We start from the raw sequence: 42,625 nt of genomic DNA on the forward strand, positions 1-42,625 counted from the left end.
ACAAATAAGTCCCTTAACATAAAATAATCTCCCTACTTTTCCATCTATCCCCTTCCTCACCTTATTGTATACGAAATACCTTTAATTCCCAAATATTTTGTTTATTTTTGCTGTTCCACGTGAAACAGCAAAAAAATAAAAAGGGCGAAAACTCGCCCTTTTTCATTAACAACAGCGTGATATTTTTCCACCCTTTGCATTAAATCTTGCTTCTTGTGCCTCAGCAAAAAATTGCTTTTGACATACAACCTCTTCTTCAGGATGATGCTTTTTCATATGCTCCACATATACTTCATAACTTGGTACCCCAACGAGCAAACTAATAAAGCGTTTTCTTTCACCCCATACTTGCCACAACTTTTTAAGCATAGTTCCTCGACTCACTTTCATCTCTAGGAATATATGGTGCCTCTTTTAACGGCATTGGCTTATTTCTTAATACTTGGATCCAAATTCGAAGTGCTGAAATTAACACAGCGATTACAACTATCATAAAAATTCCGCAAAGCGCTGCATCGATATAATCATTGAAAATAATTTGCTTCATTTGAGCAACATTTTTTGCTGGCGCTAACACTTTTCCCTCATCTAATGCTCCCTGAAATACCTTTGCATGCGATAGAAATCCAATTTTAGGATTTTCATGAAATAGCTTTTGATATCCCGCCGTCATCGTTACAATCAGCAACCCGACAGTTGGAATAAGTGTTACCCAAACGTACGCCTTTTTTCCCATTTTGAACAAAATTGTCGTTCCAAGTAACAATGCAATACCTGCTAGCATTTGATTTGCAATACCGAAAAGTGGCCATAATGTATTAATTCCACCGAGCGGATCTATTACCCCTTGGTATAAGAAATATCCCCACCCTAATACACATAATGTTGTAGCGATTACATTCGCTAATGTAGAATCCGTTTTCCCAAATGGCTTATATACATGCCCTAAAATATCTTGAATCATAAATCGGCCGACACGCGTTCCGGCATCAATTGTTGTTAAAATGAATAGAGCTTCAAAGAGAATCGCAAAATGATACCAAAATGCCATCATGGCCGTTCCACCTATTACTTGTGAGAAAATATATGCCATACCTATCGCTAATGTTGGCGCACCACCTGTACGTGATAAAATTGTTTGCTCTCCAACATTTACAGCGAGATCTTTTAGTTCATTTGGTGTAATAGCAAATCCCCATGAGGAAATAACTTGAGCTGCCTGCGAAACATCTGTACCGATAAGTGCTGCGGGGCTATTAATTGCAAAATACGTTCCCGGTGTTAATACACAAGCCGCAATCATCGCCATCGCTGCTACAAACGACTCCATTAACATTGCTCCATAACCGATTGGCTGTGCGTGTCCCTCTTGCTCGATCATCTTCGGCGTCGTACCTGATGAAACGAGAGCATGGAATCCAGACACTGCACCACAAGCAATAGTAATAAATAAGAACGGGAATAAGTTTCCAGAAAACACAGGACCAGTTCCATCAACAAATTTCGAAACTGCTGGCATTTGTAAATCTGGTGCTACAATTAAGATACCGATTGCTAACCCTACAATTGTTCCGACTTTTAAAAATGTACTTAAATAATCACGTGGTGCTAAAAGCATCCAAACTGGTAATGCCGATGCGATAAATCCATATATAATAAGCATAATAGCAATTGTTTCACCACTAAATGTGAACATACTTGCAAGTGTTGGATTTTCTGCTACATACTGTCCTCCAACAAGAGATAAAATAAGTAGGATAATACCAATTACTGATCCTTCTCCAACACGACCAGGCCTAATATAGCGCATATAAACTCCCATTAAAATAGCGATAGGAATCGTTGCTGCTATCGTAAACATTCCCCAAGGACTTCCGATTAGTGCCTTTACTACGACTAACGCTAATACTGCTAATAAAATAATCATAATTCCTAAAATACCTATCATTGCAATTAGTCCTGTAACAGGTCCAATCTCATCTTTAATCATTTCTCCTAACGATTTACCATTACGTCTCATCGAAGCAAATAAAATGACAAAATCTTGGACAGCCCCCGCAACAACTACCCCAACAATAATCCAAATGGTTCCTGGTAAATATCCCATTTGTGCTGCTAAAATCGGTCCTACTAAAGGTCCCGCCCCAGCAATCGCTGCAAAGTGATGTCCAAACAATACCCACTTATTTGTTGGAACATAGTCTTTCCCATCGTTTAATGTATGGGCTGGTGTTTGCCGATTATCATCTAAATTAAAAACCTTTCTCGCTATAAATCTACTATAAAAGCGGTAAGCAACTGCATATACACATACGGCAGCTACTAAGAGCCATACAGCATTAATGGTTTCACCTTGTGATAAAGCTATTACCCCAAAAGCACCTGCTCCTACTGCTGTAATAACGCCCCAAAGTAAGATCGATTTCAATGTCTTCACATACAATTCCCCCAATACTATTTCTTAGTGGAGATTGTACTAAATTTTCTGAATATTTAATTTGAATCCTCCCTATCATGAAGGATTTTCAGTTTATCATGTTAAAATACTCTCATTACCTACTATAATTCAATGTTATTTCGAAGGCGTTTTACATAATTACGACTGACTGGAATCGGTTGCTCATCATACCTATCTAAATACAAATTATACGTGCCATTATAATAAGGTTTCAGTTCTTTTACATATGACATATTAATTAAATAGCTTTTATGTACACGTAAAAAATCATATGCATTTAGCTTATTTTCTAATTCCTGAAGTGTATATGTTGAAATATACTGATTATTCGTTGTGTAAATTGAAACAGTTTTATTTTCTTTATTTTTACTTACATATACGATATCTTCTGGGAGAATATATCGTATACCCTCTTGACTTTCTATCGGTAGTTTCCGCAAATAACTCTTTGCTTTCTCACCTTGTTCTTTACCTATTTTATATAAAAGAAATTGTAAATCTTCTTCACGAAATGGTCGCAATAAATAATAAAATGCTTGGAAACGAAAAGCTGTAATAGATTCTTCTATGTTTTCACCTACAAAAATAAATTTTGTATAGCAATTTATTTCTCGTAATAAACTTGCATATTCAAAACCAGTACCATCTAGTAATTTGGAACTTAAAAAAACAAAGTCTGGTATATGTTTTTTCATCATAAATAAAGATTCTGTTCCTGTCTTTGCTTCAAAACATTCTACATTTCTCATATTTTCAGTGAAATTTTCAGCTAACTCTCTTCTCTCTTCTGCCTCTTCCATGATCAGTAAAATTTTCATTTCTTCAACCACCTAATTCTTTGTCCATATGTCCTGTTGTATACATTCGCTTTTATAAGAAATAATCCCTTTTTCTTACTATACCATTATTTATCTAAAAAAACAGAAAAAAGGAAACCACTTCGGTTTCCTCTCCTCTTTTATCCCCTACTAACTGCCTATAAAGAGCCGAGTAGTGTAGGATAATAAACGGTCAGGGATACGTTTAAATTTTCACTTTATACTAATTCTCGTTGCTTCGTTTCCTGTCCAAGTATTATTACAGCGAATACACCAATTAAAATTGATCCACAGAAAATCGTAAATATTAATGATAGTGAAGCTTCTGAAGCAACTAAATATCCCACTAATAGTGGCCCAAGAATACCACCAATACGACCAAATGCTGCTGCCATTCCTGCACCTGTACCACGAATAACCGTTGGATACTGCTCAGGTGTATAGGCGTATAATGCTCCCCAAGCACCTAAGTTAAAGAAGGATAGTAACATACCTGCCACGATTAATACTGTTAATGAATCCGCAACCCCAAACAAATAAGCACTGCAAGCTGTCCCGATTAAATACGTAACCAAAACAAATTTACGACCGAGACGTTCAATAAACCAAGCAGCTGTGAAATATCCTGGAAGTTGAGCTAATGTCATAATAAGTACGTATTGAAAACTTTTTATTAAACTAAATCCTTTTAGCACCATTACACTCGGTAACCAAAGGAACATTCCATAATAGGAAAAAACAACACAAAACCATAGAATCCATAGCATAATTGTTGCTTTACGATATTCCCCAGACCAAACTGATTTTATATTTTCAATAACAGATGGCCTTTTTTCAACTTTTTGGAACCTTGGGGAATCCGATAAATTCCATCTTAAATATAAAGCATATAATGCTGGAACTGCACTCAATACCATCGCAACTTCCCAACCATATTTAGGAATAACAAAATACGAGATAAGAGCTGCAATTAGCCATCCACCTGCCCAAAAACTTTCTAATAACACAACAATTTTCCCACGCTCATGCGCTTCAACACTCTCTGATACTAGTGTAGAGGCAACCGGAAGCTCTCCGCCAAGCCCCATACCAATTAAAAAGCGTAAAACGAGAAACATCGCAAGTGTTGTTGTTAATGCAGTTAAACCACTACCGATAGAAAATAATAATAATGTAATAATAAAGACTGATTTTCGCCCTATTTTATCTGATAGTATCCCAAAAATAAGCGCTCCTACTGCCATACCGATTGAGTTAATACTGCCTATCCAGCCCATTTCTTGCGTACTTAATCCCCAATCCTTTTGCAAGGCTACCATTACAAATGAAAGCATTCCAACATCCATTGCATCAAATAGCCATCCAAGCCCAGCTATACCAAGTAGTTTGCGCTTCGAAATTTCTTTTACCTTGCCCACTAGAAGTCCTCCTCACACAGGTGTCTTTACACATCATTTTACATGTGTGAATTGTATAAGTAAAATACTTTTGTGTAAAAAATTCTCCTTCATCATTCCCAAAAAGTAAAACGTCTATCCCGATTGGTGAGAGCTAATAATCAGTGGGGATGCCTCACTGATTAAAGTTTCAATTTATTAAAAATGAACAAATAAAAAAAGCAGCGATATTTCGCTACTTTTTCGAACGCATTACTTCTTTTAAAAATTCCGCTAATACTAACTGACGACGCCAGCGTGTTGGATTACTGCATAATCTATAAAACCACTCTAAATGAATCGCTTGAATCCATTTTGGTGCACGTTTTACCTCTCCAGCCCATACGTCTAAACTTCCACCCACTCCAACAGCCATTTTCGTTTCTAAACGATGCTTATTGTTTTGGATAAAGTTCTCTTGTCTCGGGAAACCAAGTGCAACAAGTAATAAATCTGGTTTTGCTTCTTGAATGCGAGAAATAATATTCTCTTCGTCTTCTTGTTTAAAATAACCATCTTGTATACCAGCGATGGATACAGCTGAATATGTCTTTGTTAAATGATCTGCTGCAGCTTGTACAACATGCGGCTTTGCACCTAATAAGAAAACAGATACCGGCTTACTATCTTCTGATAACTTCGCAAGTAAATTACACATTAAATCAAAACCTGCTACACGTTCTTTTAAAGGTGTACCAAGCATGCCGCTTGCCTTTACAACCCCAATACCATCAGGTGTAATTAAATCTGTATTCAATAATGTTTGATAGAACTTTTCATCCTTTTTTGCGCACATAACAATTTCAGGGTTTGCTGTTACTACCTGAAACGTATGAGTTCGCTCCGCTTCTAGTTGTTCTTTTAAATATTGGACCGTTTCATCCATTGTCATTGTAGAAAAAGGAACGCCTAGAATATCAACTGTTTGTACTGCCATAGTTAACTATCCTCTCTATCATTACAAGTTTTTCGCTATTAATTGCTTATATGTTTCCTTTGTATCTTCATATAGTTTTTGAAGTGAGAAGTTCATAGTAGCATGCTCATAAATATGTTTACCCATTGCTGCTAACTCTCCAGTTTTCCACTTATCATACGCTTCTTCTAAAGCTAATGCTAATGCCTTTCCATCACCTGTTGCCACAATCCATCCGTAAGTTTCATCTACGATTAATGGTTCAATTTCTCCAGCCCTAGTCACAATTGATGGTACGCGTTGATTTGCCGCTTCTAATAAAACTAGTGGGAACCCTTCACTATGGGAAGTTAATAAATTTACATGTGACGACGCAAATAATTGTTTTACATCTTGACGATGTCCTAAAAACTCTACTTTATCGTTAATCCCTTTTTCAGTAGCTAATGACTTTAGATTTTCTTCTAATGGGCCATCGCCAACTAATAATACTTTAATTTTCTCTAATTTTGTTTGTTGTAACGCATCGAATAAAACTTCATGTCCTTTGACAGGATGTAATCGTGCTACTTGGATTGCCGTAAATACATCTTCATCAATATTGAACATTTCTTTTTTATTATAGCCTTTTGCTTTTTCCTTATCGTATTCAATTCCATTATAAATAACATGCATCTTTTCATTTGAAATACCTAATGCTGCCAGGCTTTTTTTCAATCTATTTGTTACAACGAAAAATAAGTCTATATTTTTTAAGGCTTTCAAATTTAATTTCGTAAAAATCCAACCTTTTAAGCCCTGTTTAGTAAAGTCTTGAAATGGATCACTATGAATAGTCGTTACCCATTTTGCCTTTATTCTCTTTTTCATTAAAGAAACATAGAAATTAGCCCTAGGGCCATGTGTATGAACTACATCAAATTTTTCTTTATTAATAAATTCACTTATATTCTTTAAAATGGATAAATCATAGCGCGATTTTTGTGAAAACACATGGACTTTTATCCCTAACTCCCTTGCTTCCTTCGCAACAATTCCATCTTCAAATACTGCTAATTCTACTTCACCAGTTGGAAACTGATCGAGAAGTGAAATAATATGTGTTTTCCCTCCCCCATCTTCTGCTCCTGCATTCATATGCAATATTCTCATATTTTTTCCTCCTTTAAATCCTCGCTACGTTTCCATCTATTTTTATTTTACTGTACTAAAAAATAAAAGCTAACAAAAGTTAGCTTTTATTTTTATCATTCAATTTCTAGGTCTACTATTAGATAAGCTAACACCACTACAAAGTAAATCCCAACTCCTGGTGCTGTTAAAATATGTCCTGCAATATAAGCAATACCTAACGCTAACAATAAGCTTGCTGAAATCATTCCATATTTTATATTAAATATGTCCTTAAATCTCGTAGCAAATGCTAGTAGAATTCTTAGCCCGTAATAAACAAATGGAATCATTAGTAATACAAAGCCAATAATCCCGAAATCATAAAACCAATCATGGAAGTCCATTTCAATTAGTTTTGGATCTGGCTGCTTTTGTTCATTGTATTTAAAGTTACCTGCATAACCCATTCCTAATAACTTTTGTGACATTGGCGCTTCTTTAAAGAACTGCTTATGTCTTTCTTCATATACTTGACGTCCACTGAAAATAAGATTTTCTTGATTTTCTTTCTTTTGCTCTTTCTCAAGCTCTTTCTTAACTTCCTCTTCTATCTTCGCCTTTTCTTCTGGCTTTTCAACTTTATGATGATTTTCTTCTTTTGCTTTAAGTTCTTGCTCTTTTTTCAGCTTCTCTTTAATTTCTTTTTCTTTTTGACCTTGCTGTGCCACATTTTGCTCTGATAAATAATTATTGTGAATACCCATATTTTGTGCTAATGGCGTTTGTTTAAACGTTCCGACTACACCAGCTAATAGGACAATAGCAATTACTGCATTAAGTGCAAGGGATTTTTTGTTCGGATTTTTTCTATCAAATAATAATTGTAGTAAAATAATCCCGATTGCTGCCGCTAGCGTAGCACCAATTGAGCCCATTCCTACTTTTGTACCAACTTGAATTAGCGAATAAATCATTAAAAGTGATGGAATCCAATATAGAATGTGTTTCCAGCTCTTTGTTTTTTGAATAGAATATAGTACTACAATAGGGAAAATAATAGCTAAGATTGAACCTAGTTCATTCCCTGCATAGAACCAACCTCGAGAACCAACCTTCATCCATTCATAACTACCAAAGTCAGTAGATGTTGAAATAGAAATAACCATAATTGCGTTAATGATTAATGTAGAATATACAATACTATTTCGAACCTTATCACTAATATTAACTGTCTTTTTCAATGATTTTAAAGCTAAAATGTATGATCCCAGCATGATATATATATATAATGCTTTCGCAACGAATTTAACCTCTTCACTAAGTACAATAGGATCCTTAACTAGTTTGTTATTAATAAATCCTATCCCTAAAACTCCGGCTAACAATATAAGATAAATTAAAAACTTTCTATTTTCCTTCTCTTTTGCCTGAATTAAAATGTAAATACCACCAACAGCCATAATAAGGAATCTTACTAAAATTCCAACGGTAGCATTTGACTTTAATAAAGTGATGCTAAGAGACGTTAATAAATCTAAAACAGGCTGTAAAATAATAAAAAAGAGCAAAAAATGCTCAAATCTAACCCTAGCTTGATTTGCTAACATTCCAAGACCTCCATACAAAATCTTAACATTATCTTTTAATCATAATTTTTTATCATTCAAACACACCTAGCAATTATAACATAACTCATATTCAAATCGAGAACTATTTTTCCAGCTAAAACTAGCCAGGACAAGTATTAATCAGTAATAGAAATTATCGTCCTTTAGCTATACTCCCCTATTTTTATAAAATCTATCTAACAACCATCCCCTTATTTTTGTCAGTATATAAATATTTTTTTATCATTTTATACAAATATAAATAACCTACCTATAATTGTAATGTTTTACCAAATAAACAACATCAAAAAATGTAAAATTAATCTTTTCATATCTTTTTCAAATTACTTTATGGCTATTTTCCAAACATTTTCAAACGCTTTCTTTATGAATTTTATCCGTTTTTCTACATGTAGCGAAAAGTAATTGTTATTTCCAATACTTTAGTGTATATTTTTTCTCTGGAACATCTTTAAGAGGAAGGGATTAAGGCCATGTTATTAATCGATATATTTACGTTTCTTGGCATTATCGCCGCTGCCATTTCTGGTACATTAGTTGGTTTAAAAAAAGATTTAGATTTATTTGGTGTCCTTTGTTTAGCTGTAGCTACTGCGCTCGGCGGCGGTATTATTCGTGATATCATGATTGGTAACCTGCCCCCTGTCGCATTTGTAAAACCCATTTACTTTTTCGTAAGTGTATTATCAGCATTATTTACTTGTATGTTTTTTGAGCGCATCAATAAACTTCAAGTCGTTATTATGCTTTCTGATGCTGTTGGCTTAGGTGTTTTTACAGCTATTGGTGCAAATGCGGCAATGTCACATCATGTTGACGCCTCATTTCTAGTTGTTTCAATGGGAGTCATTACAGGTATTGGAGGCGGTATTTTGCGTGACATTTGTGCTCAAGATATCCCTTACGTATTCCGAAAAGAGATTTACGCAATCGCTTCTATCTTAGGAGCAATTAGCTTCCTAATCACACACGCTATGGGGGCGCACGTGTTAGCTTTCTATGTTTGTTTATTAGTAACATTCATTATTCGTGTCGTCACTGTAATATATAATGTTCATTTCCCTGTTTTCTTTAAAACACATGCTAAAATTAATAAAGGCCATTAAGAGAATTCTAGATAGAATTCTCTTAATTTATATACTATTCAACGAACTAATATAGAGTAATTATATATAAGCATATATAATTACTCTATATTAGTTTTAAAATTGAAAACGTTTTATATACAGGGGGAAGAATGATGCTTGGGGTTTTCAAAAAAAATATTAATAAAACAAATGCCAGTATAATCGAATTAAGTAAGGACCAACAAATAACTTTTAATGTCCCTACTAATTCTGAATTAAAAATTCAAATGGATATGCTACATATTTCAAAAGAAGATTTACAAGTTGTAAAAGTACTACAGCCTTTTATTTATGCAGAAATTGATTGGATTACTGAAAAATTCTATGCCAACATTACAAAACAACCTAATTTAATTACTATTATTGAACGTTACAGCTCTATTCCAAAACTAAAACAAACTTTAAAAACACATATTAAAGAATTATTCAGCGGCAATATGCATGAAGATTTTATTGAACAGCGTGTTAGGATTGCCAAAAGGCATGTACAAATTGGTTTACATCGAAAATGGTATACTGCTGCTTATCAAGAATTGTTCCGCTCTATCATGAAGATTTTGCAAACCAAAATAACAACAATCGATGATTTTTCCTATTCTATAAATGTTATAAATAAATTATTTACTCTTGAACAAGAACTTGTTCTTGCAGCTTATGAATCTGAATATGAAAGAATGCAAAAAGAGCATGAGAAAGAAAAAGAACTAACTGCTATGACAATTACGCATATCGCAACAGAACTAGCTGCTGTATCTGAAAAAACAAGCTCTTCGATTCAAAAACTAACCGCCAAATCTGAAACTATTGTAGAGATTGCTAAAACAGGTACATCATTAGCTACAACATCTGAAGAAAAAGCCAATAAAGGGAAAGAACAATTAAACCAGCAAAACAAACGAATGGGATCTATTCAAATGAATATGGAAACGATTATTACAGATACTCATGAACTCCTTAATATTTCTAACAAAATTAATGAAATCATAGATATTGTTAAATCGATTGCGGAGCAAACCAATTTACTCGCACTAAATGCAGCTATCGAGTCTGCACGTGCTGGAGAATTTGGGAAGGGGTTTTCTGTTGTTGCTGGTGAAATTCGAAAATTATCAGAGCAAACGAAAGAATCTATATTTAACGTTACAAAGCTCGTTGAAAAAACAAATGAACAAATTACCCGTGTCTCGTCTTCCGTGAAACAAATTAGCTCTCTCGTATCGGAAGGAACGGATAGTATGTCAGCAACAGATCGATACTTCCAAGAAATTGTAAAAGATATGTCTAACTCAAAAGAACAGAATAAGAAAATTGAACACGAGCTACAAGCTATTTCACAAGTAATGAAAGGAATTCAAGATGATTCCTCACAAATGGCTCTAACAGCCGATAATTTACAACTAGAACTAAATCGATAAGATAAAGTGAAACTTTAATCAACGGGGGTTTTGTTTATCCCCCGTTGATTATCAGCCCTCACCAATCGGGCTTTTACGGGCAGCCCGCCCCCCACCTAACTTCTTTGCTTTCGCTAATTTTGAGGTGGGGGTCTTACTGCCTGGAAAATAGCGGGATCAAATTCAAGTCAGGCATACTTTTCATCTGCACTGACTACTAAATTTCATCTTCCATCAAAAAAAGAATCCAGAATGGATTCTTTTTATTTTCTGAAAAATATTTTTTGACAATACACATAACTCATATAAACACCAAAGCTCTGCAAAATGAACAATGCCGGCATAATTACATTGTAATATGCCATATCTACTTGAAAGAGCTTTAACAATACGTAGCCACTAATTAAAAATAAGAACAACATATATCCCTCATTTTGTTGTTTCTTAATAAGGAAGTGTAATAGAGCTATAGTCATAAACAATGTTACGGCTATATATATCAGTTTTTCACATTTGAAAAGAATAGAATTTACCCCTTCATCTGAAAACTGATTTATCATCGGCTCTAAAAGTTTAAATCTTTCTCCCTCAATCTCTTTTAACTTTTGATCAATATGCTCTGTTACACTTTGATTTTTCGATATTTTTTCTTCATGTTGCGTCTTTCCAATTAAAACAGATTGAACATACGTCTCATTTGAAATCGTATATTGTGACAATCCCATTGCCTTAATTCCATAATTCACACTAAAATGGGCACTATAAAATAGAATGAGTATCCCTATCATTTTTAGTAACACCTTTTGTTTCGTTGCTGATTGAAATACTTCGATTAATAATACATATACCGTAATAAAAATAGGAAGAAATAATCCCATTGGGAAAACCATATTACTAAATGCAAATAAAATCGCTGAAAACACCCATATATAAGGATGATCTAATCCTTTATATAAAAGTATGTAACAAGCAAAATAAAATAAAAATATTGCAAGTGATTCAGGAGTTAATACGGAACTCATGAATATATTTGGAATATACAGAGCATAAAAGATAGAAGCAATACGACCGCATTCTTCTCCAAAAACCATTCCCGCAATACGATAAATAAACAATGCTGTTCCTGTGCAAAATAGCACATTAAATAGTTGTAAAGCGAATAATGAATCACCAAATATACGAATAATTACCGACTCATATATAATAAAAGGCAAATGAGTTACAGTCCCTATATTATTACCAATTGCAATCTGCTTTGCAGACTCATACATCACTTTCATATCACCAATTATTGGAGCATCTACAAATAACAGCATACTAACCCTCACAACTATAGATATACTTATAAGAAAAATAAGAAATTGTTTATCTGTAAAACGATATTGTAGAATTGATGCCACTAACAAAATAAGTATGACGAAAATTGCTAATATGATTGTTACACTTGTTGTACTTCCTCCAAAAAATTGCTTACTTGTCTCAAATGCTGCCCAACAACTATAAACAAAAAATGCGAGCATCGCACCGATTGTAATTTTATTGAAGAAAGATGAAAAATTTGTTTGTATATGATTCATATGTCCATTGCACCTCTATTTCCATTCATAACAAAACGATTCTATCATGAATGGGTACACGGCTGATAGGGAATTTCTATGACAAATACATAGTCATTACTTTTTACTTGCAATGTAAGCGAATCCTCTTTTACACTACATTTTAGATAAAATAAATTTTCTTTCAGTTACATGAATACAAATACAGAAGTTTAAATAATCCTCTTTTGGAATACACTTTACTTCATTAAATATCTAATATGAGTAATCTGCTTACACATATTATTCTGATTGAAAACAGACTATAGGGGCTGAATATATGGAAAAGAAATTCATGCGAGAATCTAAAGCAATTAAGACAACACGTGTTTTTCCTAACGATTTAAATAATCACCAAACACTTTTTGGAGGGAAATTATTAGCAGAAATTGATAGTATTGCTTCAATTGCGGCTGCAAGACATAGTCGTAAACATTGCGTAACAGCATCTATTGATTCAGTTGATTTTTTAACTCCAATTCACCAAGCTGATTCTGTTTGTTATGAAGCATTTGTATGTTATACAGGGAAATCTTCAATGGAAGTTTTCGTAAAAGTAATCGCAGAAAACTTATTAGCAGGCGAGCGTAGAATTGCTGCTACTTGCTTCATTACATTTGTGGCAATAAAAGATGGAAAACCTTCATCCGTACCACAAGTACTTCCTGAAACTGAAGAAGAACATTGGTTACACACAACCGGTTTAGAACGCGCGGAAAACCGAAAAAAGGGACGTTTAAAAAGTAAAGAGATGGCTGAAGTTTTAACTTTAAGTAAGCCATGGAATATATAATACGATACTCTCACTTCATACATGCACAGGTTTATTTCATCCTTGCATGTATTTTTTATTGTAAAAAATTCCACCTCTTATCTTTTATTTACTGTTTGCCTCCTAAAATAATCCACCAGTTTTTCCTTTATTTTGCTATACTATTAATGGTATATTAGATAAGGTTCGTTTAAAAATAACTATAATATAATTAAGTATATAAGGGATGGTGCGATAATGTCTATTGAGGTACCAATTTCAATACCAAAAACGTTAATTATTATTCCTGCGTATAACGAGGAAGAAGCAATTGCAGATACATTAACAAGATTATTAAAACTAAAACAGCATTTTACAGAATTAAGCATTTGCGTTATTAATGATGGATCACATGATAAAACAGCTCAAATCGTAAATGATTTTCCTGTTCACCTTGTGAACTTACCATATAACCTAGGTATTGGCTCAGCTGTACAAACTGGTTATAAATACGCTTATGAGAATGGATATGATATTGCGATTCAGTTCGATGCTGATGGGCAACATAATCCTGATGATTTGTACAAAATTATAAAACCTATTGCTGAAGACCAATGCGATATGGTGCTAGGTTCACGTTTTACAGAGAAAACAGCCTATAAAGGTAGTATTTCTAGAAGAATTGGTATTTTTTATTTTACTGCTCTACTGAAAGTACTAACAAAACAAACCTTTATGGATCCAACTTCTGGGTATCGTGCTATCAATAGAGAAGTAATTAAGATTTTTGCACATAATTATCCAAAAGATTATCCAGAACCAGAAGTCCTTATTCATTTAAAAAAGAAAAAATTACGCATTAATGAAATATCCGTAAATATGCAAGAGCGTCAAGGGGGACAATCTTCTATCACACCTCTTAAATCTGCATATTACATGATTAAAGTAAGCCTTGCTATATTGATGCAAAAAATTGTGAAAGGTTGATAATAAATGCCTATAATTACCTTTTCATTTATCTTCATTCTATTATTATTTTTATTAATTATTAATTCCATTCGTCGTGGAGCTTTAGAAACTAAATATGCTATTTTATGGATTTTTGTTTGTGTTGCAATGGCTATTTTAAGTTCTACTGAAAAAATTATAAATTGGATTGGCCAACTATTACACGTAGAATATCCTCCATCTGTTTTATTCTTATTTGGACTATTATTCTGTTTCATATTAATTTTTGACTTAACAAGAAAAATTTCTAAATTACATCATCAACTTGTAACGTTAACGCAAGATTATGCGTTATTAAAGCAAAAATTAAAAGTAACGCAACCTGAAACCGATAAAGAATAGTTTTCTATTTAAATATCAATATATACAAAAAAACATCTTAATTTTTTAAAAAAATTAAGATGTTTTTTATTGCAAACTATTTTTTTCTAATTAATAATTTACTAATTTTCATAACAGTTGCCACGATCCCAACTCCAATTATAATAAATAAGAATGGTATTAACGGTAATGCATATCGTTCATATGCAACATAAAAACATGTTAAAGCTGTTTGCAATAAAAGGATTGACCATAAAAATGTAGTCTCTCTCCACCTTTTTAAAAGGAAAATAAATGAAAGTACTGTACATATTAAAAACGTCGTCTTAATAAAATTATATATTTCATTCATATCCTTTGCAGAAACATTGAATACTTCAATATTATGCTCTATAGAATAATACGGTTTTTTCCAAAGAATTTCTGGCTTCAAAACTAAATAACTCTCTATCATAGATTCCTTATCAGTTTTCCACCATTCCTTCATTTTATCAATCGCTATTTTTTCTTCTAATTCCATAAATTCATGTGCTTCAAGATTAGGGTATTTTGCATGTAACTCTATTTCAAGTTCCCCCATATCCTTACCTTCTGGGTAACCTTTCCCTTGATACGTTCCAAGTAATAACGGATTCCCTGCCCCAGCAGTTAGTGGGATAAATTTATCAAATTGAATGTAATTGCGAGCCCACCATGGTCCAAGTACGATAAGTCCTATTCCTATGCTTATAATCGCTTGCTTCATCATAATACGGAATGGGTAGCGTTTCATTAAAAGATACCCAAATAGTAAGATTGGATATAAGGCAATTTGTACACGGAGGTACAGTGCTAAAAAGTAGAAAATTAATACAATCAGAAGATGTTTCGTTTTATGAGTATCAGCTAATTTTAAACTCCAATATACTAATCCTAATGAAAGGAATAGAAATGGTCCTTCTGTTAAAGTTAAATTTTCCATAACAATCTCTGGAGGATACACAGCTAATAAGAAAGCACCTATTAATCCTGCAGCAGAATTCAATAAATAAGTACCAATCTTATAAGTTAGCAAAATACTAAGTACCCCTAATAGGATAATAATTAATTTTGCTACAAAAAGACCTTCACTGCCATTTCCAAAAAAATAAAATACAACAGCTAATAAAGCTGGAAAACCCGGCATAATATGAATCGTTGGTTTATCTGGTTCATGATATGTTAACATCCCTGTTTCCAATAAAATATTTGCCGTTTTTTGATAACCTATATCATCGCTAGCTATAGATAGATCTGCACCATGTGTTTGTAAAGTTGCAAAACGAAGTGCAAAACCGACTATCATAATAATCCCTAAAAGGATTATATTAGATTTGCGAGTAAATCGCCCTAACATCTCATCTTCTCCCTTCAGATACATAATTTTCAAAATATATTTCTATATTTTTACAACACAATACGTTCTATAATAAATACTTTTTATACAAAGTACAACAATAGAAAGTTGATTTACAAAGTTTATATGCGTTAAACTTATACAGATGTTCTTGTAATCTTCTTCCTTCCAAAAGGCTTGTATATATGATGCAAGACATAAAAAACTTGAGGAGATAAAAATTCTATGATGGAACAAAAGCAACTTGTTTCTGTTGTCATACCCCTGTATAACACGGAAAAATATATTGAAGAAACGATGCAGTCAATACTAGATCAAACATATAAAAACATTGAAATTGTAATTGTAGATGATGGAAGTAAAGATCAATCACCTTCTATTGTGAAAAACCTTGCTGAAAAATACCCAGGGCAAGTAAAATACGTTCATCAAAAAAACCAAGGTGTTTCGGTAGCCCGTAATACAGGTATCGAAAATGCTAGCGGAGAATATATCGCTTTCCTTGATAGTGACGACTTATGGCATCCAACTAAAATTGAGAAACAAATCGAGAGTATGCATAAAAACAACATGGACGCGTGCTATTGTGGTTATATGAATTTCTACGAAGAAACAGGCGAAAAGCTTGAGCATACAACAAACTTTATTAAAGGTGATATGGCAAAAGCATTCCTAACACATCAAGTTGTTGCTCAAACAAGTACTTGGATTTTCAAACGATTCATCGTAATGGATCATAACATTCGTTTTACACCAGGATGTAGTTGGGGAGAAGATTTAGAGTTTTTATTTAAACTTATGAGTTTGACAAATGTATGTTATGTCGATGAATACTTAACTTATTATAGAATCTTATCAGAAGGAAATCTTTCTTCTAAGTATAAAGATTATGAATTAAAAACAACAAAAGAGCTAGAAGTATTCAATCGTATGAAAGATTGGGTACATAATAAATCTCAAGACTTCATTACGAAAGACCCTCAGTCACTGATTGAGATTCTTGAGACTTATTTATTCCCTTATACAGTCATCAATAACGCTTGTATATATATTAAAGAAAACTCTCGATTAGATAAATCACAAGTTCAATTAATCAAAAAAGATATAAGGAAATATTGCCGTAAAATCTATTCAAAGAATGGAAAGCGTAGTAAAAAACTATATGCAATGCTTTGGTTTGTACGAATTAAATTTCTGTTTTCTTAAACTGAAAATATAACGATACTCTCTCTTTCTGTGAACAAATTAAATTTACAAATAGGACAAACTAACCGGGTCCTAAAGAATAGAAAGGTCTTTTCTCATGAAAACAAATAAAATTCTAAAAAACGCATCCTACCTCTTTGTAGGAAACATTACTGTCCGCTTTGTACTGGCTATTGCAACAATTTTCTTTGCAAGATATGTTTCTCCAAGTGATTACGGTATGTTTACAACTGCGTTAGCAGTTTCAGCTGTTATTTGTTACTTTACAGATGCAGGTTTAACACATACGTTTATGCGTGAAGGAACAAGAAGCGATGCTAATATTAGTGTGCTAATAAGTAGTTATTTACGTATTCGTTTAATATTAGCTATCGTAATTTCTGTACTTTTCGCTATTTTTGCCCAGTTCTTCTATCCCGATGCTTACTTACGTGCGATGGTATATTGGGTTGTCCTACCAACAATGTTCGGAGCAACCTTACAAGGTGTTGGTATGGCTTACTTCCAAGTAACAGAACGCATGCAATTTACAGCTATTATTTCTGTACTACAAGGTGTAACGGCTGCTGCTGCCCTATTACTAGGGATGTCTTTCCAATGGTCACTTATGATGGTTGCTGCCATGTACGGGGTATCTAGTCTTGTAACAGGTGTTATCGCCTTTATAATGACAATACGTTACACGAAAGTCCATAAGGGTTGGGATAAAGGCATTTTAGATCAACTACTTATTTTCACGATCAACGGAATCATTATTATGCTCTTACCACAATTGGGCCCTATTATATTAGAAAAAGTTTCAACATATAAGCAAGTTGGATTCTTTGGTGCTGCATCTAAAATACCTGCTGTACTATATCAAATACCTGGAGTAATTGCAGCTGCTTTTTATCCAAGACTTTTTGCTTTTGGTAATGAGAAAAATATTGAAGAACATAGAAAATTATCAAGTTTTGAATTAAAACTTATGTCTTTTTTAGGAATGGGAATTTCTATCCCCTTTATTGCTGATCCAAGTTTCTGGATTGTTAGTTTATTAGGAGAAAAATACGCTCCCGCTGGTGACGCTCTTGCTATTCTAGCGTTTATGGTTATTTTACAATCAATTAACTATCCACTAGCCGATAATTTAACAACGATTGGCCAGCAATGGAAACGTGCAACAACAATGACTATTGGATTAGTTGTTGCCATCATAGGTTATATTGTATTAGGTAGTAAATATGGAATGATGGGGGCAGCTGCCGCAGCCATCATTACCGAAATTACACTATTAATTGGATTTACCCTCTTTATTCGTAAAGGCATGCAATTATTAGTTAAAGGAATTATATTTAATTCCTTAGCCTTTATTATTAGTTACGGTATATACCGAATTGCATTAATCAACTTACCACCATTAGTTGCTTTAACTCTTACTGGTATACTATACGGTATAATCGGAATTGTAATTGATCCTCAAATACGTGGATTCGTTTTAGGATTTATAAAACAAAAGCTTATTCGCAAACATGCTTAAAAGCAAAAAGCTTTTCCTATTTAAAAATGGAAAAGCTTTTTGCTTTTTTATATACCATCATTTTTCTTCAGTAAAAAAATGCTATATATTCCAGCTCAAATTGACTTACTTTCTGAAAATGCCTTATACTAAATTACATGTAAACTATGAACTTCAACGCTTGTAAAAATATATATGCTTCAACAAAAATATATATTTTCTCATGTTAAAACTAAAGAACACACCTTTAAAAATTGGTGTGTTTTTATATGCTACCTAAAAACTAGTTGCTACATGTAACGACTTTCAAAGGAGGATTATCAATTTTTATGAGCATAAAGCCGAATAATAAATTCTTTTCCAAGAAAACAATAATAATTATGCCAATATTATTATTGTGCGCTTTTGCTTTTCATTATTTCTTTTTAACATCTAATCAAGCCTTTTCTGGTACAGGGGATGCGTTACGTCAATTTGGTTTTTTTACGTTTCTTCTACAACATGCCTTTAAAGATGGCAACCTTTTTTGGTCTTTTGATTATGGATTAGGTGGAGATTTATTTGGAGAGTTTAGTTATTATTACAGCACATCACCGTTTTTCTGGATTACACTGTTACTACCTAAACTAAGTCTTGAGCAAGTATATGACGTGAAATTATACATGAGTATTTTAAAAAACTTTTTAGCTATGGTATTCATGTATGGTTCTTTACGTTACCATAATAAAACAGCATTCTCATCTTTTGTTGCTGCTATTATATATGGTGGTTGTATTACTTTCATCCGCCACTCTTTACTATGGGATTTCATGGCTGATGCCATTGTATTTTTACCATTAGTAATATGGGGACTTGATAAATATATTATTGAAAAGAAGCGCGGACTTTTCCTAATCGCTGCTACTTTAATGTTAGCATCAAACTTTTATTTTGCTTTTATCACAAGTATTTTCATATTTATTTATGCATTATTCCAATACTTTGCGACACAACAAAATAAAACGATTGTCTCTTTTCTAACTTATTATATTAGAATCGGTTTATTGTATGGATTATCACTCGGTTTAGCCGCCGTTTGCTTCCTCCCATCAGTTAATGCCGTATTTAGTGCTGATCGACTATCAAAAAAGTTTGAGATACCATTATTATTTGAAGATAAATTTTATAAAGATTTAATGGAAAATATTTTCTTCATGTATAATGCTGAAAATCATCAATTAGCTTTACCAGCTTTAATTTTATTCTTAATCGTATTTGGAATGTTTATACGTGATAAACTCGTTAAAAATAAAGTATTCTTTACGTTATTCATGTTCATTCTGTTTATGCTTCCATATACATATTCTGTGTTTAATGGTTTTTCAGCAATGCAATCTAGATGGTTCTATTTATTTGTATTTGTAATTGCCCAAACAATTGCATACATTCTAGATTGGATGATTATTCATAAGAAAGACTACAAATTACCTTATTTAATAAGTTTATTAGTGTCTATTGGATTATTCATTTATGCATTTTATAGAAAAGCAAATATAAATGTAACTGATAAACCTTTACAAGACGTTGATAACATTTTACTCGGAACTGTCGTTCTTTCTGTTATTACAGTATGTTTATGGCGCTATATTTCTAAATCATTCATACAATTTTTAGTTGTATTGAATGTACTCGTTAGCACAATTTCTATGAATTATATGTATGCGAATAATATACTTAGCACCGTTTACGGACAGAGCCAGATTTCAACTGAAAAGTTACACGAACCAGGCTATGATAATAAAGAAGAAATTGCTGCAATTCGCTACATACAAGAAAATGATAAAGACTTTTATCGTATTCTTAATCCATATAGCGAATATAACACACCGATGCTACAAGGATATCATGGCGTAAGTACGTATCAAAGCTTAGTTAATTATTATGTCCATGACTTTATGAAAAATAAATATGGTGTATTCCAAATGTACGATACACCTTCAATGTTTTATCAAGCTGATAGTCGACTACTACTCGAAAATATGCTAGGTATAAAATATCGCGTATTAAGTGCTGATACAGATTCAAAGAATGTACCTTATGGATATAAACTATTACAGCAAGTAGGACCATATAATATTTACAAAAATGACTATGCTTTACCGTTAGGATATGTATATGATTCGGCTATAAGTGAAGAAGAATTTTCTAAATTAAACTTCGCTCAGCGTGATCAATTATTATTACATGCTGTTGTCGTTAATAATACAAAAGAATTTTCATTAAACCATTTTAATAAACAAGACCTCAAATCAAAGGCAGTATCTATTAAAACGGAAAAAGCAAAATTCGAAAACATGGAAAAACAAGAAAATAAACTAATTGTTCATGGCTTTGGAAATATGATTGTACCTATCAATTATCCTGATACACCTGGTGATCTACTGATAGAATTAAAATTAAAAAATGCAGGCACATTCAATGCAACTGTTAATGGAAAAACGATAGGAAAAGGGGACGATGCTGGTGCATACTCTTATCCGTTAGAAAGGTTTGTTTACAATTTGGGCAATGAGCGTCCAGAAAACCTAACTATCTCTATTGATATGGCAGGTGAGTATGAATTAGGTGACTTGCAAGCAAATATTGTAAACTATGAAAGTGTACAAAAAGAAACAAAAAAACTAACTGAAAATAGGCTTGAAAATATTTATTATAAGAACAATTATTTAAAAGGGGATATCAAATCAAATAAAGACGGGCTCTTATATTTATCTGTCCCATATAGTAAAGGCTGGACTATAAAAATTGATGGAAAAGAAACAGAATTTACGAAAGCGAATTCTGCCTTTATCGGTGTTCCCATTACAAAAGGTTCACATGTAATCGAAATGACTTACGTTACACCTTACTTCAAATTAGGTATGATTATATCAATCATCTCACTAATTATCTGTATAGCTTTACTAATTTTCAAAAATCCAAAAGCACGACGAAAATTTTCTTTTAAAAAGCAATAATGAGCAATCAATGAATCATGAATCTATCCAATTGGATAGATTCATATAAAAACGCATAACATTGTTTTAACCCACTACAAACAAGGAGTGTCAAAAATGACTCTTTCAATCGTTGTACCATGCTACAATGAAGAAAAGGTGCTTCGAGCCTTTTATTCAGAGACTTCTCTTGAAATTCATAAATTAACTACCGATTATGAATTTGTTTTTGTTAATGATGGTAGTAAAGATGATACTTTAAATATTTTACGTGATTTAGCTAGTTCAGATTCGTCAGTACACTACATATCATTTAGTCGAAACTTCGGAAAAGAAGCTGCAATGTTAGCTGGTTTAAAATATGCTACAGGCGATGCAATTGTTATTATGGATGCTGACTTACAACACCCTCCTACGTTAATAAAAGAACTGTTAGAAGGATATAACGACGGCTACGACCAAGTCATTGCAAAAAGAACAAGAACTGGTGATTCACCCGTTCGCTCTTTCGTCTCTCGTCTTTACTATAAAGTGATGAATAAATTTGTAGATATTGAATTAGTAGACGGTATTGGGGACTTTAGACTTTTAAGTCGAAGAGCAGTAGATTCTTTATTATCTTTAAGTGAATACAACCGATTTTCAAAAGGCTTATTTTCTTGGATCGGTTATAACGAATTAATCATTGAATATGAAAATGTATTACGTTCTGATGGAGAAAGTAAATGGACCTTCTCGAAATTATTAAATTACGGAATTGATGGTGTAATTTCATTTAATAATAAACCGTTACGTCTATCTATATATCTCGGATTACTAACAACCATTTTAGGACTTTTATACGTAATCACTACGTTCGTTCAAATCATCCTTGGTGGTGTGGAAGTTCCTGGTTACTTTACTCTCATTTCCGCTATACTATTTATTGGCGGTATTCAACTCATATTCCTAGGTGTTATTGGTGAATATATCGGTCGTATTTATTATGAAACAAAACGTAGACCGCATTTTATTGTAGCTGAAAAGAAAGTTAGTGAAGTTAAACAAAAGGCATAACCAAAAAGTTACTTCTGTAGGTAGAAGTAACTTTTTTATATACTAACATTTACAAACACTTCTTTTGAAAAAATATACATTTTGAAATGATGGCATTATATGAAAGAATTTAGTATCATGATTCAAGGTACTATTTCAAGTTGGACGGAGGATACTATGAGCTTATTAACAGTTGAAAAATTAGGACATACATTTGGTGATCGTACATTATTTAAAGATGTATCTATGCGATTATTAGCAGGTGAGCACGTTGGATTAGTTGGTGCAAACGGTGTTGGTAAATCAACATTCATGAATATCATTACTGGTCAGCTTATTCATGACCAAGGTCGTGTAGAATGGACACCGGGCACACATTACGGCTACTTAGATCAGCATACTGTTTTAACGCCTGGACGTACGATCCGTGACGTACTAGCGGATGCATTTTTACCGTTATTCGAAAAGGAAAAAGCTTTAAATGAAGTTACAGAAAAAATGGGAACTGCTACACCAGAAGAACTAGAAGAACTTCTTGAACAAATGGCAGAAATACAAGATGCACTTGAAGCAGGTGGTTTCTATTTACTAGATATGAAAATTGAAGAGGCTGCACGTGGTCTTGGAATTGATGCTATTGGTTTAGATCGTGATGTTTCAGCACTAAGTGGTGGACAACGTACAAAGGTATTGCTTGCAAAGCTATTACTTGAACAGCCAGAAGTATTATTGCTTGATGAACCTACTAACTATTTAGACGTTGAACATATTCATTGGTTAACAAATTATTTAAAAGAATACCCACATGCATTCTTATTAATTTCTCATGATACGGAATTTATGAACAAATGTGTTGATGTTATTTTCCATCTAGAATTCACAAAAATGACACGCTATACAGCGACATATGAAAAATTCCTAGAACTAGCAGAAATCAATAAAAACCAACATATAAACGCTTATGAAAAGCAGCGCGAGTTTATCAAAAAGCAAGAAGACTTCATTGCAAAAAACAAGGCTCGTTATTCAACGACAGGTCGTGCAAAGAGTCGTCAAAAGCAACTTGATCGCATGGAACTTATTGATCGCCCAGAAACAGCAATTAAACCTGAATTCTCATTTAAAGAAAGTCGCGCAAGTAGTCGCTTCGTCTTTGAAGGTGAAAATGTAGAAATCGGATATACACATCCGCTACTACCAAAGCTATCAATGACGATCGAACGTGGTGAAAAAATTGCTATTGTTGGATGTAACGGTGTTGGTAAATCAACGTTACTAAAAACAATCTTAGGTAAAATTAAGCCTTTAAGCGGTAAAACAAGCCTTGGTGACTTCTTAGAGCCTGCATACTTTGAGCAAGAAGTTAAAGCTGACAATATAACACCAATTGATGATGTATGGAATACATTCCCTGGTTTAGACCAGCATCAAATTCGTGCGATGTTAGCAAAATGCGGATTAAAAAATGAACATATTTCTCGCCCATTAAGTCAATTAAGTGGTGGAGAACAAGCAAAAGTTCGTTTATGTAAGCTAATGGGTGAGGAAAGTAACTGGCTACTATTTGATGAGCCGACAAACCATCTTGATGTTACAGCAAAAGCGGAACTTAAGAAGGCTATGAAAGCATATAAAGGAACAATCCTCCTTGTATGTCACGAACCGGACTTCTATGAAGATTGGATCACAAAAGTTTGGGATGTCGAAGAATGGTCTCAAAATAGTAAGTAGTCTTTAAGTAAAAACTCCTTGTGTAGACAAGGAGTTTTTACTTATTTTTATTAAGAATTTTTTATATTGTAGTATCCTATAAGGCGTAATCGAAATTCTTTTAATTCCGGATACGCCTCTAAATTTGCTAACATACCTCTAATTACCGGAATTCTTGGATTAAGCAATCGTATTTCCGCCTCTAAAACATCTAACGTTACTAGCAACTCATCATCCTCTAATTGATCCGCTAAATTACGCTTAAATACAATAATGTCTTTTAAAAAATGCTCTTTAACTTGTTCCTTAATGAGCTCTGATTTACAAAGGAATTCTCCAAGCTTTTCTTCATGTAAAATAGGTTCTTCCGAAGATTCTACTAAGCCATCTACTAAATGATCTACTCTTTTTAAAATAAAAGCAGCGACATACGATAAATCAATTTCTGGTGCTTGTAAAATAATTAACTCTAAATAACCACGGCATATGCCTTCTACTATAATTACTAAATCCAATAAATATGGCATAACCTTTTCACCATAAATGGACAATAAACTATTCCGATAAAATGCATGAGACTCTAACTTCATCCGCATCATAAATTCTTCTACTTCTTTATTAAACGGAATTGCATTTTCTCTCGCATGCATAATAATAAATTCTTTATGTTTTTGTATATCATTAAACTGACAATGTAATTGTTTTGCAAATTTTTCACGTGGTAATAAAGACTCTTGTTCAATATCCAGCATTTTCTTTTGGATTTTGTCATAATAATATCGAAGTGTCGCTAATAAAAGCTCATCTTTCGATTTAAAATATAAGTAAAAAGCTCCTTTAGATATACCACTAGCTGTCACAATTTCCTGCACTGATGTCGCATTTACACCCTTAGTAGCAAATAACTTCATAGCCGATTCTATAATTAAACGCTCTTTTTCTTTCATATCTTCTCTCCTAAATTTAATCTCGCATCTTATTATAAATGTATTATACCATCCCTTTTTATTGACGATTGACCGAACGGTCAGTTATATTATGTATTAGACTGACCAGTTGGTCAATATAATACAAAGGGAGCGCAAACATGAACAAAATCATCAATTTCTCGTTAAAAAATAAGTTCGCAGTTTGGCTACTAACCATTATTGTTACTATTGCGGGGATCTACTCTGGACTCAATATGAAGCTGGAAACAATTCCTGATATTACAACACCGATTGTGACAGTAACTACGGTCTATCCTGGTGCTACACCAGAAGAAGTAGCTGATAAAGTTTCAAAGCCGATGGAAGAACAACTACAAAATTTAAGCGGTGTTAACGTTGTGAGTTCATCATCTTTTCAAAACGCATCTTCTATTCAAGTAGAATACGATTTTGACAAAAATATGGAAAAAGCAGAAACAGAAATTAAAGAAGCTCTCACAAATGTAAAACTCCCAGAAGGTGTTAAAGATCCTAAAGTTTCACGAGTAAACTTCAATGCTTTTCCCGTTATTTCGTTAAGCGTAGCAAGCAAGAATGAATCTTTAGCTACTTTAACTGAAAATGTAGAAAAAAATGTTGTACCGGGATTAAAAGGACTTGATGGTGTTGCATCTGTTCAAATTGCTGGTCAACAAGTAGATGAAGTACAGCTCATCTTTAAGAAAGATAAAATGAAAGAACTAGGACTAAGTGAAGATACTGTAAAAAATGTGATTAAAGGATCGGATGCATCTTTACCACTTGGCTTATACACATTTAAAGACACGGAAAAATCAGTTGTTGTAGATGGCAATATTACAACGATTAAAGCATTAAAAGAACTTAAAATCCCAGCTATACCTTCCTCACCTAACGGTCAAGGTAGTCAAAATGCTGGCACTGGTGCACAAACGCCACAAATGAATCCAGCCGCTATGAACGGGATTCCAACAGTTACATTAGATGAAATTGCTGACATTAAAGAAGTTGGGAAAGCAGAATCCATTTCTCGAACAAATGGAAAAGAAGCAATTGGAATTCAAATTGTGAAGGCCTCTGATGCAAATACAGTTGATGTTGTAAATGCAGTAAAAGATAAAGTAAAAGAACTTGAGAAAAAGTATAAAGACTTAGAGATTATTTCAACATTCGATCAAGGTGCACCTATTGAAAAATCAGTAGAAACAATGCTGAGCAAAGCAATTTTCGGTGCTATCTTTGCGATCGTTATTATTATGCTGTTCCTACGAAATATTCGAACAACGTTAATCTCTGTCGTTTCAATACCACTTTCTTTATTAATTGCTGTTTTAGTCATAAAGCAAATGGATATTACGCTTAACATTATGACACTTGGAGCAATGACCGTTGCTATAGGCCGCGTTGTCGATGACTCAATTGTTGTTATTGAAAATATTTACCGACGTATGTCGTTATCAGAAGAGAAATTGCGCGGAAAAGATTTAATTCGTGAAGCTACGAAAGAAATGTTTATCCCAATTATGTCTTCTACCATCGTAACAATTGCTGTATTTTTACCACTTGGACTAGTAAAAGGTATGATTGGTGAAATGTTCTTACCATTCGCCTTAACTATCGTCTTCGCTTTATTAGCATCATTACTAGTAGCAGTTACAATCGTACCGATGCTAGCTCATTCCTTATTTAAGAAAGAGAGCATGAGGGAAAAAGAAGTACATCATGAAGAAAAACCAAGTAAATTAGCAAATGGGTATAAACGCATACTTGCATGGGCTTTAAATCACAAAATTATTACATCAAGTATCGCTGTCCTTCTATTAGTTGGTAGTCTTGCACTTGTACCAGTTATCGGTGTAAGTTTCTTACCTTCTGAAGAAGAAAAAATGATTATCGCAACATACAACCCTGAACCAGGTCAAACGTTAGAAGACGTTGAAAAAATTGCAACAAAAGCTGAGAAGCACTTCCAAAATAATAAAGACGTCAAAACAATTCAATTCTCATTAGGTGGCGAAAACCCAATGAGTCCTGGTCAATCAAACCAAGCAATGTTCTTCGTGCAATATGATAACGACACGAAAAACTTTGAAAAAGAGAAAGAACAAGTCGTTAAAGATTTACAGAAGATGTCTGGCAAAGGCGAATGGAAAAACCAAGACTTCGGAGCAAGTGGCGGTAGTAACGAAATTAAACTATACGTTTACGGAGATAGCTCAGAAGACATTAAGCCTGTCGTAAAAGATATTCAAAATATCATGAAGAAAAATAAAGACTTAAAAGATATAGATTCTAGTATTGCAAAAACATATGCAGAGTACACTTTAGTCGCAGATCAAGAAAAGCTGAGTAAAATGGGCTTAACGGCTGCTCAAATTGGAATGGGACTTTCTAATCAACATGATCGACCTGTTCTGACAACAATTAAAAAAGACGGTAAAGATGTCAACGTATATGTCGAAGCTGAAAAACAAAATTATGCAACAATCGATGACTTAACAAATCGTAAAATTACAACACCACTTGGTACTGAAGTGGCTGTGAAAGATGTTATGACTGTAAAAGAAGGTGAAACTTCGAATACAGTGAAACACCGCGATGGCCGTGTTTATGCAGAAGTAAGTGCAAAACTAACATCTGATGACGTTTCAAAAGCATCTGCCGCTGTTCAAAAAGAAGTAGATAAAATGGATCTTCCTTCTGGCGTAGATGTTTCTATGGGCGGCGTTACAAAAGATATTGAAGAATCATTTAAGCAACTTGGCTTAGCGATGTTAGCTGCGATTGCCATTGTATACTTCGTTCTTGTCGTTACATTTGGTGGTGCCCTTGCACCATTCGCAATTTTATTCTCGCTACCATTTACAATTATCGGAGCTCTTGTTGCCTTATTAATCTCTGGTGAAACATTAAGTGTATCTGCAATGATTGGGGCGCTTATGTTAATCGGTATCGTTGTAACAAACGCAATCGTGCTTATCGACCGCGTTATTCATAAAGAAAATGAAGGACTATCAACACGTGAAGCTTTATTAGAAGCTGGTGCAACACGCCTTCGTCCAATTTTAATGACTGCAATTGCAACAATTGGTGCTCTTATCCCGCTTGCATTAGGATTTGAAGGTAGTGGCTTAATTTCTAAAGGACTTGGTGTAACGGTAATTGGTGGATTAACAAGTTCAACGTTATTAACACTTCTTATTGTTCCAATCGTTTATGAAGTATTAAGCAAATTTAAAAAGAAAAAAACAAAATAACAAAAAATAACCTCGCTAACTGCGAGGTTATTTTTTATTTCCAAACAAGACTAGAAAATCACCATAGCCTTCTTTCTCTAATTCCTCTTTTGGAATAAATCGAAGGGCTGCAGAATTAATGCAGTAACGAAGTCCATTTGGTCCTGGACCGTCTGGAAATACATGCCCAAGATGTGAATCTCCTTCCTTACTTCTCACTTCTGTACGCGTCATATTATGACTCACATCCATCTTTTCTTTCACACTTGCTGACATAACTGGTTTTGTAAAACTAGGCCATCCACATCCACTATCAAATTTGTCTAGAGAAGTAAATAGCGGCTCACCGGAAACGATGTCTACATAAAGACCTTCCTCTTTATGGTTCCAATACTCATTTCGAAATGGTGGTTCTGTACCATTTTCCTGCGTTACATAAAACTGCATCTCATTGAGTTTTTCTTTTAAATGAGCATTATCCTTTGGCCAATGTTGCTTAATAAAAGCATCTCGTCCTGAGCCTTTACGATATAACTCATAGCGGAATGTGTTTTTCTTATGATATCCTTGGTGATATTCTTCAGCTGGATAAAATGTAGCTGCTGGTAGTATTTTTGTCGCAATTGGTTTTGAAAAGCGCCCACTCTGCTCAAGTTCTTCTTTTGAGGCTTCTGCTTTTTTATGTTGCTCTTCATTATGATAAAAAATCACTGTTTCGTAAGACTGTCCGCGATCGTGGAATTGTCCACCTACGTCGGTCGGATCAATTTGTCTCCAATATATATTTAATAACTGCTCATACGGCATTTTATTTGCATCAAATGTAATTTGTACCGCTTCATAATGTCCTGTTGTTTCTGAGCACACTTCTTTATACGTTGGGTCCTCTTTATGACCGCCTGTATAACCTGAAATAACCTGTATAATGCCCTCCATCTCTTCAAATGGAGAAACCATACACCAGAAACACCCTCCAGCAAATGTAGCTAACTCTACCTTTTCATTTACAGCCATTACTTCACCCCTATTCTATATTCTCCTTACAGTATGGCATAAGAAACATAATGTTATAAAAGAAAAAGCATCGAACATCGATGCTTTTTCTTTACTTCACTTTATTTTTTCCAACATCCTTCTCCATTTCATCACTTGTCACGTCTAAAACATCTAGTAAGAAAATGAAGATTGGAATACCGATAATCAGTCCCCATACACCTAAGAAGTGCTCTGAGAAAATTAATACCATAAAAGTATAGAAAATCGGTAAATTTGTTTTTTGCGACATAAACTTCGGATTTAATACGTAACTTTCAAGCGCATGAATCACTGTTACGATAACTAAAATATAAACAACGTACATAATACCGCCAATATTGTAAGCAATCATACAAAGTGGGAATAACGAAATGATAACCCCCGCTACTGGAATTAATCCAAGCAAGAAAATCATTAATGCTAAACCTAATAATTGCGGGAATCCTAATATCCATAATGCGATAACTGAAAGAACACAGTTAACAACAGCAATTAAAAATTGTGCTTCGATTACCTTTCCAAATGAACGTGCAAATTTCTTTCCGAAGTACTCAATTTCAGTATAGAAAATTGCAAGCCTGCTTTCTTTAAACTTTGCAGTAAAACCAACAATACGAGATTTTTCTAATAAGAAAAACAAACTCAAAATTAAAGAAAGTAAAACTTGAAGGCCAAATTTACCAACATTCGTAATCGATTTATACAAAATGTCTACGCCTTGTCCTACATATTTAGAAAGCTCCATATGATTGACAGCATTAACTGCATACTTAATTAGTTCACTATCTGGTGGGTTTCTTAAAAATACATTGAATTGGTAAATCAGTTGTGAAATTTGTATCGTCAATACTGGTAAATATTTAAATAGCGTAATAGCAATTCCACCAATTAACATTACATATAGAAATGCTATAATAATTTTTCGATTAATAGGCATGAAATGATCTAATTTGCGGGAAATAAACTTTTGGAATCGATCCATTAAATACGTGAGAATAAACGTAATTAATATTAAATTCAACATACTTTGCAGCCCGTATAACACGAGAGCAAGTATTACTAATACGAGTAACCTCTGAAATCCTTTACTTTGAAACAGGTTTTTTATTTGCATAATCGACGAATACTCTCTCCTGTCCTATAAACTAAAACGTTAATAAGTAGATTTCTCTCTCTTTTCTACTTTTAATTATTCATTCATATTAAGATTTTTATAAACTCATTATATGCCTACCTTAACAGGTATATAGTAGCTTACTTCTTATTTTACAATACAATGACCTAATTCAAAACGTATTCTACATAGTATTAATGAAGATTTAAGGAAACTTACATTTTTTTAAATAGGTCTTACCACTACTGTAACATAAAAAGCAAGCTATCAGTAGAAATCTGTCCTACAAATAGCTTGCTTTTCTTGTTTTTTAAGTAAGTTTTACTATCCAATGAATGGTATGAACATTGGGATGACAACTACTGTTACAACCCCAACTACTGTTACAGCAATACTTGCCATCGCTGCCTCTACCTCACCCATTTCAATTCCTACCGCAACTCCTAATGCATGACCCGCTGTTCCAAGTGCTAAACCTTTTGCAATCGGATGTTTCACTCTAAATGTTTTTAAGAATAATGCTCCTAATGCGTATACGATAACTGCGTTGAAAATAACTGCAAACGATGTAATTGCTGGAATACCACCAATACTTTCTGAAATTGGTAACGCAATTGCTGTTGTTGCTGCTTGTGGTAGCATTGAATTCATTACTGCTGTATCTAAACCGATTGCTTTTGCAACAATGAACACGACAATTACTGAGCAAATAGATCCAACCACGATAGCTGATAAAATTTGCCACCAATATTTTTTCAACTTATCAACTTGTTTATAGAGTGGGATAGCAAATGCAATGGTTGCTGGCTCTAAGAAGAAACTAATCATTTTTCCGCCAGTATTATATTCTTCAAAAGTAAAGTTACCTACCTTTAGAAAGACAATCCCTAATACCATCGCTACGAATAATGGCGTAAATAGGAAAAACCCTTTTGAATGCTTGAATAATAATGTTCCGATTCCGTATGCGATTAATGAAACGACGATTCCGAAATATGGAGTCATTGTGCTTGCCATGTTCATTACCTCCTAACAATATATAAATGCAATGGTTACGCAACCTTTCCGTGCTTGCGTCCTTTATTTACTACTTTCAATTCTTTTGTATCTTCTGTTTCTTTTTCATCTTTTCCTAAAATAAATTGTGCAAATAACCCTGTTACAGCGAGTAAAATAACTGTTGCTACAACAATTACAGTTAAAATTTGTACAAAGTATTGCCCCATTACACCAAGAGAATTAATAACTGAAATACCTGATGGGACGAATAAGAATCCAATAATACCTGTTAAAGCTGTTCCGAGTGATTCAACTTGCTCCAATTTAATAACTTTTAAACATAATAGACTAAATAAAATAACTAACCCGATTACCGATGAAGGCATTGGAATTGGTAAATGTGTTGCAATAATATTAGAAATTAACATAATAGCTGAGAATATGAATGCTTGTGATAAGAAACTATATACTTTTTTCGTACTCATTTTGGCCACCTCTTTCGATTTGGTACCTTTATTGTATAGGATACAAACGCATAAGTAAGCGTTTACATAACAGAACGTCAAATATACAGAATCAGTTACAAATATAAAAGGATGAAATACAAAAGCTGCTTCTTAAATACGAAGCAGCTTCTTGAGTTCTTTTGCATATGTACGGCTAACAGGTACTTTCGATCCTTCTTTCATGATTAAATTATAAGTAGAATTAAACCATGGCTGAATTTCAGTAATATGATTAATATTCGCAATAAAGCTACGGTGTACGCGCATGAAGCTTGCTTGTGGTAACTTCTTCTCTAAAATTACAAGTGTATCATGTGTTACATACGTTTCCCTCGTTGTTTTTACTGTTACTTTCCCATCTACAAGCCCTACATATATAATATCTTCAATATTCACAAGTACGATTGATTCTTCAATTGGTAATGCTAATTTATGCATCTCTGCTGTTACATCTGTCCCCTTTATTTCGTGCTTCGTTTCTATTTGCGCTTGTTTTTGTTTTTTATACTTCTTTAATGTCTGCACAATACGCTCTTCATCAAATGGTTTTAAAATGTAGTCTAACGCATCTACTTCAAATGCTTGCAGCGCATATTGATCATAGGCAGTAGCAAATACAATTGCAGGTGGATTTTTCATCTTCTTTAATATATTCGCGATTTCAAATCCGTTATCATCGGATAATTGAATATCTAAAAACACAATATCTGGTCTACTTTGCATTAGTTCTTCTAATGCGTCTTCCACACAATCAGCCTCACCAATTATCTCAACTTCTTTCGTTCTCTCTAATAAATACTTTAGTTCATCACGTGCTAACATTTCATCGTCAACTACTAGTACTTTTAACAATCTGCTCTTCCTCCCCTACTTTTTTTGGAATAACAAAAGTAATCTCTGTCCCCTCATTTAATTCACTTTCGATATGAAGCATCGTTTCTTTTCCAAATAATCCAATAAGACGTTCATTAATATTATATAAAGCTGTTCCAGTCCCTTTCTTTGACGAAACTACCATCTTTCCTAATTGTTCTAAACGTTCTTCCTCAATTCCCTGTCCATTATCTTTTACTTCAAAATGAACCATACCCTCTTTTTCAAAAACATGCACTTCTACTTCGCATACTGGTTGCTTCTTCGGAAAAGCATGTCGCAATGCATTTTCAACCAATAGTTGAAGAACAAATGGTGGTACTAAAGTTGTCTTTAGCTCATCCTCAATATACATCTTTACCTCATACTTATTTGGGAACCTTGCTTGTTCTAGTGATAAGTATGCCTGTACATGGTTTAATTCTTGTTCTAGTGGAATCAATAACTGACGTGCCCCTTGCAAATTACAACGGAAATATACGCTAAGCTGTAATAATAACTTCCTTGCTTTTTCTACATCTGTTCGGCATAAAGCTGATACTGTATTAATCGCATTAAATAAAAAGTGTGGGTTAATTTGCGCTTGTAATGCTTTTATCTCCGCATCTTGAAGTAATTTACTTTGCAACTCAGCTTCTCCTAACTCTAACTGCGTGGAGAATATTTTTGCTAACCCTTCTGCTAATTCCTCTTCCACACGACTTAACTGGTTAGGATTTTTGAAATAGAGTTTTAATGTCCCTATCGTATTTCCATGCGAAGTTAGTGGAATTACAATCGCCGCTTGCAAAGGGCAGCCTTCATGTTGACAATTAATAACCTCACGTGATTTCGCTTTCATTATTTTCCCTGTGTTTAACACTTCTTTCGACAAACCGGTTATTAAACTATGTGAAGGAATATGGTGATCTGATGCTAATCCAACATGAGCTAATATTTTCTCTGTATCTGTTAAGGATACCGCATCTGTTCCTGTAAAACGGTGAATAATTTGTGCCACATGCTTACATGATTCTTCTGTTAAGCCTTGGCGGAAATACGGTAACGTTTTATCTGCAATACGTAATACTTTATGAGTCTGAAGTGCCTTTGCATTCTCCTCCTGACGCAAAATAGCTTGTATCATAGAAAGTAAAATAAAACTTCCAAAACTATTTACAAGAATCATTGGTATCGCTATTGTTTTCACAACGCTAATTCCATCCTCTATAATTAATAAAATCATAAGCATTTCTAAAGATACGATAAAAACACTTAAAACTGCTGAAAATTTAGGAGTAATTGTACGATTATATTTTTTGAAAATATATCCGATATAACCAGTTATAATCCCAGCTAAAATAGAAGAGATTGCGCAGCTTAGCGCTGTCGTACCACCAAGCATATAACGATGAATACCAGCAATAAATCCGACTCCAACCCCTACAATAGGGCCACCAAGTAAGCCGCTAATACCAACACCCATAATACGCGTATTCGCAATTGTACTTGAAGAAGAAACACCTTGTAACCAGTTTTCATTCATAATCGTATTTCCTGCTATTTCAATCCCAGTGTAATTGCTTACAATTGTAAATACCGAAAAAATACAAATAAGCTTAAGCTTATCTACATAGCCATCCTGTTTATGAAGGAGGCGTCTGAAAGTTTTAATATGAGAGAGTAAAAATCCTAAAATAACTATAAGTCCGACTCGTTCGATCATCATGAGTACTAAATTTAGCATCTTTGATTCATTCCTTTTTATTTAGTTAGTTTTATTATGGGAAAATAATGAAGTCGGCGTCAAGAAGAACGAAATGTTTTTTGAAATATTTTACACATAATAACTTCCTCTTTATTTGACAATACAATAGAAGAGTGCTAAAAATAAAGTAATATAATACAGTCCTTTAACCCAACCCCGTGAGGTTGAGAAGGAAGTCGGAATACAATATACGTATGTTCTTTTTTGGGGATACGTATGCTTTTTTGGCCTTCTCATCATATCAGGTGAGAAGGCCTTTTGTTATTCTTCCATAGCGACTGTAGAAAATAAGGAGGAGTAATAATGAACGTCACTACTGATGTACAACAAGCAACAGAGGAGACGAAAGCGAAAAGATATAAAACATTATTTGGTTCTGCGCTAGGATATGCAGCAGAAGGTTTAGATATGTTGCTATTATCTTTCGTACTTGTCTATATTTTAAAAGAGTTTCACTTAAGTCCTGTTGAAGGTGGAAACTTAACATTAGCTACCACAATAGGGATGTTAATTGGTTCTTATTTATTTGGATTTATTGCTGATTTATTTGGCCGTATTCGTACAATGGCCTTCACAATCTTACTGTTTTCACTAGCAACCGCACTCATTTATTTCGCAACAGACTACTGGCAATTATTAATTCTGCGCTTTTTAGTTGGAATGGGGGTTGGTGGTGAATTCGGAATCGGAATGGCCATTGTAACAGAAACATGGTCTAAAGAAATGCGCGCTAAAGCGACATCTGTTGTTGCACTTGGATGGCAATTTGGTGTACTGGTTGCTTCACTCCTTCCAGCATTTATTGTCCCGCACTTTGGATGGAGAGCCGTTTTCTTATTTGGATTAATTCCAGCTTTACTAGCTGTCTATGTCCGTAAAAGTTTAAGTGAACCGAAAATATGGGAGCAAAAACAACGCTACAAAAAGGAACTATTGCAAAAAGAAGCTGCAGGTAAATTAACAACTACTGAAGCAGAACAACTAAAACATATAAAAAAATTCCCACTTCGAAAGTTATTTGCCAATAAAAAAGTAACAATTACAACAATCGGTCTTATTATTATGTCGTTTATCCAAAACTTCGGATATTACGGAATCTTCACATGGATGCCCACTATTTTAGCAAATAAATATAACTATACATTAGCAAAAGCAAGTGGCTGGATGTTCATTTCTACCATCGGTATGCTAATTGGAATTGCAATCTTTGGTATTCTGGCTGATAAAATTGGTCGCCGTAAAACTTTTGCAATCTATTATATTGGCGGTACAGTATACTGTCTCATTTACTTCTTCTTATTCACAGATTCAACATTATTATTATGGGGAAGTGCATTGCTTGGATTCTTTGCAAATGGAATGATGGGAGGGTTTGGAGCAATTTTAGCTGAAAACTATCCTGCTGAAGCTCGCTCTACCGCTGAAAACTTTATTTTCGGTACAGGACGTGGGTTAGCTGGATTTGGGCCTGTTATTATTGGCTTACTCGCTACAGGTGGCAACCTACTTGGAGCATTGTCCTTAATTTTTATCATCTACCCAATCGGGTTAATTACAATGCTACTATGTGTACCAGAAACAAAGGGAAAAGTATTAGATTAAACGTAAAAGAGGAAGCATCTCATTTAAGATGCTTCCTCTTTTACGTTTTTATTTATTTTGATTTACTAGCCTTCTGAAATAAGAATGCAGTTTTATCTTCTTCTTTTACAATACCTTGTTTTAATGCTAATTCTCCCGCAACTTTAGGCGCTAACCATAGCATCGGGAATAACAAAATTGATACCGGAACTGCCGTCACCACGATAAACGATTGTAGCGCATTAATACTTCCTTCACCCATATATAAAAGAATTGCTGCAACTGCGCCCATAATAAGCGACCAAAAAATTCGCAAACTAATTCTAGGATCTCCGTCTCCAGTCACTGCCATTGAAATGGAATACGCCATTGAATCTCCTGTTGTCACTACAAATAAAATTGTTAATAAAAGAAATGCTGGTCCAATAATATTAGAAAGTGGCAATTGTCCTGTAATTGCAATCATAGCTGCCGGCATACCAGATTCACTTAATGCGTCCGAGATAGACCCAGGATTCATCAACTCATAAAACACGCCTGATCCACCTAATATAGTAAACCAAAACGTTGTAATAATAGGTGCGATAATTCCAATTGCAACGATGATTTCTCGAATCGTTCTCCCTCTTGAAATTCGACTCACTAAAATTGCCATCATTGGTCCGTATCCAATAAACCATCCCCAGAAAAAGATTGTCCAAGATCCTAACCAACTTGTATCACCACGGTATGTGCTCATCGGTATAAACTCATTTACATAAAATCCAAACGAAGAAACAAACGAATCAATAATAAATCCACCTGGCCCAAATAGTAATATGAATGCCATTAATACAATTGCTAATCTAACATTTAAATTACTTATAATTTGAATCCCTTTATCAATACCTGTTACTGCCGATATGGTAGACACGGCCACCACACAAACAATAATTGCTAATTGAGTAGTAAACACATCAGAAATTCCAAATAATTCTTGTAATCCATAACTTGCTTGTAAACCTAAAAATCCAATTGGGCCAATTGTACCTGCAGCTACTGCAATAATTGCAGCTGCATCAATTATCGTTCCAAGCAGGCTCTTTCTTAATTTTTCCCCAAAAATAGGATATAAAAGCGTTCGAGGTTTTAGCGGCATATCTTTATGATAATGTCCATACATCATAACTACCGCACTAATTGTACCTAAAATCGTCCATGCTAAAAATCCCCAATGCATATAACTTTGTGCTAAAGCAGGCATGACTGCTTCTTTCGTTCCAGCAGATATACCATCATGTATTGGTGGCACCGTCATCAAATGATACATTGGCTCTGCTGCTGCCCAAAAAACGCCACCTCCGGCAAGTAATGTAGACATAATAATAGCAAGCCATTTTGCCGTACTAATCTCAGGTTTTTCTAATCCTCCAAGCTTAACTCTCCCATATTTGGAGAACGCCATACACATCGCAACAATAAATGTACCTAATAATAAAACTTGCCAGAAGGCACCGAAATATTTAATTGAAAAAGCGAAACTTTTATTAATCGCACTCTCTACATAATCCTTGTTCAAAAAAACTGCAATTACAAATAATAAAAGTGAACCACCACTAATAATAAATACAGGCCAATCAGTTTTTCGACTCTTCATCCTCATTTACACTTCCTCCTTCCTCAGCAATCTAAAAAAACAACTTTATTATGTTTTATTGTTTAAAACCAAAACACAATAATTATATATGCATAACATTTTATCGACTTCCCACATACTTATGTTGTCCCTAAAAATATGCCAAATCCCTTATTAAAAAGAAAGAATCTCTTCCTCTTACATAAAAAAGCAAAACAAAAGACCTTATATTTCTATAAGGTCTTCGAAACAGAAATTTGATTATAACATAAGGAACTCCTTGGTTCAAAAAGCCTCTTCCAAAAATAACCGAGAGTAAAGGCTTCCATTTGCTACATAACAGTAATTTAAAAAAATTATATTTCACAGAAAAAACCTATACTAAATATCATTTATGAAAGAAATTTGGCTTCAAAATTTCATTCGGATACGGTTTATGATAAATGTGGGTGGTAGCTGGAGATAATGGTGGAATAAGCCATACCCAATTACCTGTTACAACACGACCACAAGCAGCTTCTTGCTTCTCAAATTGCTGAAATTGTTGTGCAGCAGTATGGTGATCAACAATACTAACTCCTTGTTTTTTAAAGGAGTGTAGTACGGCAATATTCAACTCAATTAGCGCCTTATCTTTCCATAAGGTACCGTTTCTCGATGTATCTAAATCCATCATCTCCGCAACAGCCGGAAGTAAATTATAACGATCATGATCTGCTAAGTTGCGCGCCCCAATTTCTGTTCCCATATACCATCCATTGAACGGAGCGGCTATATAAGAAATACCGCCAATTTCTAAACGCATATCTGAAATCATTGGAACACCATACCATTTTACTCCAAGTGATGAAATAGGGTATTCTGGGTGTTCAATTGGCACTTCTTTTACTTCTTCTCTCGGAATTTCTTTATATATAGGCGCTTTTCCATCTATAGAAAACACAAGTGGCAATACATCGTAATTCGTACCTTCTCCTTGCCAACCAAGCTCCTGACAAAAGTCCGTAAATGTAGCGGAATGAGAATCACCAATCACTCCCGTTTCTGTTTTATATCCTGCATATCGAATCAATTGGTGATTATAAATTCTTATATTATTTTCTTCACCTTGATATTGCTTAAAAATCGTAATGGTTGGTTTAACTTTTCCGTCGTTCGTTGCATATTTAATATGATGAATTAATGCATTATATACACCCTCTTCATCATTTACTTCGCGCGCATCTAATATGTGCATCTTACTCCAAAATAGTCTTCCAATACATCTATTACTGTTACGCCATGCCATTCGTGAACCATGAACAAGTTCTTCAAATGTATGCTCATATGTCCCTGTCTTCTCTATCTCAATTTGAATTTCTTTTATACGTTCTTCTATCAATTGTTCTTTATGAAGCTCCTTATAACAAATCGTAATAAAATTACTTGCTTCCTCTATTAATTGTTTCGTTTTACTCATAAACAATCTCCTTCTATTTCAACAAAACCCTGCTACTTTACAGTATAAGCAAAAAGGATAGGAGTCACAAATGAAAGTGAGAGTGTTACTTTTATTGTAATATTTTTCAGAAAATTAATGGACTTACTATTGACTTATATGGAAAATGGGTGTATTTTTGACTCAGGTAAAGTATTTTTACCTAGACCAACTTTTTAAATGGAAAGGAGGGAATGTTATGTCTTCATTTCAATTGCCAAAGCTTTCATATGACTATGATGAACTAGAGCCACATATTGATAGCAATACACTTTCCATTCATCATGGAAAGCACCATGCGACATACGTAAACAATTTAAATGCTACTTTAGAAAATTATACTGAATTACATAATAAATCTTTAGAAGAATTGCTATGTAATTTAGATGCTTTACCGAAGGAAATTGTTACAGCTGTACGAAATAACGGTGGTGGTCACTATTGTCATAGTCTTTTTTGGGAAGTGATGAGCCCACGAGGTGGCGGTGAGCCTAATGGAGACGTTGCAAAAGTAATTGATTATTATTTCAATACCTTTGACAACTTAAAAGATCAACTTTCCAAAGCTGCTATTAGTCGTTTTGGAAGTGGCTATGGATGGCTTGTTCTTGACGGTGAGGAACTCTCTGTTATGAGTACACCAAATCAAGATACGCCTTTGCAAGAAGGGAAAATCCCCTTACTCGTAATTGATGTATGGGAACATGCTTATTATTTAAAGTATCAAAATAGGCGCCCAGAGTTTGTTACCAACTGGTGGCATACAGTAAACTGGGACCAAGTAAACGAGAAGTATTTACAAGCAATTCAATCACAAAAACATTAGTCGTACGTATAAGGTAAATTTGGTAATGTAAAATCAGTATTGTCGAAATCCTCCAGAATCCCCCGGATTGCCACCGGGGGATTTATGATTACTTCATTGTATTTATATAATGTTTTAAAACATTTTTCATTTCTAGTTCCAGCTCTCGGAACAAAAATCCAAATTCACGAGCCTTTCCATTATGTAACGTACAGTTAGTTACCTCATTATAAGGAGCTATATTTCCCCCAGCTTTCTGAATGAGTGCTTTTATTCCCGTCTTCTCTTCTATGAAATGCATAATTTCTTCCATAGAAACTACTCCGTTACTACAGGCGTTAATTGCTCCTCTCACATTTGCCATTCCGCACCAAGCTAGAAACTCTCCTGCCTCTTTTTCATGTATAAATGACAAAGTTCCATCTACATGATCCACAACGATAGGTTTTTGGTTCACAATACATTCAACGTAAAATTGTAACCTTTTCGTATAATCATTTTCTCCAATAACAACTGGAAAACGCACTGCAACGACTGGGAATGTTGCATGTTGAAATACAACGGCTTCAGCTAATCTCTTTCCTTCACCATAATTGAAGTCATTCCTATCTCCATACGCGATTGCATACTCGTACGGATTAAAGTCTTCTTCTGATAAGCTTAGGGCAGGTTCATAGACGGCCATTGAAGATGTCATAACATATTTCTTCGTTTTCCCTCGTAACACTTCACATATTACCTTCGCTGCATTCGAGCTATAGCATAAATTATCGTATACAATATCATAAATTTTATCTCCTAGACGCTCTGCTAGTTGTTTTTCATCTTCCCTATCTACAATAAGTCTTTTTACTCTACTGCCAAAAGAATCTTCCGTAATTCCTCTCGTCGCAATCGTTACATCGTGCCCCTCTTGCAAAAGTGCTTCTACTAAATGTTTACCAAAAAATCTTGTTCCCCCTAGCACCAATACTTTTTTCAACTTCATCATCCCCACTTTAGCAAATTGTAAAATACTACCTCTCTATTATAAGTGCTAACATATAAAAAGCATGGAATTCGTTTAACGATTCCATGCCTTTATACAGATAATATATTAACGGACTCGATATTTATAAATACAATAACAGAAGTACAAAATAGAAATTACTGATACATAAACCCATAGTTCATATACAAATCCCTCTCCCCACACTCCCATAAAATAAAAGAGTGAAGGTAAAGTCAATGTTACCCATGATTGTACGAAGGCAATCCTTCCAAGATATTGATTAATGTTCTTCTTTTGTGTATTTAATACAAAGAATAAATACCAAAGTAATGCCCACATAAACCACGTTAACGCATTAACAACATCATGGAATTGAACAAATGAAACAACCATATAGAATAAGGCTATAATTGCTACCCAAATACAAAACCATCCTAGACCACTACTATCCATTCCTTTTATAAAAGTAACACCTACATATAAATAAGTTAATCCAAATAAGAAAGTAGCCGCATATGAATACACTGTCCAATTGCTTTGGTCAGAAATCATAATCAAATAAAACGGAATAATAATTTGTAGTGCACCCACAAATAAATTAAAAACACCCGCACTTTTCATCTCTGCTTTCCCTAATATAACAAGACTATTTAAAAATAAAGCTGCCCCTGAAAGTAATAATCCTACATAACCCATATATATTCGTGTGAAAATCTTTACCTTTCACACTTTTAACCTCCCCACACTATAAAATGATACTTATATTATTTTTCTTCCCATTTAAAACTACATACATAATTTTTCATCTAAATAAGTCAGACCTCCTACCTCAAAAAAAGGAGTGAACTTAAAACGCTTTCAATAATAAATAATCCTATCAAAACATGAACTAGGATTCCTTGATTATAAACGTACTCTAGCAATGATACAAGTGTTGGAATACATTTCAATAATACGCTTTCAATTCCCATAAAAAATCAATAAAATAATACATTACTCTATCTCATTCTACTACCTTGTAGCATAAGATATTGTAAAATCATATCATTTAAAACAGCGAACGTTCTTTTCTAGGTTCGCTAATAAACTTAGTAGAAAATGAATATAAAAAATGACCTCTTGCTTTTATGCAAAGGTCATTTTTGTATATTCACCATTAAACTTCTAGATAGCCATTTTTATTATTTGATTGCCATTTCCAAGAGTCAGCACACATTTCTTCTAATCCGCGTGTTGCCTCCCAGCCTAATTCACGCTTTGCTTTCGATGCATCAGCAAAACATACTGCCACATCACCTGGGCGACGCTCTGTAATTTTATAAGGAACTTTCTTGC

General features: G+C 33.9%; 35 protein-coding genes and 1 pseudogene (1 of these 36 running past the window's edge). 14 read left to right on the forward strand and 22 right to left on the reverse strand.

The annotated features are described in order from the left end of the window. From EBQ15_RS12610 to EBQ15_RS12650, 8 genes are all read right to left on the reverse strand, one after another. Positions 1 to 20, reverse strand: the 5' portion of a protein-coding gene (locus EBQ15_RS12610; RefSeq protein WP_000942900.1) for a GGDEF domain-containing protein. 1,039 nt of this gene lie to the left of the window's left edge; 20 of the gene's 1,059 nt are visible here — the first part of the coding sequence; it begins with the start codon at positions 18 to 20; its stop codon lies beyond the left edge, outside the window. A 145-nt stretch (positions 21 to 165) separates the two neighbouring features. Continuing rightward, positions 166 to 369 (reverse strand): YbdD/YjiX family protein, encoded by a 204-nt coding sequence (locus tag EBQ15_RS12615; RefSeq protein ID WP_000914504.1) that lies wholly within the window; start codon positions 367 to 369, stop codon positions 166 to 168. Continuing rightward, positions 362 to 2,437, reverse strand: a complete 2,076-nt coding sequence (cstA, locus tag EBQ15_RS12620; protein WP_000854309.1) for a carbon starvation protein CstA — start codon at positions 2,435 to 2,437, stop codon at positions 362 to 364. Before cstA ends, EBQ15_RS12615 begins: the two co-directional genes overlap by 8 nt. Positions 2,438 to 2,559: 122 nt before the next feature. Next, complete coding sequence (locus tag EBQ15_RS12625; RefSeq protein WP_000698256.1) at positions 2,560 to 3,276, reverse strand: LytR/AlgR family response regulator transcription factor; 717 nt, start codon at positions 3,274 to 3,276, stop codon at positions 2,560 to 2,562. A 218-nt stretch (positions 3,277 to 3,494) separates the two neighbouring features. Continuing rightward, positions 3,495 to 4,694, reverse strand: a complete 1,200-nt coding sequence (locus tag EBQ15_RS12630; protein WP_000521079.1) for an MFS transporter — start codon at positions 4,692 to 4,694, stop codon at positions 3,495 to 3,497. A 214-nt stretch (positions 4,695 to 4,908) separates the two neighbouring features. Beyond that, positions 4,909 to 5,649, reverse strand: coding sequence for a WecB/TagA/CpsF family glycosyltransferase (locus tag EBQ15_RS12640; RefSeq protein ID WP_000290748.1), 741 nt, complete (start codon positions 5,647 to 5,649; stop codon positions 4,909 to 4,911). 21 nt (positions 5,650 to 5,670) lie between these two features. Beyond that, complete coding sequence (locus EBQ15_RS12645) at positions 5,671 to 6,780, reverse strand: glycosyltransferase family 4 protein (protein WP_001221228.1); 1,110 nt, start codon at positions 6,778 to 6,780, stop codon at positions 5,671 to 5,673. 95 nt (positions 6,781 to 6,875) lie between these two features. Next, the gene (locus EBQ15_RS12650) at positions 6,876 to 8,348 is read right to left on the reverse strand and encodes an O-antigen ligase family protein (protein WP_000880750.1); all 1,473 of its coding nucleotides are present in this window, start codon (positions 8,346 to 8,348) and stop codon (positions 6,876 to 6,878) included. 494 nt (positions 8,349 to 8,842) lie between these two features. On the opposite strand from EBQ15_RS12650, the gene EBQ15_RS12655 reads away from it, so the two are divergent. From EBQ15_RS12655 to EBQ15_RS32035, 3 genes and pseudogenes are all read left to right on the forward strand, one after another. Then, positions 8,843 to 9,475 carry a trimeric intracellular cation channel family protein gene (locus EBQ15_RS12655; protein WP_000924369.1) on the forward strand — a complete coding sequence of 211 codons (633 nt, stop codon included), beginning with the start codon at positions 8,843 to 8,845 and terminating at the stop codon, positions 9,473 to 9,475. A gap of 134 nt (positions 9,476 to 9,609) precedes the next feature. Further along, positions 9,610 to 10,155 (forward strand): annotated as a pseudogene (locus tag EBQ15_RS32030) (protoglobin family protein); the annotation flags it as partial. Positions 10,156 to 10,209: 54 nt separating this feature from the next. Beyond that, complete coding sequence (locus tag EBQ15_RS32035; protein ID WP_370658441.1) at positions 10,210 to 10,911, forward strand: methyl-accepting chemotaxis protein; 702 nt, start codon at positions 10,210 to 10,212, stop codon at positions 10,909 to 10,911. Between the two features lie 242 nt (positions 10,912 to 11,153). Here EBQ15_RS32035 and EBQ15_RS12665 read toward each other — a convergent pair whose 3' ends face one another. Continuing rightward, complete coding sequence (locus tag EBQ15_RS12665; protein ID WP_001015637.1) at positions 11,154 to 12,467, reverse strand: ArnT family glycosyltransferase; 1,314 nt, start codon at positions 12,465 to 12,467, stop codon at positions 11,154 to 11,156. A gap of 298 nt (positions 12,468 to 12,765) precedes the next feature. On the opposite strand from EBQ15_RS12665, the gene EBQ15_RS12670 reads away from it, so the two are divergent. The 3 genes from EBQ15_RS12670 (at position 12,766) to EBQ15_RS12680 (ending at position 14,586) form a co-directional block, all read left to right on the forward strand. Next, a complete protein-coding gene (locus EBQ15_RS12670; RefSeq protein ID WP_000412120.1) occupies positions 12,766 to 13,278 on the forward strand; it encodes an acyl-CoA thioesterase in 513 nt (170 codons plus the stop codon). Positions 13,279 to 13,494: 216 nt separating this feature from the next. Further along, a complete protein-coding gene (locus tag EBQ15_RS12675; protein WP_000021476.1) occupies positions 13,495 to 14,223 on the forward strand; it encodes a glycosyltransferase family 2 protein in 729 nt (242 codons plus the stop codon). A 6-nt stretch (positions 14,224 to 14,229) separates the two neighbouring features. Beyond that, a complete protein-coding gene (locus EBQ15_RS12680) occupies positions 14,230 to 14,586 on the forward strand; it encodes a DUF2304 domain-containing protein (protein WP_001121767.1) in 357 nt (118 codons plus the stop codon). Between the two features lie 76 nt (positions 14,587 to 14,662). Here the strand turns inward: EBQ15_RS12680 and EBQ15_RS12685 are convergent, their stop codons facing one another. Continuing rightward, positions 14,663 to 15,940, reverse strand: coding sequence for a glycosyltransferase family 39 protein (locus EBQ15_RS12685; RefSeq protein ID WP_000901469.1), 1,278 nt, complete (start codon positions 15,938 to 15,940; stop codon positions 14,663 to 14,665). A 225-nt stretch (positions 15,941 to 16,165) separates the two neighbouring features. On the opposite strand from EBQ15_RS12685, the gene EBQ15_RS12690 reads away from it, so the two are divergent. The 5 genes from EBQ15_RS12690 (at position 16,166) to EBQ15_RS12710 (ending at position 24,385) form a co-directional block, all read left to right on the forward strand. Then, complete coding sequence (locus EBQ15_RS12690) at positions 16,166 to 17,146, forward strand: glycosyltransferase family 2 protein (RefSeq protein ID WP_000970518.1); 981 nt, start codon at positions 16,166 to 16,168, stop codon at positions 17,144 to 17,146. A 97-nt stretch (positions 17,147 to 17,243) separates the two neighbouring features. After that, positions 17,244 to 18,665 carry an oligosaccharide flippase family protein gene (locus EBQ15_RS12695; protein ID WP_000856129.1) on the forward strand — a complete coding sequence of 474 codons (1,422 nt, stop codon included), beginning with the start codon at positions 17,244 to 17,246 and terminating at the stop codon, positions 18,663 to 18,665. Positions 18,666 to 18,973: 308 nt separating this feature from the next. After that, positions 18,974 to 21,640, forward strand: a complete 2,667-nt coding sequence (locus EBQ15_RS12700) for a YfhO family protein (RefSeq protein ID WP_000023705.1) — start codon at positions 18,974 to 18,976, stop codon at positions 21,638 to 21,640. Positions 21,641 to 21,736: 96 nt separating this feature from the next. After that, positions 21,737 to 22,675, forward strand: coding sequence for a glycosyltransferase family 2 protein (locus EBQ15_RS12705; protein ID WP_000175827.1), 939 nt, complete (start codon positions 21,737 to 21,739; stop codon positions 22,673 to 22,675). A gap of 156 nt (positions 22,676 to 22,831) precedes the next feature. Beyond that, on the forward strand, positions 22,832 to 24,385 hold the full coding sequence (locus EBQ15_RS12710; protein WP_000055410.1) for an ABC-F family ATP-binding cassette domain-containing protein: 1,554 nt from the start codon (positions 22,832 to 22,834) through the stop codon (positions 24,383 to 24,385). Between the two features lie 50 nt (positions 24,386 to 24,435). Here the strand turns inward: EBQ15_RS12710 and EBQ15_RS12715 are convergent, their stop codons facing one another. Beyond that, a complete protein-coding gene (locus tag EBQ15_RS12715) occupies positions 24,436 to 25,311 on the reverse strand; it encodes a TetR/AcrR family transcriptional regulator (RefSeq protein WP_000659644.1) in 876 nt (291 codons plus the stop codon). Positions 25,312 to 25,451: 140 nt separating this feature from the next. Here EBQ15_RS12715 and EBQ15_RS12720 point away from each other — a divergent pair, with 140 nt between their 5' ends. Continuing rightward, positions 25,452 to 28,568, forward strand: a complete 3,117-nt coding sequence (locus tag EBQ15_RS12720) for an efflux RND transporter permease subunit (protein ID WP_001033485.1) — start codon at positions 25,452 to 25,454, stop codon at positions 28,566 to 28,568. 27 nt (positions 28,569 to 28,595) lie between these two features. Here EBQ15_RS12720 and msrB read toward each other — a convergent pair whose 3' ends face one another. From msrB to lytS, 6 genes are all read right to left on the reverse strand, one after another. Next, complete coding sequence (gene msrB, locus EBQ15_RS12725) at positions 28,596 to 29,561, reverse strand: peptide-methionine (R)-S-oxide reductase MsrB (protein WP_000290173.1); 966 nt, start codon at positions 29,559 to 29,561, stop codon at positions 28,596 to 28,598. A 91-nt stretch (positions 29,562 to 29,652) separates the two neighbouring features. After that, complete coding sequence (locus EBQ15_RS12730; RefSeq protein WP_001166010.1) at positions 29,653 to 30,696, reverse strand: AI-2E family transporter; 1,044 nt, start codon at positions 30,694 to 30,696, stop codon at positions 29,653 to 29,655. Positions 30,697 to 31,020: 324 nt separating this feature from the next. Then, positions 31,021 to 31,713, reverse strand: coding sequence for an antiholin-like protein LrgB (gene lrgB / locus EBQ15_RS12735; protein ID WP_000168868.1), 693 nt, complete (start codon positions 31,711 to 31,713; stop codon positions 31,021 to 31,023). A gap of 35 nt (positions 31,714 to 31,748) precedes the next feature. Beyond that, entirely contained in the window at positions 31,749 to 32,180 is a 432-nt protein-coding gene (gene lrgA / locus EBQ15_RS12740; protein ID WP_000104901.1) for an antiholin-like murein hydrolase modulator LrgA, read from the reverse strand. 132 nt (positions 32,181 to 32,312) lie between these two features. Then, positions 32,313 to 33,053 carry a LytR/AlgR family response regulator transcription factor gene (locus EBQ15_RS12745; RefSeq protein ID WP_000921841.1) on the reverse strand — a complete coding sequence of 247 codons (741 nt, stop codon included), beginning with the start codon at positions 33,051 to 33,053 and terminating at the stop codon, positions 32,313 to 32,315. Then, complete coding sequence (gene lytS, locus EBQ15_RS12750; protein ID WP_000933589.1) at positions 33,031 to 34,800, reverse strand: two-component system sensor histidine kinase LytS; 1,770 nt, start codon at positions 34,798 to 34,800, stop codon at positions 33,031 to 33,033. The genes EBQ15_RS12745 and lytS overlap by 23 nt, the downstream gene beginning before the upstream one ends. A gap of 324 nt (positions 34,801 to 35,124) precedes the next feature. Here lytS and EBQ15_RS12755 point away from each other — a divergent pair, with 324 nt between their 5' ends. Beyond that, the gene (locus EBQ15_RS12755) at positions 35,125 to 36,423 is read left to right on the forward strand and encodes an MFS transporter (RefSeq protein ID WP_001103402.1); all 1,299 of its coding nucleotides are present in this window, start codon (positions 35,125 to 35,127) and stop codon (positions 36,421 to 36,423) included. A 52-nt stretch (positions 36,424 to 36,475) separates the two neighbouring features. Here the strand turns inward: EBQ15_RS12755 and EBQ15_RS12760 are convergent, their stop codons facing one another. Both EBQ15_RS12760 and EBQ15_RS12765 read right to left on the reverse strand, forming a co-directional pair. Next, positions 36,476 to 38,044 (reverse strand): BCCT family transporter, encoded by a 1,569-nt coding sequence (locus EBQ15_RS12760; protein WP_001242442.1) that lies wholly within the window; start codon positions 38,042 to 38,044, stop codon positions 36,476 to 36,478. Positions 38,045 to 38,405: 361 nt separating this feature from the next. Next, complete coding sequence (locus EBQ15_RS12765) at positions 38,406 to 39,476, reverse strand: nitric oxide synthase oxygenase (RefSeq protein ID WP_000047624.1); 1,071 nt, start codon at positions 39,474 to 39,476, stop codon at positions 38,406 to 38,408. Positions 39,477 to 39,693: 217 nt separating this feature from the next. On the opposite strand from EBQ15_RS12765, the gene sodA reads away from it, so the two are divergent. Next, on the forward strand, positions 39,694 to 40,320 hold the full coding sequence (gene sodA / locus EBQ15_RS12775; protein ID WP_000094037.1) for a superoxide dismutase [Mn]: 627 nt from the start codon (positions 39,694 to 39,696) through the stop codon (positions 40,318 to 40,320). 88 nt (positions 40,321 to 40,408) lie between these two features. On the opposite strand, the gene EBQ15_RS12780 is transcribed toward sodA, so the two are convergent. The 3 genes from EBQ15_RS12780 to EBQ15_RS12795 form a co-directional block, all read right to left on the reverse strand. Next, positions 40,409 to 41,290 (reverse strand): NAD-dependent epimerase/dehydratase family protein, encoded by an 882-nt coding sequence (locus EBQ15_RS12780; protein ID WP_033683613.1) that lies wholly within the window; start codon positions 41,288 to 41,290, stop codon positions 40,409 to 40,411. 105 nt (positions 41,291 to 41,395) lie between these two features. After that, positions 41,396 to 41,986, reverse strand: coding sequence for an AmiS/UreI family transporter (locus EBQ15_RS12785; RefSeq protein WP_000542569.1), 591 nt, complete (start codon positions 41,984 to 41,986; stop codon positions 41,396 to 41,398). A gap of 460 nt (positions 41,987 to 42,446) precedes the next feature. Then, positions 42,447 to 42,625: GDP-mannose 4,6-dehydratase (locus EBQ15_RS12795; RefSeq protein WP_206430802.1), on the reverse strand; the 179-nt coding region annotated here is incomplete at its 5' end.

It is taken from the genome of Bacillus sp. 2D03, assembly GCF_003946765.1.
Taxonomy (GTDB): domain Bacteria; phylum Bacillota; class Bacilli; order Bacillales; family Bacillaceae_G; genus Bacillus_A; species Bacillus_A cereus.

Excerpts from the sequence above, each read along its gene's own strand:
- EBQ15_RS12650 (WP_000880750.1), bottom strand. The coding sequence starts at position 8,348 with ATGTTAGCAAATCAAGCTAGGGTTAGATTTGAGCATTTTTTGCTCTTT.
- EBQ15_RS12640 (WP_000290748.1), bottom strand. The coding sequence starts at position 5,649 with ATGGCAGTACAAACAGTTGATATTCTAGGCGTTCCTTTTTCTACAATG.
- EBQ15_RS12720 (WP_001033485.1), top strand. The coding sequence starts at position 25,452 with ATGAACAAAATCATCAATTTCTCGTTAAAAAATAAGTTCGCAGTTTGG.
- EBQ15_RS12615 (WP_000914504.1), bottom strand. The coding sequence starts at position 369 with ATGCTTAAAAAGTTGTGGCAAGTATGGGGTGAAAGAAAACGCTTTATT.
- EBQ15_RS12755 (WP_001103402.1), top strand. The coding sequence starts at position 35,125 with ATGAACGTCACTACTGATGTACAACAAGCAACAGAGGAGACGAAAGCG.
- EBQ15_RS12705 (WP_000175827.1), top strand. The coding sequence starts at position 21,737 with ATGACTCTTTCAATCGTTGTACCATGCTACAATGAAGAAAAGGTGCTT.
- EBQ15_RS12730 (WP_001166010.1), bottom strand. The coding sequence starts at position 30,696 with ATGCAAATAAAAAACCTGTTTCAAAGTAAAGGATTTCAGAGGTTACTC.
- EBQ15_RS12690 (WP_000970518.1), top strand. The coding sequence starts at position 16,166 with ATGATGGAACAAAAGCAACTTGTTTCTGTTGTCATACCCCTGTATAAC.
- msrB (WP_000290173.1), bottom strand. The coding sequence starts at position 29,561 with ATGGCTGTAAATGAAAAGGTAGAGTTAGCTACATTTGCTGGAGGGTGT.
- EBQ15_RS12695 (WP_000856129.1), top strand. The coding sequence starts at position 17,244 with ATGAAAACAAATAAAATTCTAAAAAACGCATCCTACCTCTTTGTAGGA.
- EBQ15_RS12760 (WP_001242442.1), bottom strand. The coding sequence starts at position 38,044 with ATGAGGATGAAGAGTCGAAAAACTGATTGGCCTGTATTTATTATTAGT.
- EBQ15_RS12700 (WP_000023705.1), top strand. The coding sequence starts at position 18,974 with ATGAGCATAAAGCCGAATAATAAATTCTTTTCCAAGAAAACAATAATA.
- EBQ15_RS12625 (WP_000698256.1), bottom strand. The coding sequence starts at position 3,276 with ATGAAAATTTTACTGATCATGGAAGAGGCAGAAGAGAGAAGAGAGTTA.
- lytS (WP_000933589.1), bottom strand. The coding sequence starts at position 34,800 with ATGCTAAATTTAGTACTCATGATGATCGAACGAGTCGGACTTATAGTT.
- lrgB (WP_000168868.1), bottom strand. The coding sequence starts at position 31,713 with ATGGCAAGCACAATGACTCCATATTTCGGAATCGTCGTTTCATTAATC.
- EBQ15_RS12715 (WP_000659644.1), bottom strand. The coding sequence starts at position 25,311 with ATGAAAGAAAAAGAGCGTTTAATTATAGAATCGGCTATGAAGTTATTT.
- EBQ15_RS12785 (WP_000542569.1), bottom strand. The coding sequence starts at position 41,986 with ATGGGTTATGTAGGATTATTACTTTCAGGGGCAGCTTTATTTTTAAAT.
- EBQ15_RS12665 (WP_001015637.1), bottom strand. The coding sequence starts at position 12,467 with ATGAATCATATACAAACAAATTTTTCATCTTTCTTCAATAAAATTACA.
- EBQ15_RS12710 (WP_000055410.1), top strand. The coding sequence starts at position 22,832 with ATGAGCTTATTAACAGTTGAAAAATTAGGACATACATTTGGTGATCGT.
- EBQ15_RS12670 (WP_000412120.1), top strand. The coding sequence starts at position 12,766 with ATGGAAAAGAAATTCATGCGAGAATCTAAAGCAATTAAGACAACACGT.
- lrgA (WP_000104901.1), bottom strand. The coding sequence starts at position 32,180 with ATGAGTACGAAAAAAGTATATAGTTTCTTATCACAAGCATTCATATTC.
- EBQ15_RS12655 (WP_000924369.1), top strand. The coding sequence starts at position 8,843 with ATGTTATTAATCGATATATTTACGTTTCTTGGCATTATCGCCGCTGCC.
- sodA (WP_000094037.1), top strand. The coding sequence starts at position 39,694 with ATGTCTTCATTTCAATTGCCAAAGCTTTCATATGACTATGATGAACTA.
- EBQ15_RS12780 (WP_033683613.1), bottom strand. The coding sequence starts at position 41,290 with ATGATGAAGTTGAAAAAAGTATTGGTGCTAGGGGGAACAAGATTTTTT.
- EBQ15_RS12645 (WP_001221228.1), bottom strand. The coding sequence starts at position 6,780 with ATGAGAATATTGCATATGAATGCAGGAGCAGAAGATGGGGGAGGGAAA.
- EBQ15_RS32035 (WP_370658441.1), top strand. The coding sequence starts at position 10,210 with ATGACAATTACGCATATCGCAACAGAACTAGCTGCTGTATCTGAAAAA.
- EBQ15_RS12685 (WP_000901469.1), bottom strand. The coding sequence starts at position 15,940 with ATGTTAGGGCGATTTACTCGCAAATCTAATATAATCCTTTTAGGGATT.
- EBQ15_RS12765 (WP_000047624.1), bottom strand. The coding sequence starts at position 39,476 with ATGAGTAAAACGAAACAATTAATAGAGGAAGCAAGTAATTTTATTACG.
- EBQ15_RS12675 (WP_000021476.1), top strand. The coding sequence starts at position 13,495 with ATGTCTATTGAGGTACCAATTTCAATACCAAAAACGTTAATTATTATT.
- EBQ15_RS12680 (WP_001121767.1), top strand. The coding sequence starts at position 14,230 with ATGCCTATAATTACCTTTTCATTTATCTTCATTCTATTATTATTTTTA.